The 54458-nt window shown below is 67.9% G+C and carries 60 protein-coding genes and 1 other RNA gene (1 of these 61 running past the window's edge); 30 read left to right on the top strand and 31 right to left on the bottom strand.

The annotated features are described in order from the left end of the window. Positions 1 to 91 precede the first annotated feature (91 nt). The 4 genes from LRA89_RS09805 to map form a co-directional block, all read right to left on the bottom strand. Entirely contained in the window at positions 92 to 553 is a 462-nt protein-coding gene (locus LRA89_RS09805) for a metallophosphoesterase (RefSeq protein ID WP_230770022.1), read from the bottom strand. Between the two features lie 267 nt (positions 554 to 820). Further along, positions 821 to 2233, bottom strand: coding sequence for a type I glutamate--ammonia ligase (gene glnA, locus LRA89_RS09810; RefSeq protein WP_055759622.1), 1413 nt, complete (start codon positions 2231 to 2233; stop codon positions 821 to 823). Between the two features lie 88 nt (positions 2234 to 2321). Next, complete coding sequence (locus LRA89_RS09815) at positions 2322 to 2660, bottom strand: P-II family nitrogen regulator (protein WP_055759592.1); 339 nt, start codon at positions 2658 to 2660, stop codon at positions 2322 to 2324. A gap of 170 nt (positions 2661 to 2830) precedes the next feature. Continuing rightward, positions 2831 to 3658 carry a type I methionyl aminopeptidase gene (gene map, locus LRA89_RS09820; protein WP_056497863.1) on the bottom strand — a complete coding sequence of 276 codons (828 nt, stop codon included), beginning with the start codon at positions 3656 to 3658 and terminating at the stop codon, positions 2831 to 2833. A 63-nt stretch (positions 3659 to 3721) separates the two neighbouring features. Here map and LRA89_RS09825 point away from each other — a divergent pair, with 63 nt between their 5' ends. From LRA89_RS09825 to LRA89_RS09835, 3 genes are all read left to right on the top strand, one after another. After that, positions 3722 to 4477, top strand: a complete 756-nt coding sequence (locus LRA89_RS09825) for a competence/damage-inducible protein A (protein ID WP_230770023.1) — start codon at positions 3722 to 3724, stop codon at positions 4475 to 4477. Further along, positions 4474 to 5193 (top strand): FadR/GntR family transcriptional regulator, encoded by a 720-nt coding sequence (locus LRA89_RS09830; protein ID WP_055759630.1) that lies wholly within the window; start codon positions 4474 to 4476, stop codon positions 5191 to 5193. The genes LRA89_RS09825 and LRA89_RS09830 overlap by 4 nt, the downstream gene beginning before the upstream one ends. Before the next feature lie 63 nt (positions 5194 to 5256). Then, entirely contained in the window at positions 5257 to 6186 is a 930-nt protein-coding gene (locus LRA89_RS09835; protein ID WP_230770024.1) for a Gfo/Idh/MocA family protein, read from the top strand. Here LRA89_RS09835 and LRA89_RS09840 read toward each other — a convergent pair. The 7 genes from LRA89_RS09840 to LRA89_RS09870 form a co-directional block, all read right to left on the bottom strand. Then, positions 6176 to 6973: a lysophospholipid acyltransferase family protein gene (locus LRA89_RS09840; protein WP_230770025.1), complete on the bottom strand. Its 798-nt coding sequence runs from the start codon at positions 6971 to 6973 to the stop codon at positions 6176 to 6178. The two genes, LRA89_RS09835 and LRA89_RS09840, sit on opposite strands and share 11 nt — an antisense overlap. 5 nt (positions 6974 to 6978) lie before the next feature. After that, positions 6979 to 7401: a Fur family transcriptional regulator gene (locus LRA89_RS09845; protein WP_055759636.1), complete on the bottom strand. Its 423-nt coding sequence runs from the start codon at positions 7399 to 7401 to the stop codon at positions 6979 to 6981. Between the two features lie 69 nt (positions 7402 to 7470). Then, positions 7471 to 7884, bottom strand: a complete 414-nt coding sequence (locus LRA89_RS09850) for a MucR family transcriptional regulator (protein WP_055759639.1) — start codon at positions 7882 to 7884, stop codon at positions 7471 to 7473. A 101-nt stretch (positions 7885 to 7985) separates the two neighbouring features. Next, positions 7986 to 8465, bottom strand: coding sequence for a GNAT family N-acetyltransferase (locus tag LRA89_RS09855; RefSeq protein WP_230770026.1), 480 nt, complete (start codon positions 8463 to 8465; stop codon positions 7986 to 7988). Next, on the bottom strand, positions 8462 to 9079 hold the full coding sequence (gene tsaB / locus LRA89_RS09860) for a tRNA (adenosine(37)-N6)-threonylcarbamoyltransferase complex dimerization subunit type 1 TsaB (protein WP_230770027.1): 618 nt from the start codon (positions 9077 to 9079) through the stop codon (positions 8462 to 8464). The genes LRA89_RS09855 and tsaB overlap by 4 nt, the downstream gene beginning before the upstream one ends. A gap of 10 nt (positions 9080 to 9089) precedes the next feature. Next, a complete protein-coding gene (locus LRA89_RS09865) occupies positions 9090 to 9680 on the bottom strand; it encodes a malonic semialdehyde reductase (RefSeq protein ID WP_443024957.1) in 591 nt (196 codons plus the stop codon). After that, positions 9680 to 10255 carry a NifU family protein gene (locus LRA89_RS09870; protein ID WP_230770247.1) on the bottom strand — a complete coding sequence of 192 codons (576 nt, stop codon included), beginning with the start codon at positions 10253 to 10255 and terminating at the stop codon, positions 9680 to 9682. Before LRA89_RS09870 ends, LRA89_RS09865 begins: the two co-directional genes overlap by 1 nt. A 141-nt stretch (positions 10256 to 10396) precedes the next feature. Between LRA89_RS09870 and LRA89_RS09875 the strand changes: the two genes are divergently transcribed. Together LRA89_RS09875 and LRA89_RS09880 are read left to right on the top strand one after the other, a co-directional pair. Then, positions 10397 to 11116, top strand: a complete 720-nt coding sequence (locus LRA89_RS09875) for a Crp/Fnr family transcriptional regulator (protein WP_055759650.1) — start codon at positions 10397 to 10399, stop codon at positions 11114 to 11116. A 123-nt stretch (positions 11117 to 11239) separates the two neighbouring features. Then, positions 11240 to 14125, top strand: a complete 2886-nt coding sequence (locus LRA89_RS09880; protein WP_230770028.1) for a M16 family metallopeptidase — start codon at positions 11240 to 11242, stop codon at positions 14123 to 14125. Positions 14126 to 14388: 263 nt separating this feature from the next. Here the strand turns inward: LRA89_RS09880 and LRA89_RS09885 are convergent, their stop codons facing one another. Beyond that, positions 14389 to 15567 (bottom strand): MFS transporter, encoded by a 1179-nt coding sequence (locus LRA89_RS09885; protein ID WP_230770029.1) that lies wholly within the window; start codon positions 15565 to 15567, stop codon positions 14389 to 14391. A gap of 193 nt (positions 15568 to 15760) precedes the next feature. On the opposite strand from LRA89_RS09885, the gene LRA89_RS09890 reads away from it, so the two are divergent. After that, a complete protein-coding gene (locus tag LRA89_RS09890) occupies positions 15761 to 18166 on the top strand; it encodes a TonB-dependent receptor (protein ID WP_443024958.1) in 2406 nt (801 codons plus the stop codon). A 34-nt stretch (positions 18167 to 18200) separates the two neighbouring features. On the opposite strand, the gene LRA89_RS09895 is transcribed toward LRA89_RS09890, so the two are convergent. Both LRA89_RS09895 and LRA89_RS09900 read right to left on the bottom strand, forming a co-directional pair. Next, a complete protein-coding gene (locus LRA89_RS09895) occupies positions 18201 to 18542 on the bottom strand; it encodes a low molecular weight protein tyrosine phosphatase family protein (protein WP_230770030.1) in 342 nt (113 codons plus the stop codon). Next, positions 18539 to 20329: an AMP-dependent synthetase/ligase gene (locus LRA89_RS09900; protein ID WP_230770031.1), complete on the bottom strand. Its 1791-nt coding sequence runs from the start codon at positions 20327 to 20329 to the stop codon at positions 18539 to 18541. The genes LRA89_RS09895 and LRA89_RS09900 overlap by 4 nt, the downstream gene beginning before the upstream one ends. A gap of 97 nt (positions 20330 to 20426) precedes the next feature. Between LRA89_RS09900 and ggt the strand changes: the two genes are divergently transcribed. Next, positions 20427 to 22169: a gamma-glutamyltransferase gene (ggt, locus tag LRA89_RS09905; RefSeq protein WP_230770032.1), complete on the top strand. Its 1743-nt coding sequence runs from the start codon at positions 20427 to 20429 to the stop codon at positions 22167 to 22169. Between the two features lie 181 nt (positions 22170 to 22350). On the opposite strand, the gene LRA89_RS09910 is transcribed toward ggt, so the two are convergent. Beyond that, the gene (locus LRA89_RS09910; RefSeq protein WP_230770033.1) at positions 22351 to 23034 is read right to left on the bottom strand and encodes a DUF4197 domain-containing protein; all 684 of its coding nucleotides are present in this window, start codon (positions 23032 to 23034) and stop codon (positions 22351 to 22353) included. Positions 23035 to 23193: 159 nt separating this feature from the next. On the opposite strand from LRA89_RS09910, the gene LRA89_RS09915 reads away from it, so the two are divergent. The 6 genes from LRA89_RS09915 (at position 23194) to LRA89_RS09940 (ending at position 27943) form a co-directional block, all read left to right on the top strand. Beyond that, positions 23194 to 24138: a DnaJ C-terminal domain-containing protein gene (locus LRA89_RS09915; RefSeq protein ID WP_055759670.1), complete on the top strand. Its 945-nt coding sequence runs from the start codon at positions 23194 to 23196 to the stop codon at positions 24136 to 24138. Positions 24139 to 24166: 28 nt separating this feature from the next. Continuing rightward, positions 24167 to 25108: a YihY/virulence factor BrkB family protein gene (locus LRA89_RS09920; protein WP_230770034.1), complete on the top strand. Its 942-nt coding sequence runs from the start codon at positions 24167 to 24169 to the stop codon at positions 25106 to 25108. Then, a complete protein-coding gene (fabI, locus tag LRA89_RS09925) occupies positions 25105 to 25908 on the top strand; it encodes an enoyl-ACP reductase FabI (protein ID WP_055759676.1) in 804 nt (267 codons plus the stop codon). The genes LRA89_RS09920 and fabI overlap by 4 nt, the downstream gene beginning before the upstream one ends. A gap of 7 nt (positions 25909 to 25915) precedes the next feature. After that, positions 25916 to 26428, top strand: coding sequence for a GNAT family N-acetyltransferase (locus LRA89_RS09930; protein ID WP_230770035.1), 513 nt, complete (start codon positions 25916 to 25918; stop codon positions 26426 to 26428). Next, positions 26428 to 27495, top strand: a complete 1068-nt coding sequence (gene aroC / locus LRA89_RS09935) for a chorismate synthase (RefSeq protein WP_230770036.1) — start codon at positions 26428 to 26430, stop codon at positions 27493 to 27495. Before LRA89_RS09930 ends, aroC begins: the two co-directional genes overlap by 1 nt. A 139-nt stretch (positions 27496 to 27634) precedes the next feature. Continuing rightward, entirely contained in the window at positions 27635 to 27943 is a 309-nt protein-coding gene (locus LRA89_RS09940) for a hypothetical protein (RefSeq protein ID WP_230770037.1), read from the top strand. A 75-nt stretch (positions 27944 to 28018) separates the two neighbouring features. Here the strand turns inward: LRA89_RS09940 and LRA89_RS09945 are convergent, their stop codons facing one another. Further along, positions 28019 to 29308, bottom strand: a complete 1290-nt coding sequence (locus tag LRA89_RS09945; RefSeq protein WP_055759690.1) for an adenylosuccinate synthase — start codon at positions 29306 to 29308, stop codon at positions 28019 to 28021. A 42-nt stretch (positions 29309 to 29350) separates the two neighbouring features. Beyond that, positions 29351 to 29797, bottom strand: coding sequence for a hemerythrin domain-containing protein (locus LRA89_RS09950; RefSeq protein ID WP_230770038.1), 447 nt, complete (start codon positions 29795 to 29797; stop codon positions 29351 to 29353). Between the two features lie 146 nt (positions 29798 to 29943). Here LRA89_RS09950 and LRA89_RS09955 point away from each other — a divergent pair, with 146 nt between their 5' ends. After that, a complete protein-coding gene (locus LRA89_RS09955) occupies positions 29944 to 30948 on the top strand; it encodes a fumarylacetoacetate hydrolase family protein (RefSeq protein ID WP_230770039.1) in 1005 nt (334 codons plus the stop codon). A 67-nt stretch (positions 30949 to 31015) separates the two neighbouring features. After that, positions 31016 to 32593, top strand: coding sequence for an alpha,alpha-trehalase TreF (gene treF, locus LRA89_RS09960; RefSeq protein ID WP_443024959.1), 1578 nt, complete (start codon positions 31016 to 31018; stop codon positions 32591 to 32593). A 131-nt stretch (positions 32594 to 32724) separates the two neighbouring features. On the opposite strand, the gene LRA89_RS09965 is transcribed toward treF, so the two are convergent. Next, on the bottom strand, positions 32725 to 33723 hold the full coding sequence (locus LRA89_RS09965) for a nucleoside hydrolase (protein WP_230770040.1): 999 nt from the start codon (positions 33721 to 33723) through the stop codon (positions 32725 to 32727). A 164-nt stretch (positions 33724 to 33887) separates the two neighbouring features. Continuing rightward, complete coding sequence (locus LRA89_RS09970) at positions 33888 to 35168, bottom strand: Hsp70 family protein (protein WP_230770041.1); 1281 nt, start codon at positions 35166 to 35168, stop codon at positions 33888 to 33890. A 331-nt stretch (positions 35169 to 35499) separates the two neighbouring features. Between LRA89_RS09970 and LRA89_RS09975 the strand changes: the two genes are divergently transcribed. From LRA89_RS09975 to LRA89_RS09985, 3 genes are all read left to right on the top strand, one after another. Then, entirely contained in the window at positions 35500 to 37116 is a 1617-nt protein-coding gene (locus LRA89_RS09975) for a DNA polymerase III subunit gamma/tau (protein ID WP_230770042.1), read from the top strand. After that, positions 37113 to 37436, top strand: coding sequence for a YbaB/EbfC family nucleoid-associated protein (locus tag LRA89_RS09980; RefSeq protein ID WP_055759705.1), 324 nt, complete (start codon positions 37113 to 37115; stop codon positions 37434 to 37436). Before LRA89_RS09975 ends, LRA89_RS09980 begins: the two co-directional genes overlap by 4 nt. A gap of 233 nt (positions 37437 to 37669) precedes the next feature. Continuing rightward, on the top strand, positions 37670 to 37918 hold the full coding sequence (locus LRA89_RS09985; RefSeq protein WP_055759708.1) for a hypothetical protein: 249 nt from the start codon (positions 37670 to 37672) through the stop codon (positions 37916 to 37918). 206 nt (positions 37919 to 38124) lie between these two features. On the opposite strand, the gene mtgA is transcribed toward LRA89_RS09985, so the two are convergent. From mtgA to LRA89_RS10000, 3 genes are all read right to left on the bottom strand, one after another. Then, entirely contained in the window at positions 38125 to 38847 is a 723-nt protein-coding gene (mtgA, locus tag LRA89_RS09990) for a monofunctional biosynthetic peptidoglycan transglycosylase (RefSeq protein WP_056497841.1), read from the bottom strand. A gap of 266 nt (positions 38848 to 39113) precedes the next feature. Next, positions 39114 to 40019, bottom strand: a complete 906-nt coding sequence (gene rpoH / locus LRA89_RS09995) for an RNA polymerase sigma factor RpoH (protein WP_055759716.1) — start codon at positions 40017 to 40019, stop codon at positions 39114 to 39116. Between the two features lie 55 nt (positions 40020 to 40074). Then, positions 40075 to 41028, bottom strand: a complete 954-nt coding sequence (locus LRA89_RS10000) for an RluA family pseudouridine synthase (protein WP_056497840.1) — start codon at positions 41026 to 41028, stop codon at positions 40075 to 40077. Positions 41029 to 41044: 16 nt separating this feature from the next. Between LRA89_RS10000 and LRA89_RS10005 the strand changes: the two genes are divergently transcribed. From LRA89_RS10005 to LRA89_RS10060, 12 genes are all read left to right on the top strand, one after another. Then, positions 41045 to 41539, top strand: a complete 495-nt coding sequence (locus LRA89_RS10005; protein WP_443024960.1) for a Mov34/MPN/PAD-1 family protein — start codon at positions 41045 to 41047, stop codon at positions 41537 to 41539. Next, on the top strand, positions 41536 to 42174 hold the full coding sequence (locus LRA89_RS10010) for a histidine phosphotransferase family protein (RefSeq protein ID WP_055759724.1): 639 nt from the start codon (positions 41536 to 41538) through the stop codon (positions 42172 to 42174). Before LRA89_RS10005 ends, LRA89_RS10010 begins: the two co-directional genes overlap by 4 nt. A 453-nt stretch (positions 42175 to 42627) precedes the next feature. Next, positions 42628 to 43326 carry a hypothetical protein gene (locus LRA89_RS10015; protein ID WP_230770043.1) on the top strand — a complete coding sequence of 233 codons (699 nt, stop codon included), beginning with the start codon at positions 42628 to 42630 and terminating at the stop codon, positions 43324 to 43326. 54 nt (positions 43327 to 43380) lie between these two features. Further along, positions 43381 to 45693 (top strand): chemotaxis protein CheA, encoded by a 2313-nt coding sequence (locus LRA89_RS10020; protein ID WP_230770250.1) that lies wholly within the window; start codon positions 43381 to 43383, stop codon positions 45691 to 45693. Continuing rightward, on the top strand, positions 45690 to 46136 hold the full coding sequence (locus LRA89_RS10025) for a chemotaxis protein CheW (protein WP_321163096.1): 447 nt from the start codon (positions 45690 to 45692) through the stop codon (positions 46134 to 46136). Before LRA89_RS10020 ends, LRA89_RS10025 begins: the two co-directional genes overlap by 4 nt. Positions 46137 to 46214: 78 nt before the next feature. Then, complete coding sequence (locus tag LRA89_RS10030; RefSeq protein ID WP_055759733.1) at positions 46215 to 46580, top strand: response regulator; 366 nt, start codon at positions 46215 to 46217, stop codon at positions 46578 to 46580. Positions 46581 to 46634: 54 nt separating this feature from the next. Next, on the top strand, positions 46635 to 47633 hold the full coding sequence (locus LRA89_RS10035; RefSeq protein ID WP_230770044.1) for a chemotaxis protein CheB: 999 nt from the start codon (positions 46635 to 46637) through the stop codon (positions 47631 to 47633). Continuing rightward, positions 47630 to 48463: a CheR family methyltransferase gene (locus tag LRA89_RS10040; RefSeq protein WP_230770045.1), complete on the top strand. Its 834-nt coding sequence runs from the start codon at positions 47630 to 47632 to the stop codon at positions 48461 to 48463. The genes LRA89_RS10035 and LRA89_RS10040 overlap by 4 nt, the downstream gene beginning before the upstream one ends. Before the next feature lie 129 nt (positions 48464 to 48592). Then, on the top strand, positions 48593 to 49225 hold the full coding sequence (locus tag LRA89_RS10045) for an N-acetylmuramoyl-L-alanine amidase (RefSeq protein WP_230770251.1): 633 nt from the start codon (positions 48593 to 48595) through the stop codon (positions 49223 to 49225). Positions 49226 to 49258: 33 nt separating this feature from the next. Next, positions 49259 to 49660: RNase P RNA component class A (gene rnpB / locus LRA89_RS10050), an RNA gene on the top strand. Positions 49661 to 49828: 168 nt separating this feature from the next. Then, entirely contained in the window at positions 49829 to 50365 is a 537-nt protein-coding gene (locus tag LRA89_RS10055) for a J domain-containing protein (protein ID WP_056497836.1), read from the top strand. Further along, positions 50362 to 50661, top strand: coding sequence for a (2Fe-2S) ferredoxin domain-containing protein (locus tag LRA89_RS10060; protein WP_230770046.1), 300 nt, complete (start codon positions 50362 to 50364; stop codon positions 50659 to 50661). The genes LRA89_RS10055 and LRA89_RS10060 overlap by 4 nt, the downstream gene beginning before the upstream one ends. A gap of 4 nt (positions 50662 to 50665) precedes the next feature. Here LRA89_RS10060 and LRA89_RS10065 read toward each other — a convergent pair whose 3' ends face one another. The 9 genes from LRA89_RS10065 to pspA form a co-directional block, all read right to left on the bottom strand. Beyond that, positions 50666 to 51679 carry a hypothetical protein gene (locus LRA89_RS10065; protein WP_230770047.1) on the bottom strand — a complete coding sequence of 338 codons (1014 nt, stop codon included), beginning with the start codon at positions 51677 to 51679 and terminating at the stop codon, positions 50666 to 50668. Positions 51680 to 51761: 82 nt separating this feature from the next. Then, complete coding sequence (locus tag LRA89_RS10070) at positions 51762 to 52166, bottom strand: SufE family protein (protein WP_055759754.1); 405 nt, start codon at positions 52164 to 52166, stop codon at positions 51762 to 51764. Between the two features lie 24 nt (positions 52167 to 52190). Next, positions 52191 to 52421, bottom strand: a complete 231-nt coding sequence (locus tag LRA89_RS10075) for a hypothetical protein (protein WP_055759755.1) — start codon at positions 52419 to 52421, stop codon at positions 52191 to 52193. Positions 52422 to 52442: 21 nt separating this feature from the next. After that, complete coding sequence (locus LRA89_RS10080; RefSeq protein ID WP_055759756.1) at positions 52443 to 52706, bottom strand: hypothetical protein; 264 nt, start codon at positions 52704 to 52706, stop codon at positions 52443 to 52445. A gap of 11 nt (positions 52707 to 52717) precedes the next feature. Then, positions 52718 to 53023, bottom strand: a complete 306-nt coding sequence (locus tag LRA89_RS10085) for a hypothetical protein (RefSeq protein ID WP_230770252.1) — start codon at positions 53021 to 53023, stop codon at positions 52718 to 52720. A gap of 61 nt (positions 53024 to 53084) precedes the next feature. Further along, a complete protein-coding gene (locus LRA89_RS10090; RefSeq protein ID WP_056497834.1) occupies positions 53085 to 53387 on the bottom strand; it encodes a hypothetical protein in 303 nt (100 codons plus the stop codon). Positions 53388 to 53425: 38 nt separating this feature from the next. Next, positions 53426 to 53806, bottom strand: a complete 381-nt coding sequence (pspC, locus tag LRA89_RS10095; protein WP_055759767.1) for an envelope stress response membrane protein PspC — start codon at positions 53804 to 53806, stop codon at positions 53426 to 53428. Then, positions 53806 to 54090, bottom strand: a complete 285-nt coding sequence (gene pspB / locus LRA89_RS10100; protein ID WP_055759770.1) for an envelope stress response membrane protein PspB — start codon at positions 54088 to 54090, stop codon at positions 53806 to 53808. The genes pspC and pspB overlap by 1 nt, the downstream gene beginning before the upstream one ends. 5 nt (positions 54091 to 54095) lie before the next feature. Next, positions 54096 to 54458 carry the 3' portion of a phage shock protein PspA gene (gene pspA, locus LRA89_RS10105; RefSeq protein WP_055759773.1) on the bottom strand. 306 nt of this gene lie beyond the right edge of the window, so the window shows 363 of its 669 coding nt (coding positions 307-669); its start codon lies beyond the right edge, outside the window; the stop codon is at positions 54096 to 54098.

The following is a 54458-nucleotide window of genomic DNA, read 5'->3' on the forward strand; positions in this document are numbered from 1 at the left end:
CGCAGGTCCATCGATAACGGCTTGCCCATCTGACCGGCCTCCTGTCGCCGGTGACAGGCTTGAATCAGACTTCAGTCCCCTTGGGAATCCCTCAACGATTCACGCCGTTCGGATTATGCTCTAGCGCCGGATCGGCCACCCGGTAATAGCGCGCCGGCATCCGCCACCGCTTGCTGGTCGCGGCATAGTCGATCTGCGCCTGCGGATTGCCGCGATAGTCGTGGTTGCCGAGCAGCGCATACCACGGCACCTGCAACGCCGGATGGGTATAGACCCCCTCGAACACCGACTGCCACAGCGGGTCGTCGACCGATTCTACCCCGTCGCTGTAGAAATTGTCGCCGATCGCCAGCACGAAATCGCTCCGCGCCGCCGCCGCCGCCCGCCCCATCGCCGCCGCGACATGATGCTGCTCCGGCGTATCGCGCCCCCAGTCGCCCAATACCGCGAAGCTGCACCCCTTGGGTGCCGCCGCCGCCGGAGTCACGGCCAGCCCGGCAGCCCCGACAGCGAACCCGCCGAGCAGGGTACGGCGGTCGATACGGATGGTCATGGGGGAGGGTCCTTTGCAGGGAAGGGGACCAGCCCCAAAGCCACGCCAATATGACGGGACGATTACGATCCCCCCTCCCCTTCAGGGGAGGGGCCGGGGGAGGGGCAGTCCCAAGCACAACCCCAAAGAAAAGAGGCGCCGGGAGCCAACCCCCGACGCCTCCTGTCTCACACGACGTGGCGAAGCCACGTCGTCGGTCCTCGCGTGCGCGAGGCCGGCCGACAGCGCGTATGGCGCTTTGCGCCACCGGCGGTCGGCACGACCGCCTTACGCGCTGTAGTACATGTCGTATTCCACCGGGCTCGGCGTCATTTCCCACCGCGCCACTTCACCGTACTTGATCTCGACATAGGCCTCGATCTGATCCTTCGAGAACACGTCGCCCTTCAGCAGGAAGTCGTGGTCGGCGGTCAGTGCTTCCAGCGCCTCGCGCAGCGACGCGCAGACGGTCGGCACGGCGGCGAGTTCGGCCGGCGGCAGGTCGTACAGGTTCTTGTCCATCGCCTCACCCGGATGGATCTTGTTCTGGATGCCGTCCAGACCTGCCATCATCAGCGCCGCATAGGCGAGATAGGGGTTGGCCATCGCGTCGGGGAAGCGGATTTCCACGCGCTTCGCCTTCGGACCGGTGCCGTACGGGATGCGGCACGACGCCGAACGGTTGCGCGCCGAATAGGCGAGCAGCACCGGCGCTTCATAGCCCGGGACCAGCCGCTTGTAGCTGTTGGTCGACGGGTTGGTGAAGGCGTTCAGCGCCTTGGCATGCTTGATGACACCGCCGATGAAATACAGGCACATGTCCGACAGGCCGGCATAGCCGTCGCCGGCGAACAGCGGGGTCTTGCCGTTCCAGATCGAGAAGTGGGTGTGCATCCCCGAGCCGTTATCTTCCTTGATCGGCTTGGGCATGAACGTCGCGGTCTTGCCATAGGCATGCGCGACCTGATGCACGACATACTTGTAGATCTGCATGCGATCGGCAGTCGTGGTCAGCGTGCCGAAGGTCAGGCCCAGCTCGTGCTGCGCGGCGGCCACCTCATGGTGGTGCTTGTCGCACGGCAGGCCCATTTCGATCATGGTCGACACCATCTCGCCACGGATGTCGACGGCGCTGTCGACCGGGGCGACCGGGAAATAGCCGCCCTTGGCGCGCGGGCGGTGGCCCATGTTGCCGCTCTCATACTCGCGGCCCGAATTGCCCGGCAGTTCGATGTCGTCGATCTTGTAATAGCTCGACGAATAGGTGTTCTCGAACCGCACGTCGTCGAACATGAAGAATTCGGCTTCCGGCCCGACATAGACGGTGTCGCCGATGCCGGTGGTCTTGAGATACGCCTCGGCGCGCTTGGCGGTCGAGCGCGGATCGCGAGCGTACAGCTCACCCGTCACCGGATCGACGATGTCGCAGAACACGACCAGCATCGGCGTTGCCGAGAAGGGGTCGGTATACACTGCTTCCAGATCGGGCATGAGCGTCATGTCCGACTCGTTGATCGCCTTCCAGCCCTCGATCGAGCTGCCGTCGAACATCAGGCCGTCGGTGAACTCGTCCTCGCCCAGCAGCGAGGCGACCATGGTCAGGTGCTGCCACTTGCCCTTGGGATCGGTGAAGCGAAGGTCGACCCACTCGATCTCCTCCTGCTGGATGCGCTTCAGGATGTCGCTGGCGGTAGTAGCCATGAAAACTGCCCTTTCTGAATGAAACCCCCGTTCCGGCGCAATCAATCGCTCCGGAACGCCCCGTTAATCGAAATAATGCTGCGCTGCGTCAGATCGCGTCGTCGTTGCGCTCGCCGGTGCGGATACGCAAGGCCGTCTCGACCGGAATGACGAAAATCTTGCCGTCGCCGATCCGGCCGGTCTGCGCGGCGGCGGCGATCGCCTCGACCACGCGCTCGGCCAGACCGTCCTCGACCACGACTTCCAGCTTCACCTTGGGCAGAAAGTCGACGACATATTCGGCGCCGCGATACAATTCGGTATGGCCCTTCTGCCGGCCGAAACCCTTGGCCTCGGTCACGGTGATGCCGCTCACGCCGACTTCGTGCAGCGCCTCCTTCACCTCATCCAGCTTGAACGGCTTGATGATGGCTTCGATCTTTTTCATGCGCTTTGCCGATCCCCCGGACGTCGGCCCGCAGGGGCCGTTTGCATCCTGTTAATCAAATACCGTGCCAACAGGCGATTCGCCCTGTGGACGACCATCGGGCATCCGCGTGTCGCTGTCGATATTGCCCGCCGAAGGGGCAGCGTGCCCGGTTTTCGGGCAATCTGCTGTTACAGATACGGCGGCTTGGTGAACCCCATCGGGCTGAGCGTGAAGATCTCGCAGCCGTCGTCGGTGATGCCGATCGAATGTTCGAACTGCGCCGACAGCGACCGGTCGCGCGTCACCGCCGTCCACCCGTCGTCGAGCAGCTTCACGTCCGGCCGGCCGATGTTGATCATCGGTTCGATGGTGAAGAACATGCCGGGCTTCAGTTCGGGACCCGTCCCCGGCCGCCCGGCGTGGATCACTTCGGGTGCATCGTGGAACAGCCGGCCGAGGCCATGGCCGCAAAAGTCGCGCACCACGCCATAGCGGTGCGATTCGGCATGGCGCTGGATCGCGTGCGCCACGTCACCCATGCGGTTGCCGGGCTTGGCCTGCTCGATGCCGATCATCAGGCATTCATAGGTCACGTCGACCAGCTTGCGCGCCTTGATCGGCACATTGCCGACCAGATAGGTCCGGCTGCTGTCGCCATGCCATCCGTCGAGCAGCGGCGTGACGTCGATATTGGCGATGTCGCCGTCCTTCAGCGTCCGGTCGGACGGGATGCCGTGACACACGACGTGGTTGATCGAGATGCAGGTCGAATGGGCATAGCCGCGATAGCCGAGCGTGGCGGGCACCGCGCCGCCCTCGCGCATCAGGCGAAAGATGATCGCGTCCAGCTCGGCGGTGGTGACGCCGGGCACGACATGCGGCGTGATCGCGTCGAGGATATGCGCGGCGAGGCGTCCGGCGCGGCGCATCCCTTCGAACCCGGCGGCATCGTGCAGCTTGATCGCGCCGGTCCGCGCCAGCGGCGTGTCGGCAGTGACGGTCTGATAATCGTTCATGTCCAACCTATAGTGCGACACGACGCGCTATGCGAGGGCGCGACCACGCGCTATCCAGCCGATATGACGCACCGTATCTGGACCGCCGCCCTGCTCGTGATCGGTGACGAAATCCTGTCGGGCCGGACGCAGGACAAGAATATCGCGCAACTGGCGAGCTGGCTGAACGTGCAAGGCATCCGCCTCGCCGAAGTGCGCGTCGTCGCCGACCGCGAGGAAGCGATCGTCGAGGCGGTCAACATCCTGCGCGCGCGCAACGACTATCTGTTCACCACCGGCGGCATCGGCCCGACGCACGACGACATCACCGTCGATTCGATCGCGGCGGCGCTCGGCCGGTCGGTCGTGGTGCATCCCCAGGCCCGCGCGATCCTCGAAGCGTATTACGAGACGCGCGGCGGCCTGACCGACGCGCGGCTGCGCATGGCGCGGGTGCCGGAGGGTGCCGACCTGATCGAGAACCGCATGTCGGGCGCGCCCGGCATCCATGTCGAGAATATCTTCATCATGGCCGGGGTGCCGCATATCGCGGCGGCGATGCTCGACAGCCTCACCGGCACGCTGGAGGGCGGGCTGCCCGTCGTCTCCGGCACGATCGGCTGCTGGGTGGGGGAGAGCGAGGTGGCCGACACGCTGCGCGACGTCGAAAAGGCGCATGAGGGCGTGGCGATCGGCAGCTATCCGTTCTTTCGCGAAGGCCGGACCGGCGCGAATTTTGTGGTGCGGGCGACCGATCGGGCGGTGGTCGACCAGTGCCTCGCCGATCTGGCCGAACGGCTGCGCGCCACGGGGCGGGACCCGGTCGAGGGGGGGATATGATCGCACCAACGCCTGTGCGAGCGCGGCCGCTGCGTATCCACGGCACGATCGCGCGCGATCTGGGTATCCGCATCGTCTCGGGCGCGGTGGCCCCGGGCGAGTTGCTCGACGGCGAGGTCGCGGCCAGCGGCAGCCTCAACGTTTCGCGCACCGCCTATCGCGAGGCGCTGCGGATGCTCGCCGCCAAGGGGCTGGTCGAATCGCGCCCCAAGACCGGAACGCGCGTGTCGCCGCGCGACCAGTGGCAATTGCTCGACCCCGATGTGCTGTCGTGGGTGTTCGATACCGAACCCGACGCGCGGCTGATCGGGAGCTTGTTCGAGTTGCGCAAGATCGTCGAGCCTGCCGCCGCGCAGTTCGCGGCGCTTCGCCGTGACAAGAATCACCTGTCGGTCATGCGGCAGGCGCTGGCCGACATGGCCGACCATACGCTGGCGACCGATGCCGGGCGCGACGCCGATCAGCGCTTCCATGCGGCGATGCTCGATGCCTCGGCCAATCCGTTCCTCGTCACGCTGACCAGCGGAGTCGGTGCGGCGGTGGCGTGGACCACGGTGTTCAAGCAACGCAACAGCCCGCTGCGCCGCGATCCGCTGCCCGATCACATCCGCGTGTTCGAGGCGGTCGAGGCGGGCGACGGCGCCGCTGCCCATGCCGCGATGACCGATCTGGTCGACATGGCGTTTCAGGACACGCGCGTCACCCTGCCGGCATGACGGCGCTTGCCGGAACGCCCGGCCGCCGATAAGTCTGATTAATAAACCTTCAGGAGAGAGACGTTGGCAAACGCCCCGACCCGCATCGCGTTGGCCGGCATCGGCAAGATCGCGCGCGACCAGCATATCCCGCACATCGCGGCCAGCCCCGATTTCGAGCTGGTCGCCGCCGTCACCCGGCATGATCCGCCCGAGGGCGTACCGGGATTTACCACCATCGCCGAGATGATGGCGGCGGTGCCGGGCGTTCAGGCGATCTCGATCTGCACCCCGCCGCGCGGCCGGCTGACGCTGATCGAGGAAGCGCTGGCCCACGGCCTCGACGTGATGGTCGAGAAGCCGCCGGCGGCGACGCTGAGCGAGGCGCAGGCGTTCGCCCGCGCGGCCGACGCGGCGGGCAAGGTATTGTTCGCGACATGGCATTCGCGCGAGGCGGCGGCAGTCGAACCCGCCCGGCAATGGCTGGACCAACGCAAGATCACGCGGGTCGCGGTCAACTGGAAGGAGGATGTCCGGGTATGGCATCCGGGACAGGCATGGATCTGGGAACCGGGGATCGGCGTGTTCGATCCGGGAATCAACGCGCTGTCGGTCATCACCCGCATCCTGCCGCGCCCTCTGCTGCTCGACACCGCCGAACTGCGCTTCCCGTCGAACCGCGATGCGCCGATCGCCGCCGATCTCGATTTCACCGATACGGCAGGCGTGCCGGTGCGGGTGGAATTCGACTTCGACCAGACCGGGCCGCAGACATGGGACATCGACGTCGAAACCGATAACGGGTCGCTAAAACTGTCGATGGGTGCGTCGAAAATGGCGGTCGATGGCGTAGGGGTCGATGTCGGTGACGAACCGGAATATGCCCGGCTGTATCGCCGCTTCGCGCAATGTCTGGCCGCGCGCGAAAGTGACGTCGATCTGTCGCCGTTCGTCCATGTCAACGATGCCTTCCTGCTCGGGCGGCGGGTGACGGTGGGCGAGTTCAGCGAATAGGGTGGGTTCGCGCGGAGGCGGCGTGGAGGGGCTGCGGCTTCTCTGCGTCGTGCGCAGATGCCTGCGACGCCATCGCCACGACGATCGCATCCCGTGCCCGCGCCGCTACCGCCTTGCGCCCCATGCCCGCCGGATCGAACGGTTCGAGGAAATGGATCGTCAGCGGTACGTGACCCGGCCGTGCCAGTACCCGCGCCGCGTTCGCCGTGCCCGGTTCGTCACCGACCCATGCGATGTCGCGGCCGGCACCATAATCGAGATAGACCGGCTGTACCCGCAGGCCCGGCGGGGGCGGATCGATCGCGCCGAGCAGCGCCGCCTTGAACGGCAGCAGCGTCGTGCCGTCGCCGGTCGTTCCTTCGGGAAACACCGTGACCGGATGGTCCGCCGCCAATGCCTGGCGCAGCGTATCGATCTGCCGCGCGACGCCCAGCCGGTCGCCACGATCGACGAACAGCGTGTGGTTGAGCGTGCAGAGCCAGCCGACCAGCGGCGCGTCGCGCAACTCCCCCTTGGCGACGAAGGCGCTGCCGCTCGCCCCGGCAATGGCGAGGATGTCGAGCCAGCTCTGGTGATTGGCGAGGTACAGCACGTCGCGCGGCACCGGCGTGCCGACCACCCGCACGCGCGCGCCGACGATCCGGGCGATCCGCCCGAGAAAGCGCGGCGGCCATGGCGACCGGCGCCGGACCAGCCGCCAGCCGCCGTGCAGTACCAGATAGCCGAGCAGCGCCGCGAGCATCCCGCCCGCGCGCCGCAGCAATCGAAGGCGCGCGGAGAGAAGCAAGCGCCTCAACCCTTGCGGTCGAGGCTGACGCCGTAGAGTTCCATGCGGTGATCGACCAGCCGGAAGCCCAGCCGTTCGGCGATCTGCTTTTGCAGCAATTCCAGTTCGGGGTCGACGAATTCGATCACCCGCCCGCTTTCGACATCGATCAGGTGATCGTGATGCGCCTCGGGCGCGGGTTCGTAGCGCGCGCGGCCATCGCCGAAGTCGTGGCGGTCGAGGATGCCGGCCTCTTCGAACAGCCGCACGGTGCGATACACCGTGGCGATCGAGATGCCCGGATCGATCGCCGACGAGCGTTCATAGACTTTTTCGACGTCGGGATGGTCTTCGGCTTCGGACAGGACGCGAGCGATCACCCGACGCTGTTCGGTGATGCGCAGCCCCTTTTGATGACAAAGCGCTTCGAGATCGATCTTGCGGGCCATGCGTTCCTGTGACTTCCCTGACGAATGGCCCCCTTCTAACGCGCCGGTCGCGTCAGCGGAAGCCCCGCATCAGCGCGTGCGGCGCTGCGTTCCCAAGCCGATCTTCTTGGCGAGGTCGCGGCGCTGCTCGGCATAGTTGGGCGCGACCATCGGATAATCGGCGGGCAGGTTCCACTTTGCGCGATACTGGTCGGGGGTCAGGTCGTAATGCGTCATCAGATGCCGCTTGAGCATCTTGAGCTTCCGCCCATCCTCCAGACAGACGATATAATCGGGCCTGATCGAGTTGCGCACCGGCACCGCCGGATCGGCACGGACCGGCGTTTCCTCAGGCGTGGTGCCAAGGCCGTGCAGCGCGTGATGGACGCTGCGGATCAATTGCGGGATGTCCGCGACCTCGACATTGTTGTTGCTGACATGGGCCGCGACGATGTCGGCGGTGAGGGCGATGAGCGTGTCGTCCCGCTCCGCTTGGAGTTCCATGGTCTTCCTTACCGTTACGCTGCGGCAAAACTGGCGCCGTGCGCACGCTATCGACGCGGATGCCGGGCCGCGCAATAATATTCGCTACTTTTTTGGAAGTTTCACGACGCAATCGGGCAGACATAGGTATGCGCGTCGAACCGCTCGCCTTGCGTCCCGGCATAATAGCCGCGCCGCTCGCCCCGTTTCACGAAACCGGCCCGCAGATACAGGCGGGTGGCGGGATTGTTCGCGCGCATTTCGAGGCAGATCTGCACCGCGCCACGGCGCGCCGCGCCGGCGACCGCTTCGCCCAGCAGCGTCGCGCCGATTCCGTGACCGCGCTGCTCCGGCAGCACGGCGATCAGCAGCAATTCGGCATCGCCCGCGATCGCCCGGCTGAGCGCGAAGCCGACGACGTCGTCGTCGAGACAGGCGAGCGTCAGCCAGACACCGGGCAGCGACATCATGCCAAGGCACTGGGCCGGGGTCCATGCCTCGCCATAGCGCGGGTCGAAGGCGCTGCGCATGACCCGGTCGACCGCTCCGATCATCGCCGGCGTGCCCACGATCAGCGTGACCGGGTCGCGCGTGTCGCTCACGCGGCCACGCTCGGCACCGCGTCGGGCGCGCGACCATAGAGCGGGGCGGGGGGCAGGGTGCGCAGCGCGTCGGGCAACAGGCCGACGTCGCCGGCATCGGGCAGGCGATCGTCATGGCCAAGCGTCGGATCCGCCAGCCGCAGCCGGGCGACGCCTTGCCCGACCACCCGCCGTCCGGCGAGCCATGCGACCGCGTCGGCGGGCTTGCGCGAGGCGATCGGCCCCAGCGGTGTCAGGTCGGCGTCGAACGCTTGCTGAAACACCTCGCCATGCCCGCCGTCGAGCACCGCCACGATCGCGTCGCCCGGTCGCCCGGCCAGCGCGGCGGCAGCCACGATCGCGAGCGACGAATAGCCCTGTACCGGCACGCCCCAGCCGATGCCCAGTCCGCGCGCCGCCGCGAGGCCGACGCGGACCCCGGTAAAGCTGCCCGGCCCGCAATCGACGAGGATGCGGTCGGCACGGCCGCCACCGGGCAGCGCGCCGATCATCGGCACCAGCCGTTCGGCATGACCGCGCCCGACCACCGCATGGTCGCACGCGATCACCCGGTCGCCTTCCAGCAGGGCGACCGAGCAGGCGGCGGTCGCGGTTTCGATCACCAGGGTGCGCACCGGCGAAGCGTCAGGCGATCCGGTTGAACTTGGCGAAGTCCGGCCGTGGCGAGCGCGGATGCAGCGTGTCCGTATCGCCATAGCCCAGCGTGGCGATGAAGTTGGCCGTCACCGACGGCGTCTCGGCGAAGAACGCCTTGTCGACCGCGCCGGCATCGAACCCCGACATCGGCCCGGTATCCAGCCCGAGCGCCCGCGCGGCGAGGATCAGATAGGCCCCCTGCAGCGACGAATTGCGAAAGGCGGAGGCGGCGCGCAGTTCGGCGTTGCCGTCGAACCACGACTTCGCATCGGTATGCGGGAACAGTTCGGGCAGATATTGATGGAACTCACGGTCCATGCCGATGATCGCCGTGACCGGCGCGGCGCGCACCTTGTCCGGGTTGGCGCCGGTGCAGCATGCCGCCAGCCGGTCCCTCGATTCCTGCGACACGCACCAGACGATCCGCGCCGGCAACTGGTTGGCGCTGGTCGGGCCCCATTTCATCAGATCCCAGATGTCGTGGAGCACGGTTTCGTCGACCGGCCGGTCGGTATAGTGGTTGAAGGTGCGGGCACCGCGGAACAGCGTATCGAGCGCCTGATCGTCGAGCTTGGCCATCAGACTGCACGAACCTCCGTTACTTCGGGAACATAATATTTGAGCAACTGCTCGATCCCGTTCTTCAGCGTCGCGCTGGACGAGGGGCAGCCGGCACAGGCACCCTGCAATTGCAGATACACCTTGCCCTGATCGAACCCGCGATAGACGATGTCGCCGCCGTCGTTGGCAACGGCGGGGCGGACCCGCGTCTCGATCAGTTCCTTGATCTGTTCGACGATGTCGGCATCGGCCGGATCGTCACCGAAGGTCGCGTCGTCGGCCGGTACGGAAAAGCCCGCCGCCGGGGCGGCATGGAACAACGGCATCCGACCGCCGAAATGGTCGAGCATCAACGCCAGCACATCGGGCTTGAGATCGGCCCATTCGCTGCCCGGCGCCTTCGTCACCGACACGAAATCGCGCCCGAAGAACACGCCCACCACATCGCCGAGCGAAAATAGCTGCGTCGCGAGCGGCGACGCCTCGGCCTCCTCGGGCGAGGCGAAGTCGCGGGTGCCGCTGTCCATCACCGCCTGTCCCGGCAGGAACTTCAGGGTGGCAGGGTTGGGCGTCGGTTCGGTTTCGATCAACATGGCCGCCATTTGGCGCGCGCGTCCGACCGGATCAAGGGCCGCCCGCCGGAAACGCAACGTTCGCGAAAGCGGCCAAGCCGTTGCAACGGCGTAACGGACTGTCTAGGCCCGGTGGCGATGCTTGTAAGGAACGAACGCGCGATGATCGACAGGCACCTGGCAAAATTGCGCGCCCGCGACACGATCTCGGCGGAGGAAGAGGCGGTGATCCGCCAGTCGTTCGGTGAGGTGCGGGTCGTTCCGGCGGGCACCACCTGTATCCGCGCGGGCGAACGGTTGACGTTCAGCACGCTGCTGCTCGACGGCTTCATGTGCCGTTACAAGGACTTGCCGGGAGGCGAACGGCAGATCACCGAAGTGCATACCGCGGGCGATTTCCTCGACCTGCACAGTTTTTCGCTCAAGCAGCTCGACCATAATATCATGGCGCTGACCGCCAGCCGCGTGGTGCTGATGCCGCACACCGCATTGACGGCGATCACCGAACATCACCCGCATCTGGCGCGGGTCTACTGGTTCCTGACCGCGCTGGACGCCGCGATCCACCGCGAATGGGTGTTGTCGCTCGGGCGGCGCACCGCGATCGAGCGGATCGCGCATCTGGTGTGCGAACTGCGCGTGCGGCTGGGGCTGGTCGATCAGGCCGACGACAGCGGGTTCGACCTGCCGCTCACGCAGACCGACTTGTCGGACTGCACCGGGCTGACGCCGGTCCATGTCAACCGGACGCTGCGCGACCTGCGCGAACGGGGATTGATGGAGTTCCGTAGCAAGCGGGTGACGATCCACGACATGGCCGGGCTGATCGCGCTGGCCGAGTTCGACGACAATTACCTCTATCTCCGCCGCGAGGCGCGATAAAGCTTAGCGGGGGCTGAACCGGAGCGGCGATCCGGCTTTATCTTTCAGGGTGTTCGTCGATACTGGTGGCGGCGTTGCATCGGCGCTACACCCCGGTCCATGGCATCCATCGTTCGTTTGGCCATGGGCGCGTGTTCCGCCCTGGCCCTGATCGCCGCGCCGCTTGTCGCGCAGACCGCTCCCCCGGCATCGTCGCCCGTTCCTGCCCGGCAGCTTCCGCCGCTCGAACCGGTGGCGCAGGGGCCGGACACGCCCTGGCTGTTCAAGGGCAGCGACATTCCGCCCGACCGGTCGTGGACCTATGGCGTGCTGTCCAACGGCCTGAAATATGCCGTGCGCAAGAATGGCGTGCCGCCGGGGCAGATCGCGATCCGCGTCGCGATCGGCACCGGATCGCTGATGGAAACCGACAATGAGCGCGGCTTCGCTCATCTGATCGAGCATCTCTCGTTCCGGGGATCGGTGCATGTTCCCGACGGCGAATCGAAGCGGGTGTGGCAGCGCCTCGGCGTCACCTTCGGGTCGGACAGCAATGCGTCGACCAGCTTTACCCAGACGGTCTACAAGCTCGACCTGCCCGCCGCGACGCCCGCCGGGCTCGACGAGAGCATGAAGATCCTGTCGGGCATGATGACCGAGCCGACGCTGAGCCAGGCGGCGCTCGACGCCGAACGGCCGGTGGTGCTGTCCGAACAGCGCGAGCAGCCAGGACCCCAGGTGCGGATGGGCGATGCTACCCGCGCGCTGTTCTTCGCCGGGCAGCCGCTCGCCGACCGATCGCCGATCGGCAACGTCGAGACGTTGCAGGCCGCGACCGCCGCCAGCGTGAAGGCGTTCCACGACCGCTGGTATCGTCCCGACCGGGCGATCATCGTGATCGCGGGCGATGCCGATCCGGCGATCCTCGAAGCGGCGGTGAAGAAGCATTTCGCCGGCTGGACCGGCACCAGCCCGGCCCCGGCCGACCCGAAGTTCGGCGCACCGGTCGCCGGCAAACCGGTCGCCGCCGTCACCGCCGAGCCGGCGGTGCCGCCGCTCGTCCAGATGGCGGTGCTGCGGCCGTGGACCGTGGGCGACGATACCATCGTGTTCAATCAGGATCGGATGATCGACCAGATCGGCCTGCGCATCCTGAACCGCCGGCTGGAGAGCCGGGCGCGGGCGGGGGCGAGTTATATCTCGGCCGGCGCGAACCTCGACGATGTGTCGCGGTCGGCGAATATCACGCAGGTGTCGATCCTGCCGGTCGGCGACGACTGGGCGGCGGCGCTGCGCGACGTGCGCCAGACGATTGCCGACGCGATGCGCACCGCGCCGACCCAAGCGGAGATCGACCGCGAAGTGGGCGAAATCCGCGCCGGCATGGAAAACGAGGTCCGCACCGCACCGGTGACGGCGGGCGCGCTGCTCGCCGACAATCTGATCGCAGCGACCGACATCCGCGAGACGGTGGCCGGCCCGGAAACCTCGCTGCGCATCTTCGAAGGCGCAGTGACCAAGCGGTTCTTCACGCCCGCGCGCGTGCTGGCAGCGACGAAGAAGGTGTTCGCCGGCACCGCCACCCGCGCGCTGGTCAACACCCGCACCCCGGACCCGACCGCGCAGGCAAAGCTGACGACCGCGCTGTCGGCGAAGCTGACCGCCAGCGCCGCCAGCCGCACGCGACAGGCGGCGATCGGCTTCGACCGGCTGCCCGCACTTGGCAAGCCCGGCACGATCACCCAGCGCAGCATGGCGCTGGCCGATCCGCCGGTCGAACGGGTCGACTTCGCCAACGGATCGTCGCTGCTGCTGTTTCCCAACGAATCGGAGACAGGCAAGGTCTATGTCCGGGTCCGCTTCGGCCGGGGGCTGAACGCGCTGCCCGCCGATCGCACGACGCCCGCCTTCGCCGCCGATCTGGCGCTGGTGAGTTCGGGCATCCAGACGCCCAAGGGCGTGCTCGGGCAGGAGGAGCTCGACCGGATGACCGGTGGGCGGCAGATCGGGCTGTCGTTCGGGATCGACGAGGACGCCTTTACCCTGTCGGGCGTCACCACCGCCGCCGACCTGACCGACCAGCTCCGGCTGATCGCGGCCAAGCTGCAATCGCCGGCATGGGACCCCAAGCCGGTCGCGCGCGCGCGGGCGGTGATGCTGGCGGGCTATGACGGGCTGGGTTCGTCGCCCGACGGGGTGATGGCGCGCGACCTCGACGGGTTGCTCCACGCCGGCGATCCGCGCTGGGGCTCGCCCGACCGCAAGGCGATCGAGGCGCTGAATGCCGCGTCGTTCAAGGCGCTGTGGGCGCCGCTGCTCGCCTCCGGCCCGATCGAGGTGCAGGTGTTCGGCGACGTGACGCAGGCCGCCGCCGTCGATGCGGTCGCGGCGACGATTGGGGCGATGGCCCCGCGCAGCGCCGCCGCCACCCCACCGCCGCCGGTCCGTTTCCCGGCGCACGTTGCGCAGCCGGTGACGCGCACGCACAGCGGCCAGCCCAATCAGGCGGCGGCAGCGATCGCGTGGCCGACCGGCGGCGGCAGTGCCGGCCTGACCGAAAGCCGCAAGCTAGAGGTGCTGGCGGCGGTGTTCCGCGACCGGCTGCTCGACCGGCTGCGCAGCCAGGCCGGGGTCAGCTATTCGCCGAACGTCGACAATGGCTGGCCGGTCGGCTTGGCCGGCGGCGGACGGATCATGGCGATCGGCATGGTCCCGCCCGACCGCACCGACTATTTCTTCACACTGGTGCACGAGATCGCGGCCGATCTGGTCAAGACCCCGGTGCCGGCCGACGAACTGGACCGGGCCAAGCTGCCGGTCGTGCAGTTGATCGCGCGGATGTCGAGCGGCAACATGTTCTGGATGAACCAGACGGCGGGCGGCACGCGCGACCCGGTGCGGCTGACGGCGATCCCCGGTCTGGCGGGCGATATACGGGGGACGACCCCGGCGGAGTTGCAGGCGCTGGCCGCGAAATATCTGGTGCCCGGCAAGGACTGGTCGATGGTCGTCGTGCCGGAGAAGAAGTGAGGGGATCCGTTCGAAAGCACCCGGAGACGCACGCTATCCTGAAGGGAACGTTACCCCGGACTTGTTCCGGGGTCCACGGCTCGGCGATCGGTATGCCCTCAATCTCGATTGACCGCGTTGGCGGCCAGGTGGACCCCGGAACAAGTCCGGGGTGACGATGCGCGCCTGAATGTCGATCCGCTCTGGCACCGCTTGAGGCCACGGCCTTCGCCGGGGCGACGTTTCCGTGCAGATGATCGAACGCCGGCGCTGCGAACAGCGGTTCAGGCGGTCGCCGCCACCCGCTTCGGCGTGGCGGTGGCGACGGCTACGGCCCATACCGCGAAGCCGCCCAAGGCCAGTCCGGCCCCGACCAGACCGGTCGAGGTCCAGCCATAGCCGGCGGCGATTGCCAGACCGCCGGCCCACGGGCCGATGGCGTTGGCGGTGTTGAACGCTGAGTGGTTGAGCGAGGCGGCAAGGCTCTGCCCGTCGTGGGCGATGTCCATCAGCCGCGTCTGGAGCACGGTGCCGAGCGCGCCGCCGATGCCGATCAGGAACACGATCGCCAGCATCGACCAGAGCTGTCCTGCCGCCAGCGGATAGAGTGCGAGCGTTGCCGCGCTCCACAGCAACAGGCCGCCGGCGGTCGGCATCAGCGCGCGATCGGCGAAGCGGGGCACGACGATGTTGCCGATCGTCATGCCGATGCCGAACACCGCCAGCACGGCCGGGACCATCGCCGGTCCGCTGCCCGTCACCTCGATCAGCGTCGAGGCGAGATAGGTATAGACCGCGAACATGCCGCCAAAGCCGATCGCGCCGATGCCGAGCGTGAGCCACAGTTGCGACGAGCGCAGCACGCGCAACTGGCCAAGCGGGCTGGCGGTCGGATCGCCCGCGTCGCGCGGGGCGGCCCATGCGATCATCGCCATCGTCGCGGCGGCGAGCACCGCCACCACGCCGAACCCCCAACGCCAGCCGAGCCATTGCCCCAGCGCATTGGCGAACGGCACGCCGACGATCGTCGCGGTCGTCAGGCCGAGCATCACCCGCCCGATCGCCTGCGTCCGCTTTTCGGGCGGCACCAGCGACGCCGCGACTAGCGCGGCGATCCCGAAATAGGCACCGTGCGGCAGCCCGCTGAAGAACCGCGCCACCAGCATCGCGTCATAGGTGGGGGCCAGCGCGCTGGCCGCATTGGCGATGCCGAAGCAGGCCATCAGCGCGATCAGCAGCGTCCGCCGCGCCATGCGCGCACCCAGCACCGCGAGCAGCGGCGCACCGACGACGACACCCAGCGCATAGGCGCTGATGACATGGCCGGCGGTGGGCTCGTCGATGCCGAGACCGGGCGCGAAGAAGGGCACGAGGCTCATCGTCGCGAATTCGGTCGTCCCGATCGCGAACCCGCCGAGCGCGAGCGCGAGGTGGACGAGGGCGGGGGATCGTTGGGCGGACATGCGACAGACTCCGTTTGCTGCATCGCAGCATTTCGAGCTGGCCATATGGTATCAACCTTGGCGGGATCAACCATTCGTAGCATGCGGGCGGATAGTGACGCCCCGTCATCGAACCGTCGCGGGACTGCCCCGCATCCGTCATCCAACCCGCTTAGCGGCGCGCCCTGATAATCGTGAAAAGATCGGGGAAAGCATGTCCATTTCATTCTGGTTCGCCAGCGTCGCGCCACTGGCGCTGATCGCGCAGCAGGCCGCCGCCCGCGACGTGCCGATGGCCGCGCCCGACGTGCCGACGACCGAACCGATCGCGGCGGACGGCGAGGGGGACGAGATCGTCGTGCTGGGCTTTGGCCAGACGCGACAGGTGCAGACGATCACCGCCGCCGATCTGGAACGGCTGACCCCCGGCACGTCGCCGCTCAAGGCCGCCGCCAAGCTGCCCGGTGTCAATTTCCAGTCGAGCGATGCGTTCGGCGCCTATGAATGGTCGACGCGGATCAGCCTGCGCGGGTTCAACCAGAACCAGTTGGGCTTCACGCTCGACGGCGTGCCGCTGGGCGACATGAGCTATGGCAACGTCAACGGCCTGCATGTCAGCCGCGCGGTGATCTCCGAAAATCTCGCGTCGACCACAGTGGCGCAGGGGGCGGGTGCGCTCGGCACCGCGTCGACCAGCAATCTGGGCGGCACGCTGGCGTTCGTCAGCCGTGCGCCGTCGGACGAGGCCGATCTGGTGGCATCGGGCACCTATGGCAGCAACGACACCATCCGTGCCTTTGCGCGGATCGACAGCGGCGATCTGGGCGGCGGGCTGAAGGGCTATCTGTCCTACGGCTATCTGACGACCGACAAGTGGAAGGGCTTCGGCACGCAGCGCCAGCATCAGGCGAACGCCAAGCTGGTGAAGGAGATCGACACGCGCGGCAGCATCACCGCTTTCGTCAACTTCTCCGACCGGCGCGAGAATGATTACCAGGACCTGAGCTACGACATCATCGCCCGGCGCGGTCTGCGTGCCGACAATATCAGCAACGACTATCCGCTCGCGGTGCAGATCGGCAAGGTCTACCAGAATCAGGTGGCGCGCAGCGGCTATGCCGCCGCCAACAACGGATCGACCATCGGCTTCGTCGCGCCGTGGACCGGAGCGGGGTTCACCTTTCCGGCCGGGTTCGGCACGGTCGACGATGCCTATTACGACGCGGCCGGGCTGCGGCGCGACTGGCTGGGCGGGTTCACCGTCGATGCGAAGCTGACGAACGCGTTGTCGCTCACCTCGACTAGCTATTATCACCATAACAAGGGGCAGGGGTCGTGGATCACCCCCTATTCGCCAACCCCGGCCGGCGCGCTGGGTCCCGATGGCGTGGCGCTGGCGGCATCGGCGACCTCGACCACCGGGCTCGCCTCGCCGCTCGGCTTTCGCACCACCGAATATGGCATCGACCGGGCGGGCAACCTGACCCGTATTGCGCTCACGACCGGGCCGAACCGGCTGGAGGTCGGCGGCTGGGTGGAGAGCAATACGTTCCAGCAGGCGCGGCGCTTCTATGGCATGAACGACGGCGCGACCGCGATCCGCAGCGCGCGTGACTTCCAGAGCAATGCGTATCGCACGCAATGGGACGGGAAGTACGATACCGCGACGCTGCAATATCATGTTGCCGACACGCTCGACCTCGGCGACCTGACGCTGAGCGGCGGGTGGAAGGGGATGCGCGTGCAGAACCGCGCCAACCTGCGCGTCGGCACGCTGGTCGCCGGTCGAATCGAGGCGCGCGACTGGTTCCTGCCGCAAGCCGCCGCGCTCTATCGCCTCGGCGGCGGGGCGGAAGTGTTCGCGAGCTATACCGAGAATATGCGCGCGTTCGTCTCCTCGGCGACGACGGGTCCGTTCGCGACGACGCAGAACGGGTTCGACGCGATCCGCTCGACGTTGAAGCCGGAACGCTCGACGACGATTGAGGGTGGCGTGCGGCTGCGATCGGGCGGGTTGCAGCTTTCGGCGGTCGGCTATCATGTCGATTTCGCCGACCGGCTGCTCGGCTTCGCCAATGGCGCGGGGATCATCGGCAACCCGCCGACGCTGAACAACGCCGGCAGCGTGCGCAGCTATGGCGCCGAACTGGCGGCGAGCTACCGCGTGATGCCGCCGCTGACGCTGTTCGCCAGTTATTCGTACAACAAGGCGACCTATCGCGACGACGTGCGCAATGCCGCCAGCGTGGTGTTGCAGCCGATCGCGGGCAAGACCGTGGTCGACACGCCCGAGCATATGGCCAAGGGCGAAATCGCCTATGACGACGACCGTTTCTTCGCGCGCGTCGGCGGCGACTATATGTCGAAGCGGTTCTTCACCTATCTGAACGACCGGTCGGTCGGTGCGCGGGTGCTGGTGGATGCCAGCATCGGCTATCGGCTGAGCGGGGTCGGTGGCGTGCTGGAGGGGATCGCGATCGAGGGCAGCGTGACCAACCTGACCGACAAGGCCTATGTCGCGACGGTCGGCAGCAACGGCTATACCGCGAGCGGCGACAACCAGACGCTGCTGGCGGGCGCGCCGCGCCAGTGGTTCGTGACGCTGCGTCGCGGGTTCTGATGCGGGGCGGGGGCGGCGTGGTGCCGTCCCCGGCCTAGCCGACGAATGGCGCGACCGGCAGGTGTCGCGCCATTCGTGCTTTCAGCAATGCGACCAGCTCTGGCTGCATGAAGTCATAATCATCGGGAATTTCGAGGCAGACGATCCGCTTGCCGTTCAGGCTGCGCCGGAAATGGCGCTGCACCTTGTTGCGATGCGCGCGTTCCATCACGAAGATCGTGTCGGCCCAGTCGACCAGCTCGTCGGTCAGCGGGTTCTCCGCATCGTGGTTGGTTCCGGCGGACGAAACCTCGATTCCCTCGACATCGGCAAAAATCTGTTCGGCAGTGGGGCTGCGCAGCCTGTTCTGGCTGCACACGAACAGGAAGTTCCTCATCCGCGATACAGCGCGTCGAGCCGTTCACCATAGACGTCCTTCAGCACATGCCGGCGGATCTTCAGGCTGGGCGTCAGTTGCTGGTTCTCGATCGCGAAGGGTTCGTCGGCGATGATGAAGCGGCGGATGCGTTCCGTCACCGACAGGTCCTTGTTGACCCGCTCGACCGCCGCGCCCAGCGCCGCACGATAGTCGCTGTCCTCGCGCAGCCGGGCGAAGTCGCAGCGTGCGCCGCCCTTCGCGCAGAAGCGCTGGGTCCATTCGGCGTCGGGCACGATCACCGCGACCATATAGGGCCGCCGGTCGCCGACGATCATCGCCTGTGCGATCTCGTCCTGTAACGTCAGCATCCCCTCGACCTTTTGCGGGGCGACATTGTCGCCCTTGTCGTTGACGATGATGTCCTTCTTGCGATCGGTGATGCGGATGCGGCCCTTCGCATCGATCTCGCCGATGTCGCCGGTGTGGAGCCAGCCGTCTTTCAGCACCCGCGCGGTTTCGGCGTCGTTGCGCCAGTAGCCGTGCATCACCAGTTCGCCGCGCACGAGGATTTCGCCGTCTTCGGCGATGCGCACTTCGGTTTCGGCGAGCGGCGGGCCGACGGTATCCATCCTGAGGCCGGCTCGCGGACGGTTGCACGAGATGACCGGCGCCGCCTCGGTCTGGCCATAGCCTTGCAGGAAAGTCAGGCCGAGCGACTGGAAGAACAGGCCGACTTCGGGGGTGAGCGGCGCGCCGCCCGATACCATCGCCTTCAGCCGCCCGCCGAACCGCTTGGCGATCTTGGGTTTCAGTAGCGTATCGACCAGTAGCTTGGCGGGATAGTCGGTCAGCGCCGGGCCGTTCTCGCGCCCGCCGATCGCGACCGCCCGGTCGAGCAGCCAGCCCGACAGCTTGCCCTGTTTCTGTACGCCCTTGGCGATGCGGGTGCGCAGCACTTCGAACAGGCGGGGGACGACGACCATGATCGTCGGGCGGACCTCCTCGATATTGCTCGCCAGCTTGTCGAGGCCTTCGCTGTAATAGATCTGCCCGCCCAGCCCGATCGGGAAATGTTGCCCGCCGGTATGTTCATAGGCGTGGCTGAGCGGCAGGAACGACAGGAAGACCTCGTCGCCCCAGCCGAAATCTTCCGAGATGACGGTGCAGCAGCCGTTGACGTTGTGCAGGATCGCGCCGTGGTGCTGCATCACGCCGCGTGGGCTCCCGCCGGTGCCCGAGGTGTAGATGATGCACGCCAGGTCGCCGCGCGCGAAATCGGCGCGGGCGGCGATCGTCGCCGGATCGGCGGGATGATCGGCGATCAGCGTGTGCCAGTCGTGGAATTCGAGGCTGCCGTGCTGCGCGTTGCGCATCGGTTCGATCATGATGATCTTTTCCGACGATTGCGAGGCGTTGAGCGCTGCCGGAAGCACGGTGCGCGCCAGTTTCTCGGTCGACACGATGATCGCGCAGGCGCCCGAATTCTCGATGATATGCGCATGGTCGCGCACGGTGTTGGTGACATAGGTCGGCACCGTCACGCAGCCTGCCGCCATGATTGCCAGATCGCTGATGCACCATTCGGGGCGGTTTTCGCTGACCAGCATCACCCGGTCGCCCCGGTTCAGCCCGATCGCCTGCAACGCATTGGCCAGCGCGGCGACCTGCCGCGCGGCATCGGCCCAACTGATGCTGTGCCACGTGCCCTGCCGCTTGGACCACAGGAACGGGGCGTCGCCGCGCTCGGCGGCGCGTGCGAAGAACATCGCGACCAGATTGGGGAAATGTTCCAGTTGCCGGGCCATCATATGTCCTTCTCCTGACCGCTGGTTTAGGCAGCGCTCGGGCACACGGCAATGTTCCTGTGGCGGTGGCGGGCCGGCTTGGCTAAGCCCTTGCTCCATGAGGATCATCGCCACCGCGCTCACCGCCGCCCTCGCGTTCTCGCTTGGCGGTTGTTTCGGAATAGGACGGCCGCGCACCGCCGCCGTCGATGCCCCCGTCGCCCGGCCCGCCACCGCCGCTCCCGCCGCCGCGCAGCAAAAGTTCGTCGTCGCCGCCAACCGGCAGGCGGCGGAAGCGGGGATGGCGGTGTTGCGCAAGGGCGGCAGCGCCATCGACGCGGCGATCGCGGTGCAGGCGATGCTGTCGCTGGTCGAACCGCAAAGCTCAGGGATCGGCGGCGGCGCGTTCCTGACCTATTTCAACGCCAAGACCGGCAAGGTCGAAATCTTCGACGGGCGCGAAACCGCCCCGGCGGGCGCCGCGCCGACGATGTTCCTTGGGAGCGATGGACAGCCGATGCCGTTCGCGCAAGCCGTGGTGAGCGGCCGCGCGACCGGGGTTCCGGGCGTGGTGCGGATGCTGGCGACCGCGCATGGCGAGCATGGGGCGCTGCGCTGGCGCGACCTGTTCGACGATGCCGAGCGCGCGGCGGGCAAGGGCTTCCTCGTCTCGCCGCGCCTTGGCCGGTTCCTTGCCGGCAAGTCGCCGCAGCTCGCGACCGACGACGTGAAGCGCTATTTCGGGACGAAGGGCGGCGGCTTCGTCACTGCCGGCACGCGGATCAAGAACCCGCGCTATGCCGACTTCCTCGAACGGCTCGCCAAACGGGGGCCGGACGCGCTCTATACCGGCAAGACGGCGGAGGCGATCGTCGCGGCGACGACGGGCGGCAGCCTGCCGGGCAGGATGACGCTGGCCGATCTGGCCGGGTATCGCGCGGTCAAGCGCGCGCCGCTGTGCGGCAACTGGCGGGTCTATATCGTCTGCACCCCGCCGCCGCCGTCGTCGGGGGTCGGCCTGCTCGAACTGCTCGCGATCCTCGGGCGGACCGACATCGACACGCGGGGGCCGAACGATCCGCAGGCATGGTATCTCTTCGCTGAGGCGAGCCGGCTGATGTATGCCGATCGCGACCGGTATGTCGGCGATCCGGCATTCGTCACCGTGCCGATCGCCGGGCTGCTGAGCCCCAGCTATATCGCCGATCGCGCGAAGCTGATCGGCCCGGTCGCCGGACCTGCCCCGGCGGCGGGCATGCCGGCGGGCACGGTGACGGCGGGGATCGATTCGACGCTGGAGCCGACCGGCACCTCGCACTTCATCGTCGGCGATGCGGCGGGCAATGTCGTATCGATGACCACCACGGTCGAAAGCTTCTTCGGCAGCGGGCGGATGGTCGACGGCTTCTTTCTCAACAACCAGATGACCGACTTCGCCTTTGCCCCGCGCGATGCGCAGGGGCGGGCGGCGGCCAATGCGGTGGCGCCGGGCAAGCGGCCGCGATCGTCGATGACGCCGCTGGTGATGATCGACCGCGGCGGCAAGTTCGCCGGCGCGCTGGGATCGGCGGGGGGCAATGCGATCCTCGCCTATGTCGGCAAGTCGCTGGTCGGCGCGGTCGAATGGAAGCTGCCGATGCAGCAGGCGCTGGCGTTGCCGAACCTCGTCGCCAAGGGGGACGGCTTTCAGGGCGAGGTAACGAAGTTCCCGCCCGCCGTGCTGTCGGCGCTGGCAGCGCGCGGCGTGCGGGTGCAGCCGGGGCAGGGCGAGGATTCGGGGTTGCACGGCGTGATCGTGCGCGATGGGCGGATCGACGGTGGCTATGATCCGCGGCGTGAGGGTGTTGTGCTGGTGGAGTAGCTTTCCCCACCGTCGTCATTCCCGCGAAGGCGGGAATCCATTGACGCTGACGGTTACGATTGATCGCGAACGTTGGTGCATATGGATCCCCGCCTGCGCGGGGATGACGGTGGTAGCGGGGGAGCATTTGAACCCCCGACCCCAGGATTATGATTCCCGTGCTCTGCGTCTACGACAAGATTTACCGCCCTGTCCCCAGCAACAGCGCGGTCAGCACCGGATCGCCGGTCCGGCGCGGGTCTGCGCGGATGGCGGCTTCTTCCCGTCCGATCGCGCGGAAGATCGCGGCGCCCGCCTGATCCGCCGCGCTGCGGGCGATGGCGGTATAGTCGATCCCGGTCTGCGCGGTGACGATCGCCGAGAGGATTTCGGTCGCGTCGGAGCGCAGGCCGTTCGAGAATTCGGGGAACATCGCCTCGACCACCGCGCCGCGCGTTTCGCGCGCCAGCAGGTCGGTGGCGGCGGTCGGCCCGCCGCGCAGCACCGCCAGCGCATCACCCAGCGTCAGCCCGCGAATGGCGTCGAGCACCACCGGCGTCGCCCGGTCGGCGGCATCGACCGCCACGTCGTTCAGCGCCAGCGCGATCCGCGAGCGCACCGCGTTGGTCCGCAGCACGGCGGCCAGCACGTTGTTCTGCCCGCCGGTGTCGGGCAGCGTCAGCCGGGTCAGTTGATCGTCGTAGAATCCGCCGGGCCGGATCAACCGCGAAAAGGCGCGCTCGCTCGACAGGGTCAGGAGGCGGCGCACGCCTTCGTCGATGCCATAGCTGCCCAGCGGCGTGGCGCAGCCGCCGAGCATCGCGACCGGCAGCAGCAGCGCGGCACCACCCAGGATATGCCGACGCGAAACGGGGGACTGGAGCATGCGGTCTCCTTCAGGGACAATCCAATGCGCTGCCAACGCAGCCACGCGCGTTCCGGTGCCGTCCCTGCCGTGAACCGATGTTGAACCGTGAACGCTTTTGCGGCCGTTTCGCGATGCCAGCCATTGCCGATTCCGCGCGCCCGCCCTAGCTACCGGGCCATGGCAGACCCCTATGCAACCCTGGGCGTGGCGCGTGACGCCAGCGAAGCGGATATAAAAAAGGCCTATCGCAAGCTGGCGAAGGAGCTGCATCCCGATCGCAACAAAGACAACAAGGCGGCGTCCGACCGTTTTTCCAAGGTGACGCAGGCCTATGACCTGCTGACCGACAAGGACAAGCGCGCGCGGTTCGACCGCGGCGAGATCGACGGCGAGGGCAATCCGGCGTCGCCGTTCGGCTATGGCGGTGGACCCGGCGGCGGGTTCCAGCCGGGGCCGGGCGGACGCGGCGGCTTCGACATGGGCGGTGCGGGCCAGGGCGGCGATTTCTCGGACATCTTCGAGGGGCTGTTCGGCGGGCGCGGCAATGCGGGTGGTCCGGGCGGCGGCTTCGCCAGCGGGTTCGGCCGCCGGCCGCAGCCCAAGGGCGCAAACGTCGCCTATCGCCTGAAAGTCCCGTTCGAGGATGCCGCGACGCGCAGCCCGCAGCGCATCACGCTGGCCGACGGCAAGACGCTCGACCTGAAACTGCCCGCAGGGGTCGAGAGCGGTACGCAGATGCGGCTGTCGGGCAAGGGCGAGCAAGGCCCCGGCGGGGCGGGCGACGCGATCGTGACGATCGAGGTCGAGCCGCATCGCTTCTATGTCCGCGACGGCGACGACGTTCGCGTCGACCTGCCGATCACGCTGTCCGAAGCGGTGCTGGGCGCTAAGATTCGCGTGCCGACCGTGGAAGGCGCGGTGATGCTGAGCGTGCCGAGGGGATCGACCTCGGGCAAGACGCTGCGGCTGAAAGGGCGGGGGTTCCACCGCAAGGACGCGACGCGCGGCGATCAGTTGGTGACGTTGCTCGTCGATCTGCCGGTCGATGACGATGCGCTGGTCGAATTCGTCCAGCGGTGGGACGGACCGGCGACGGACCCCCGGGGCCGCTTCGGCGTTTGACGCCGACCTGAACCCGGCTGGAGCAGCCATGACCCAGCCGTCGCCCGAAAGCCCCGAAGCACGCCACCAGCGCGGCCGCCCGGCCCTGTCGCGATTGCGCCCGTCGGTCCGCGCGATCGAGGTGGCGAAGCGGGTGGTGGTCGGTACGTTCAACGACGGCTTCACCCATGCCGGCAACCTCGCCTATCTGTCGTTGCTGACGCTGTTCCCGTTCTTCATCGTCGCGGCGGCGATCGCGCGGGCGTTCGGGCGCAGCGACGACAGCGTCCATGCGGTCAGCGCGTTCCTCGAAACCGTGCCGGCCGAAGTGGCGAGCGTCCTGCAGCAGCCGATCCTCGACGTGTTGCAAGCACGGTCGGGATCGCTGCTGTGGCTCGGTGCGCTGGTGGGGCTGTGGACGACCACCGGGTTCATCGAAACGGTGCGATCGATCCTGCGGCAAGCCTATGGCGTGCCGTTCTCGCGGCCGTTCTGGGAATATCGGCTGGGATCGATTGGGCTGATCGTCGGGTCGGTCGTGCTGTTGATGGTAGCGTTCAGCCTGCAGGTCGTGCTGGTCGGTGTCGAGCAACTGATCTATCGCGCGCTACCGTTCCTCGCGCCCTATGCCGCGTATCTGTCGATCGCGAAGCTGTTTCCGGCACTGGCGCTGCTGCTGGCGCTCTACATCCTGTTCTATACGCTGGCCCCCAAGCGATATCGTCAGTCGGGCTGCCCCAAATGGCCGGGCGCGGTGGCGACCGCCGGGGTGTGGATCGGGACGACGCAGCTCCTGCCGCTCGCGCTCGACATGCTGGGGGGCTATGACCGCACCTATGGCAGCCTGGCAGGCGTGATGATCGCGCTGTTCTTCTTCTATATCGTCGGGCTGGGCGTGGTGATCGGCGGGGAATTGAACGCGGCGCTGGCGGAGACGCCCGAAGCCGCGCTAGAGGGGCCGACGGACGAAGAAAAAGGGAAAGTCGCGTGAACGGACTGATGCAGGGCAAGCGCGGGGTCATCATGGGACTCGCCAATGATCGGTCGCTGGCCTGGGGCATCGCCAAGCAACTGGCCGCGCAGGGGGCCGAGCTGGCCTTCACCTATCAGGGCGAGGCGCTGGAGCGGCGCGTGCGGCCGCTGGCGGGCGAGCTGGGATCGGACTTTCTGATCGAATGCGATGTCGCGACCATGGAATCGCTCGACACCGCGTTCGAGCGGATCGCGGCGCGCTGGCCGACGATCGACTTCGTCGTCCATGCGATCGGCTTTTCGGACAAGAACGAGCTGCGCGGCCATTATTACGACACCAGCCTCGACAATTTCCTGATGACGATGAACATCAGCGTGTATTCGTTCACCGCCGTCGCCAAGCGCGCGCGGGCGCTGATGCCCAACGGCGGATCGCTGGTGACGCTGACCTATTACGGGTCAGAAAAGGTCGTGCCGCATTACAATGTGATGGGTGTCGCCAAGGCGGCGCTCGACATGTCGGTCAAATATCTGGCGATGGACATGGGGCCGGAGAATATCCGGGTGAACGCGATTTCTGCGGGTCCGATCAAGACGCTGGCCGCCAGCGGCATCGGCGATTTCCGCTACATCCTGAAGTGGAACGAGCTGAACTCGCCGTTGCGCCGGAACGTCACGATCGACGATGTCGGCGGGGCGGGGCTGTATCTGCTGAGCGACCTGTCGAGCGGCGTGACCGGCGAAATCCACCATGTCGATGCCGGCTACAACGTCATCGGCATGAAGGCCGAGGACGCACCCGACATCGCGTTGTCCTGAGGCCACCGTGGCGGTGATCCGTGCCGCGACCGGCGGCGATGCTCCGGCGGTCGATGCGTTGCTGCGCACCTGTTTCCCACGGGATGAGGAAGCGCGGCTGGTGCAGCACCTCGCCATCGACGGCGATCTGGTGCTGGTGCTGGTCGCCGAGGATGGCGGCGCGATCACCGGCATGGTCGCCGCCAGCCGGATGCACGTCACCGCCGATGCCCGCGAGGTGGCGGCGGTCGCCATCGCGCCGCTGGCGGTCGCGCGCGAGGCGCGAGGGCAAGGGGTGGGCGAGGCGCTGACCGCCGCCGCCATCGCCCATCTGCGCAGCGGTGGCGCGGAACTGGCGTTCGTGCTGGGCGATCCGGCGTTTTACGACCGCTTCGGCTTCGATGCCGCCGTCGCGGCAGGGTTCGACAGCCCCTATGCCGGCGAGCATTTCATGGCGCTGCGCCTGAACGATGGGCCGTGCATCCACACCCCCGGCACGGCGACCCACGCCAATGCGTTCGCGACGCTCGGAGACGATTGATGAGCCACAACAGCTTCGGGCATCTGTTCCGGTTCACCACTTGGGGCGAGAGCCATGGGCCGGCGCTGGGCGCGGTCGTCGACGGGTGTCCGCCGGGGTTGCCGCTGGGCGAGGATGACATTCAGCCGTTCCTCGACGCGCGGCGACCGGGCACCAGCCGGTTCACGACGCAGCGGCGTGAGCCGGATGCGGTGCGTATCCTGTCGGGTGTGTTCGAGGGGCAGACGACCGGCACGCCGATCAGCCTGATGATCGAGAATGTCGACCAGCGATCGAAGGATTATTCGGACGTCGCCAAGGCCTATCGTCCCGGCCATGCCGATTACGCCTATGACGCGAAATACGGTTTTCGCGACTATCGCGGTGGTGGCCGGTCGTCGGCGCGGGAGACGGCGGCGCGGGTCGCGGCGGGTGCGGTCGCGCGGCTGGTCATTCCCGAAGTGACGATCACCGCATGGGTCGAATCGATCGGCGGCGATGCGATCGATCCGGCGAAGTTCGACTTGCAAGAGATCGGCCGTAACCCGTTCTTCTGCCCCGATGCCGCCGCCGCGCAGCGCTGGGAGGCGCTGGTCGACGGTGCGCGCAAGGCGGGATCGTCGCTCGGCGCGGTGATCGCCTGCGAAGCGGTCGGCGTGCCGGCGGGGTGGGGCGCGCCGCTCTATGCCAAGCTCGATGCCGAACTGGCGAGCGCCGCCATGTCGATCAATGCGGTCAAGGGCGTCGAGATCGGCGACGGCTTCGCGGCGGCGGCGCTGTCGGGGGAGGCGAATGCCGATCCGATGCGCCCCGGCGCGAATGGGCCGGAGTTTCTGGCCAACCATGCCGGGGGGATCGCGGGCGGCATCTCGACGGGACAGCCGGTGCGGCTGCGCGTGGCGTTCAAGCCGACCAGCTCGATCCTGACGCCGGTCGAGACGATTTCGCCGCAGGGCGAAGCAGCGGTGATCGCGACCAAGGGCCGCCACGATCCGTGTGTCGGTATCCGCGGCGTGCCGGTGGTGGAGGCGATGGTCGCGCTGGTGCTTGCCGACCAGAAACTGCGGCATCGCGGGCAAACCGGCTGAACCTGCCGGACCGGCCATCGCCGATCGGCAACGGCTGGTCCGGGAAATGTTGGTATCCTGCGATGGGTTGAGCGGCGCTGGTGGAGCCAATCGGACGCCCGGGGACTTGAACCTCCTGCTTGATGCAAGGAGACTTCCGATGCGTAAGACCATCTTTACCGGCCTGCTGATCCTCGCGGGATCGACCGCCGCCGTCGCGCAGGTGCCGCAGACCCCGACCTCGCCGACACGGCCGACGACGACACCCGGCACGATCGATCCGACCCGTCCGACGCAGCCCGCGCCACTGACGACCGGTCCGACCAACCCGGTGCCGGAACCCACGACGCAGCCCGACGATCCGGCGCGTCCGACCGACCCGTCGACAACCACGACCGACGACACGACCCCGCCGAATACCACCGGCGATACGCCGGTCGGCACGCCGCCGGGCGCGACGCCCCGCTGACGCGCCCAAGGGTTGCGTAAAAAAGGCCCGCCCGGAGGTTCCGGGCGGGCCTTTTTCGCGTCGGTCGATGTGCGATCAGTCGGCGAAGGGATCGCGGACGAGGATCGTATCGTCGCGCTCGGGGCTGGTCGACACCAGCGTCACCGGGCACTGGATCAGCTCCTCGATCCGGCGGATGTACTTGATCGCCTGCGCCGGGAGTTCGGCCCAGCTCCGCGCGCCCGCGGTCGATTCGGACCAGCCGGCGATGGTTTCGTAGATCGGCTCGACCGCCATCTGGTCGGCGGCATGGGCCGGGAAATAGTCGAGCGTGCGATCGCCGAGGCGATAGCCGGTGCAGATACGGATTTCCTCGAACCCGTCGAGTACGTCGAGCTTGGTCAGCGCGATGCCGGTCACGCCCGATACCGCCACCGCCTGACGCACCAGCACGCTGTCGAACCAACCGCAGCGGCGCTTGCGCCCCGTGACCGTGCCGAATTCATGGCCGCGCTCGCCCAGCCGCTGGCCGGTCGCGTCTTCCAGTTCGGTCGGGAAGGGGCCGGAGCCGACGCGGGTGGTGTATGCCTTGGCGATACCGAGTACGAAGCCGACCGCGCCCGGCCCCATGCCCGAACCGCCCGCCGCCGTGCCGGCGATGGTGTTGGACGAGGTGACGAAGGGATAGGTGCCGTGATCGATGTCGAGCAGCACGCCCTGCGCGCCTTCGAACAGGATGCGCTTGCCCTTCGCACGGGCGTCAGCGAGCACGCGCCACACCGGCTGGGCATAGGGCAGCACGAAGCCGGCGATCTCGCGCAGTTCGGCGATCAGTTGCGCCCGGTCGATTGCGCTCTCGCCGAAGCCGGCGCGCAGTGCGTCGTGATGCGCGGTCAGGCGATCGAGCTGCGGTTCGAGCTGGTCGAGATGGGCAAGGTCGCAGACGCGGATCGCGCGGCGGCCGACCTTGTCCTCGTACGCCGGGCCGATGCCGCGACGGGTGGTGCCGATCTTGCCGGCGCCGCTCGCATCCTCGCGCAACCCGTCGAGATCGCGGTGGAAGGGGAGGATCAGCGTGCAGGTTTCGGCGATCATCAGCGTGTCGGGCGTGACCGAGACGCCCTGATCGCGCAGCCGTTCGATTTCGGCCTTGAGTGCCCAAGGGTCGAGCACCACGCCGTTGCCGACGATCGACGGCGTGCCGCGCACGATGCCCGAGGGCAGCAGCGACAGTTTATAGGTGGTGCCGCCGACGACCAGCGTATGGCCGGCGTTGTGCCCGCCCTGAAACCGGACGACCATGTCGGCGCGTTCCGCCAGCCAGTCGACGATCTTGCCCTTGCCCTCGTCACCCCATTGGGCGCCGATCACCGCTACGTTGGCCACTCCGTCCAATTCCTCGATACTGTCCGCGTATGTGGACGGCGCTTAGGCGCGTCGCGGGGCCGCGTCCACCGTGCGCGGTGCCGAAGGCGGCGGAATGTGACGATAGAGTTGCGATTCCTCCTGCCGGATGCGCTGGCCGAGCGCGGCGAGCACGGCACGGGTAGCGTGGACGAAGCCGTCGGGATCGGCGGCGAGGGCGGTGCCGTCCCAGTCGCGCATATAGGCTTTGAACGCATCGGCGAGGCCGCCTATCTGCGCCTGCATCCGCCGCGACAGATTGGCGACCTCCGGCGACGGATCGCGTTCGAGCAGCGGGTAGAGCAGTTGGTCCTCGGTCGCGAGATGGGCGAGCAGCAGGCGGCTGAGCTGCCAGCGGGCCCGGGCGACGGCACCCGGATCGAGCGGACGGGTGGTGCACAGGCCCAGCAAGCCGGCGGCGACCGCTTCGATCGCCCTGTGTTCCTCGCTCAGTCGATCCCGGTGCAACATCGCTCGATTCCCCCGGTGCGGTGCGGATGACAATACATATGGATCGTATGAAAACGCTAACAAAGCATGAGGGATACGCGCCCTCGACATCCGTGAAACCCGCGCGCACAACCGGGCGCACAGGATAATCGCAGGAGAGCGTGCCCATGAAACTTGCCAGCCTCAAGCATGGCCGCGACGGCCGGCTGGTCGTCGTTTCGACCGACCTGGCGTGGTATGCCGATGCGAGCGCGATCGCGCCGACGTTGCAGGCGGCGCTGGACGATTGGGACCGGGTGGAGGCCGACCTGCGCAACCTTGCCACCGATCTCGACCATGACGTCATCCCCAAGGACCGGTTCCACGAGCGCGACGCGGCATCGCCGCTGCCGCGCGCGTATCAATGGGCCGATGGCTCCGCCTATGTGAACCATGTCGCGCTGGTGCGGCAGGCGCGCGGCGCGGAGATGCCCGACAGCTTCTGGCACGATCCGTTGATGTATCAGGGCGGGTCGGACGGATTCCTTGGCCCGCGCGATCCGATCCCGGCCGGCGACGATAGCTGGGGCCTCGATTTTGAGGGCGAGGTGGTGGTCGTGACCGGCGATGTCGCGATGGGCGCGTCGCGCGAGGAGGCGCTGGCGGCGGTGCGGCTGGTGGGCCTCACCAACGACGTCAGCCTGCGCGGGCTGATCCCTGGCGAACTGGCCAAGGGGTTCGGTTTCTTCCAGTCGAAGCCGGCCTCGGCCTTCTCGCCCGTCTTCGCGACGCCCGATTCGCTTGGGAGTTGGTGGCGGGACGGCAAGCTGCACCGCCGGCTGTGCGTCGATCTGAACGGCGTGGCGTTCGGCCGGGCGGAAGCGGGCGAGGACATGACCTTCGATTTCGGCACGCTGATCGCCCATGCCGCGAAGACCCGCGCGCTGGGGGCGGGGACGATCATCGGGTCGGGCACCGTGTCCAACCGCGACGGCGATGGCGGGCCGGGCAAGCCGGTGGGCGACGGCGGGATCGGCTATTCGTGCCTCGCGGAACTGCGCACCGTCGAGACGATCCGGGGCGGCAAGGCGGAGACGCCGTTCCTGAAAAGCGGCGATACCGTCCGCATCTGGGCCGAGGACGACCGGCATCATCCGATCTTCGGGGTCATCGAACAGGTCGTCGGCGGGTAACGTTCAAGGGAACGGGGGTGGCCCCTCGACGATTTGTAGCGGAGTCGTAACCGTCGGGGGCCATGCCATGATTCACGCCAAACCGCTGCGCTGGGCGCTGCCGCTGTTGCTCGCCGGGTGTGCGACGATGCCGGGCGCGCCGCCGGTGGCGCAGGTATCGCGGGCGGGCGCGGTGGCGACACCGGCCGAGCGCTTCGGGCCGTTGTTCGAGGCGGTGCAGATGCGGCGCATCTTTCCCGACGGCAAGACCTTCGTCGATGCGGTGCCGAGGCGGAGCGACGCGGCGATCCTTGCCGAGTATCGCCGTGGAAGCTTTGCCGATGACGCGGCGCTCCGCGCGTTCGTGCTGGCCAATTTCGACGTGCCGGGGCTGGAGACGCCGCCTGCGTCCGCCACCGGGCCGCGCCTGCCGATCGCGCGGCATATCGCCGAGCTGTGGCCGCATCTGACCCGCGATCCCGTCACGCCGCCGCCGGGGTCGAGCGCGCTGGCGGTCAGCGACCGGTTCGTGGTGCCCGGCGGGCGGTTTCGCGAACTGTACTATTGGGACAGCTATTTCACGATGCTCGGGCTGGCGGCGGACGGGCGGCAGGACCTGATCGAATCGATGGTCGCCGGCTTCACCGATCTGGTCGAGCGCTATGGCCATGTGCCCAACGGCACGCGCAGCTATTATCTCAGCCGGTCGCAGCCGCCGTTCCTGTATCTGATGATGGGGCTGTCGAAGGTGCAGGACCCGGCGGTGCTCAAGCGGCGGCTGGCGGCGCTAAAGCGCGAGCACGCCTTTTTCACCGCGCCCGAACGGTCGGTGACGCTGCCCGATGGCGCGGTGCTCCAGCATTACTGGGATGGCAGGGATACCCCGCGCGACGAATCGTGGCGCGAGGATGTCGAGACGGCGCGGGCGAGCGGGCGACCGGCGGCCGAGGTCTATCGCCACCTGCGCGCCGGGGCGGAGAGCGGCTGGGACTATTCGTCGCGCTGGCTGGCCGATGGGCGGACGCTGGCGACGATCGATACGACCAACATTCTGCCCGCCGATCTCAACAGCCTGTTGTGGGGGCTGGAGCGATCGATCGCCGATCTGGCGACGCGGACCGGCGATGCGGCGACCGCGCGCGACTTTGCGGCGCGGGCCGCGCGGCGCGGGCAGGCGATCGAGCGCTGGCTGTGGAGCGAGGGCGAGGGACGCTATGGCGATTACGACGTCGCCCGCCAACGGTTGCGCGGCGGGGCGAGCGCCGCCACCGCCTTCCCGCTGTTCGTCGGGCTGACGACCGGGCCGCGCGCTGCGCGGGTGGCGCGGACGATCGAGACGCGGCTGGTCGCGCCCGGCGGCCTGCGCAGCACCGAGGTCCAGACCGGGCAACAGTGGGACCGGCCGAACGGCTGGGCGCCGCTGCAATGGGTGGGGGTCCACGGCCTCGACCGGGTCGGCGAGCGCGTGCTGGCCGACCGGATCGCGGGCAGCTTCCTGACCACGGTCGAGCGCGAATATGCCGCCTCGGGCAAGCTGGTCGAGAAATACGATGTCGAGGCGGTGCGGCCGGGCGGGGGCGGCGAGTATCCGTTGCAGGACGGGTTCGGCTGGACCAACGGGGTGACGCGGGCGCTGCTCGACCGGGCAGCGGCGGGGCGGAATTAGGCCGGACTTGCTCCCCTCCCTGGAAGGGAGGGGAGAATGGGCCGTTTCGTACCGAAAGCCGGTTCAAAGTTTACAAAGTTTACACTAGCGACGTGTTCGTTGCGAATGCGTAGCATTCCGAGGTGGCGCGATCATCCGCTTGCCGCGCGGAATTTGGCGAACATGTCGGCAAGCGTCAGGCGGGTGTCGATCGCGGTATAGACCCGCATCGGCCGGCCGCCGGCTGCGGGGGCATAGCCGCCGCGATCGGTAATGCGCGGGGTCGGGCGAACGCGATAGGCGCTCGACGAACTATCGGCGTCGAACGCCGATTGCAGCGCGGTGAGCGTGACCAGCGGACTGTCGCCGAGCGCATAGGTTTCGCCGAGCCGGTAGCGGGCGAGCGCGATCGTCGCTTCGATCCGGTCGAGCAGATAGTCGCCGAGCGCGCCGGTGCCGCGCAGTCCCTCGATCAGTTCGGCATGGCTGACGAGCAGCGTGCGATAGACGTCGCGCGGGACCTGCCAGATCTCGATTGTTGAGTCGTTGAACACGGTCTGGGCGGCGGCGAGATCGATGGTGAGGTTGTATTCGGGGATGGCGGCGCGGACCGGATCGTCGTGCTCGGGGCCGCCGATCCAGACCAGCTTCAGGCGCGAGGCGATGCGCGGGTCGATCCGCAATGCCTCGGCGAGATCGGTAAGCCCCGCGCCGGCGGCGTAGAACAGCGGCAGGCCGGTATCGGTGCGCAGCGCCTCGGCGATGATCCGGCGGGCGGCGGGGGTCGCTTCGGGCGGTGCGCCGGGCGTCGGCGCGGCGTTGCGGCCGGCGACCAGAACGGGGCGCTGCGCGAGGCGCATCCGGTCGATCAATTCGCTCGCGACGCGCACCGCATGGTCGGCCTGCGTCGTGCTTTTGTCGAGAAAATCGTTGGGGTGGATGTGCGATCCGATCACCAGCGGCACGGTGACGGCGGGCGAGAGCAGATGGTGCGCAAGCTGGAACAGTCCGTCGGGATCGCCCGAAAAATCATTGTCGAGGATGACGCGCGAGCGGGGGCGGGCGCTCAAGGTCCGCGCGGCGGCGGGGCGGGGGAGGATCGCCGCGCAGCCCGCCGCGCCGATGGCGGTCAGGATCGATCGTCTGTCCATCGCGGGTTCCTCCTGTCGCGTCGCGTCCGGGTGGCATCCTGCCGCAGCGTGGCGGTGTAGGACAGGGGGTGGGGCCGATCGACCTTCAGTTCCAGACCCCACAAAACCGTCACCCCGGACCTGTTCCGGGGTGACGAAGGGGCAACATGACGGATCGTGTGCCGCTACGCCGCCCAGGCGGCGACATCCTCCTGCGCGCCGATCAGGGCGAGGCCGTGGGCGACCGAGGTGAGTTCGCCGCCGCTGGCCAGCCGCCCCTCGCCGAAGCGGGTGGCGAAGGCGCGGCGGATGGCGGGGGTGAGCGAGGTGCCGCCGGTCAGGAACACGCGGTCGATCGCGTCGGCCGATACGCCGGCGGTGTCGAGCGCGCGTTCGACAACGCCCATGATGCGCTCGATGTCGGGGGCGATCCAGTCCTCGAACTGGGCGCGGGTGACGGGGGCCTCGATCGCGATGCCGCCGCCTTCGAACGCGAAGGTCGCCTCGTCGCCGATCGATAGCGCGCGTTTGACCTGGCCGACCGCGTCGTAGAGCGGATAGCCCTGTTCGCCCTCGATCACCGCGACCATGCGTTCGATTGCCGCCGGATCGGTCGCGGCGCGGCGCAGCGTTTCGAGTTCGGCGAGCGTCTTGCGGTTGCGCATCAGCGCGAGGCGCGACCAGTCGCCGAAGTCGGTGAAATGGCCGGGCGGGATTTCCAGCACCTTGTCGAACGAACGATAGGTGCCGCCCTTGCCGAGCAACGGCAGGACGAGGCGGTCGAGGATGCGGCGGTCGAACTGGTCGCCGGCGATGCCGATGCCGGCCGAGCCGAGCGGGGTCGCGCGCCGTTCCGACCCCGGTGCCTCCAGCCGGACGATCGAGAAGTCGCTGGTGCCGCCGCCGAAATCGGCGACGAGGATCGTCGCGGCGGCATCGAGCGTCGCGGCATGGCTGAACGCCGCGCCGAGCGGCTCGTGGACATAGACGATCTGCGCGCCCAGCGCGGCGAACATCGCGTCGTAGCGGGTGCGTGCCAGCGCCTCGTCGGGGCGGTGGCCGGCATAGGTGACGGGGCGGCCGACGACGATCCGCTTCGCCCCGGTCAGCGCGCCGCCGGCGTGGCTGACGAGATGATCGAGGAAGGTCCGGCCGAGATCCTCGAACCGGTAGCGGCGCTGGAAGATCGGGGCGCTGTCGAACGAGGCGCTGGCGGCGACCGACTTGAACGATTGCAGGAAGCGGCAACCCTCGGGGAACTGGAGATATTCGTCGATCGCCCATGGCCCGGCGGCGTGGGCGATACCGCCGGGCACCTCGTCCTGCCAGAAGCACAGCGCCGAGCGGAACACGCTGTCGGGACCGTGCGGCGTGGCGAGCGGGACCAGCTCGGCGTGGCCGTCGTCGCCCGCCCGCGCGAGGACGGTGTTGGTGGTGCCGAAATCGAGGCCGAGGACGGGGGGCATGGGGCACGTACTCCGGTAGCGGCGGGGTGCCGTACACCGGTGGTGGCGATGGCAACAAGCCGTTCGTCATTCCGTTGGGACCGATCGACGTTCAGCCGGACGGCGGGTCATGGCCTCTCCCCTCCCTGACAGGGAGGGGTCGGGGGTGGGTTGGCCCGAGAGGAAAGAAGAGTGTTCCCCAACCGGCCGACCCACCCCCAACCCCTCCCTGTCAGGGAGGGGAGCAGGTTGTGAAGGGATTGCGGTTGTCGACTCCTGCCTGCGCGGGGATGACGTAAAGGAACCACAGCCCCTTCGACACCGCCGTCCCCACGCGCTAGGGGTAGCGACAATGTCCGACTCCTTTCTCGACCTCGACTTGCCGGCGGTGCCGGAGGCGGCGCAGCCGTATCGGGTGCTGGCGCGCAAATACCGGCCGCAGACCTTCTCGCAGCTCATCGGCCAGGATGCGATGGTCACGACGCTGGGCAACGCCATCGCGCGCGGGCGGCTGGCGCATGCGTTCCTGCTCACCGGGGTGCGCGGGGTCGGCAAGACGTCGACCGCGCGGCTGATCGCCAAGGCATTGAACTGCATCGGCCCCGACGGGCAGGGCGGGCCGACGATCGATCCGTGCGGGGTGTGCGAGCCGTGCCGCGCGATTGCCGAGGGACGGCATATCGACGTGATCGAGATCGATGCCGCGTCGAACAACGGCGTCGACAGCGTGCGCGAGATGACCGAGGCGGTGCGCTATGCCGCCGTATCGGCGCGCTTCAAGATCTACATCATCGACGAAGTCCATATGATGTCGACCCCGGCGTTCAACGCGCTGCTCAAAACGCTCGAAGAGCCGCCCGCGCACGTCAAGTTCCTGCTGGCGACGACCGAGGTCCACAAGGTGCCGGTGACGGTGCTGTCGCGCTGCCAGCGCTTCGACCTGCGGCGGATTCCGGCGGAATTGCTGGCTGGGCATTTCGCGCATGTCGTCGAGGCCGAGGGGGTCGAGGCCGAGGCGGAAGCGCTGCAACTGATCGCGCGCGCGGCCGAGGGGTCGGCGCGCGATGGCCTCTCGATTCTCGACCAGGCGATCGCGCACGGCGGGCTGGAGGGTGACGGCGTGCGCGCCGATGCGGTGCGGCAGATGCTGGGGCTGTCGGATCGCGGGGCGATAAGGGCGCTGTTCGACCTGTTGTTGCAGAGCGACGCGGCGGGGGCGCTGCGGGCGCTGCGCCAGCAATATGATCTGGGCGTCGATCCGGCGTCGGTGCTGCGCACGCTGCTGGAGACGGTTCACGGCGTCACCATCGTCAAGGTCGGCGGGGATCGTGGGGCGGGCCAGTCGGCCGAGGAACGCGCGGCGTTCGACGGGTGGAGCGCGCTGTCGTTCCCGATGCTGCACCGGCTGTGGCAGTTGCTGCTCAAGGGGCATGAGGAAGTGTCGCGCGCGGCGCTGCCGATCGAGACGTGCGAGATGGCGCTGCTGCGGATCGTCCATGCCTCGTCGCTGCCCGATCCGGGGGCGCTGGCGCGGCAACTGGCCGCAGGTCAGGTGCCTAGCGTTCCGTCGCCGGTCGCCGCGCCGCCCGAGCCGGTCGTGCCGCCCAGCCCCGAGACGATGGAGGCGGTGGCACAGTTGCTCTCGAAGCACGGCCGCCATTCGCTCGAAGCGCAGTTCCGCAATTGCGCGCGGATGCTGCGGCTGGAGCCGAACCTGCTGGAGCTGAGCGGGAGCCGGCCATTGCCCGCCGACTTCGCGCGCGATCTGGAACAGGCGCTCAAAGGGATCACCGGGGTCCATTGGCGCGTGCTGATCGGCGAGGGGGCGGGCGAGGCGACGCTGCGCGAGCAGCACGAAGCGCGCGCGATGGATGAGCGTGCCGCGATCCTTGCCTCGCCGCTGGTGGCGGCGGCGTTCCGGGCGTTTCCCGATGCCGAACTGATCGAATGGAAGAAGGTGGAACGATGAAGAATCTCGACGATATTATGGCGATGGCGCAGAACGTGCAGAACGAGCTGACCAAGGCGCAGGCGAACCTCGACACGATCGAGGTCGATGGCCAGTCAGGCGGCGGGCTGGTGAAGGTCCGCGCGTCGGCCAAGGGGCGCATCCTAGGCGTCGACATCGACGATTCGCTGTTGCAGGTGTCCGAAAAGCAGATGCTGGAAGACCTGATCGTCGCCGCGTTCAACGATGCGCGGGCGAAGGCGGATGCGGCGAGCTCGACCGAGATGTCGAAGCTGACCAGCGGGTTGCCGCTGCCGCCGGGGTTCAAGCTGCCGTTTTGATGGCGGCGGTTCAGATGGACGGCTCCCCTCCCTGACAAGGGAGGGGTTAGGGGTGGGTTGGGTTGCGAGGCACTGTCGCGCTCGCCACGGGCCGACCCCCCCCGGCCCCTCCCTTCCAGGGAGGGGAGCAGATGGACTTCTGCCATGCTCCGTCGGGGACGATTGATACGCTGCTGGAACAAGCGTTCGGGCGGGCGGTTGTTGCTGCATCATTTCGCAACGGAGCTTGAGCCATGGCCGAGGATCGCATCGAGACGACGACGAACGGCGCGCCGCATACCACGATCATCGAACGGCGCGGGTCGGGCGGCGGGTTGCTGATCGGGCTGGCGGTGCTGATCGCGGTGATCGTCGCGGCCTATTTCCTGCTTAATCAGGCGAACAACGACAATGCGCGGACCGGTGCGGTGACATCGGCGGCCAAGAGCGTTGGCGATGCTGCGGACAAGGCCGGCGACGCGGTGGAGCGGGCGACGAAGTAAGCGGTCAGGGCCGATCGACCTTCAGCATTGCCGGCCGATCTTCGTCATTTTCGGCCGCAACAGCCACCCCTTTCGTCACCCCGGACTTGTTTCGGGATCCACGGCTCGGCAATCGGTATGCCTTGAGCTTCGATTGACTGCATTTGCGGTCAGGTGGACCCCGGAACGAGTCCGGGGTGACGACGCGCGAAGGAATGTCGATCCGCTCAGTTCAGGCAGCCGTCGAGGCCCTGACGGCGGACGACGCCGATGCGGGTTTCGATCGTGCGGGCGTAGCGGCGGGTGAAGCCGGTCGGCGCAATGCCGGCGCGCTTCTTGGGCAGCGGCAGGACGGCGGCGATTTGCGCCGCTTCGCGCGGGCTCATGCGCGCGGCGGAATGTTTGAAATAGCGCTGTGTGCCGGCTTCCACGCCGTAGGTGCCGATGCCGGTTTCGGCGACGTTGAGATAGACTTCCATGATCCGGCGCTTGCCCCACATCGCCTCGATCAGCACGGTGAACCACGCTTCCAGTCCTTTGCGGAAATAGCCGCCATTCTGCCAGAGGAACACGTTCTTCGCGGTCTGCTGGCTGATCGTCGAGCCGCCGCGGATGCGCCCGCCGGTCAGATTGCGGCGCGCGGCGTTGGCGATCGCGGCATAGTCGAAGCCGTTGTGCGCGCAAAAGCGGCTGTCCTCGCCGGCGATGACCGCGCGGGCCATGTCGGGATCGATGCTGGACAGCGGCCGCCAGCTTTTGGTGACGCCGTGGCCGGTGGGGACATCGCCGAGCATCGTCAGCGTGATCGGCGGCGGGACGAAGCGCAGGATCAGCACCAGCACGACCGATAGCACGACGAAGCCCAGCACGAGCTTGATCGCCCAGCCGAGGAGGCGGCGGTGCCACGTCGTGGCGGCGGGGCGGGAGCGGGGGGCGGTGCGGGCGGCCATGCCATGCTCGCTACGCTTTGGGGGTGGGGGAGGGCAAGGTGGCAACTGCGATCGCGGCGGGAGGTGGGGCGGCGGTCGCGTGCCGCCTTGATGCTTCTCGTGCTTTCGGGGTTTGCTTGCTGGGTGCGTTGGCGACTTCGACTGCCGTCTGTGCGCTGATGGGTCGGCAATTGCGGTCGCGGCTGGAGCCGGGAGGGCATAAGTTATGGATTCCGGCCTTTGCCGGAATGACGGTAGGGGGCGGCGGTTGCGCGCCGCCCCGGTGGTTACACCGCCGCCAGCATCCGGCGGTCGCCCGCCAGACGCATCATCGCCTTTTGCAATTTTTCGAACGCGCGGACCTCGATCTGGCGGACGCGCTCGCGGCTGACGCCATAGACCTGCGAGAGTTCCTCCAGCGTCTTGGGATCGTCGGTCAGGCGGCGTTCGGTCAGGATGTGCTTCTCGCGGTCGTTGAGGTCGTCCATCGCCTCGACCAGCATGCCGTGGCGAACGTCGGCTTCCTGTGCCTCGGCGACGACCGAATCCTGCAACGGGCTGTCGTCGGCGAGCCAGTCCTGCCACTGGCTCTCGCCATCCTCGCGCATCGGCACGTTGAGCGACGTATCGCCGCCCATCGCCATGCGACGGTTCATCGAGGTCACTTCCTCCTCGGTGACGCCGAGGTCGGTCGCGATCTTGTGGAGATGTTCGGGGCTGAGGTCGCCGTCCTCGAACGCATCGAGCTTCGACTTCATCCGGCGCAGGTTGAAGAACAGTTTCTTCTGCGCGGCGGTCGTGCCCATCTTCACGAGGCTCCACGACCGCAGGATGAATTCCTGGATCGAGGCGCGGATCCACCACATCGCATAGGTGGCGAGGCGGAAGCCGCGATCGGGCTCGAACTTCTTCACGCCCTGCATCAGCCCGATATTGCCTTCGGAGATCAGCTCGCTGACCGGCAGGCCATAGCCGCGATAGCCCATCGCGATCTTGGCGACCAAGCGCAGGTGCGAGGTGACGAGCTGCGCGGCCGCCTCGGGATCGCCATGTTCCTGGAACCGCTTGGCGAGCATATATTCCTGCTCGGGTGCCAGGATCGGAAATTTGCGGATTTCCGACAGATAGCGGTTGAGGCTCGCCTCGCCGCCGAGCGCCGGGATCGTCGCCGGGACGTTGCTGCCAGTTGCCATCGTCTAAACTCCCTTTGTCCCTGTCAGGACGTGCCGCAGTGCGGCGTGTCCGACCTTATACGTGAAGATGCCCCAACAGTTCCTGCATGTCTGCCGGAAGGTCGCTATCGAACGCCAAAGCGTTTTTTAGCACGGGGTGGATGAACCCGAGATGTGCGGCGTGCAACGCCTGCCGCCGGAAGCCAAGGCGCCCCAGCAGCGACTGGAGCGCGGGCCGCCGCCCGGCATAGACCGGATCGCCGAGCAGCGGATGGCCGATCGATGCCATATGGACCCGCACCTGATGCGTCCGCCCCGTCTCCAGCCGGCATTCGATCAGCGTCGCGTCGCGCAAGGGGCGAAGCGGGCGGAAGTGCGTCACCGCATGTTTGGCATGGGGGGCACGAACGATCGCCATCTTCTTGCGATCGTTGGGCGAGCGCGCGAGCGGCGCGTCGACCTTGCCGGTCGAGGTCGTCACCCGGCCCGCAACGACCGCCAGATAGCGCCGGTCGATGCTGTGATCCTTGAACTGGCTGGCAAGCCCTTCGTGCGCGGCATCGCTCTTGGCGACGACCAGCAGCCCCGAGGTATCCTTGTCGATGCGGTGGACGATGCCCGGCCGCGCGACGCCGCCGATCCCCGACAATTGCCCCGCGCAATGGTGGAGCAGCGCGTTGACCAGCGTGCCGTCAAGATTGCCGGCGGCGGGATGCACCACCAGCCCGGCAGGCTTGTCGACGACGATCAGGTGATCGTCCTCGTACGCGATCGACAGCGGAATATCCTGCGCCACCGTGTCGAGCGGCACGGCGGCGGGAACGGCGATGGTGAAGCTCTGCCCGGCGGCGACCTTGCGCGACGAATCGGTGATCGGGCCGGCATCGCCCGCGACATGGCCCGCCGCCATCAGCGCCTTGATCCGTTCGCGCGACAGGTCGGCGACGACATCGGCCAGCGCCTTGTCGATCCGTTGCCCGTGCAGCCCATCGGGAATGCGTGCGGTGATCGTGGAAACCCCCCGGTCCATCCGTTACGAGATGGGAATGACGCCGGTATTTTCAAGCGAACTGCTGCTCGCCCTGCTGCACGAGGGGGCGGCGAGTCCGGTCGAGCGCTGTGGGATCCTGCGTGGGGAGGGTGCGCGGATCGTGCGTGCCGACGCGACGGCGAACGTCGCGCCCGACCCGGCGCGGCATTTCGAGATCGATCCCGCCGCGCTGCTGGCGGCGCACCGCGATGCGCGGGGCGGCGGCGCGGGAATCGCCGGCTGGTATCACACCCATCCGGGCGGGCGGCCCGACCCGTCGCCGACCGACGCGGCGCAGGCGGCGGCGGACGGCATGCTCTGGCTGATCGTCGGCCACCGCACCGCCCGGCTGTGGCGCGCGGTGGCGGACGGGGCGGTGCATGGCCGGTTCGATCCGGTGGCTTTCACGGTCGAACTGCCCAATCGCGTTGAAAAAAAATGTCTGGCGGTCCACATGGAGGATGGCGAACGGACAGTGTCGTTCCGCCCGTCAAGGATTACATCGCTTTGAGCCTCAGCCCCGCCGATTTCGCCAGCCTGCTGTGTTCGCGGTTGTGCCATGACCTGCTGAGCCCGGTCGGGGCGCTCAACAACGGGCTGGAACTGCTGGCCGACGAACATGACCCCGATATGCGCGCCCGCTGTCTCGAACTGCTGGCGGACAGCGCGCGGGCATCGGCCAACAAGCTGAAATTCTTTCGCCTCGCGTTCGGCGCGGCGGGCGGCTTTGGCGATTCGATCGACACGCGCGAGGCGAAGGCGGCGATCGAGGGGCTGTTCGTCGACAACCACCGGGTCAAGCTTGGCTGGATGGTCGACGCGCCGTCGCTGCCCAAGCCGGCGGTGAAGGTGCTGCTGAACCTTGCGCTGATCGCGGGCGACGCGCTGGTGCGTGGCGGGCAACTCGATGTGGGCGCCGAGACGGGCGGTGGCGGTGTCGAGATCGTGGTGCGCGCCGACGGGCAGCGCATCGTGCTGGACCCCGAACTGCGCGGCGCGCTGCTGGGCGATGCGGCGATGATGACTCCGCGCGCGGCGGCGGCGTGTCTGGTGCGCGAACTGGTCGAGCAGGGGAACGGCGAGTTGCAGGTGTCGCCGGTCGATTCGCCGGTCTTGCTGTTCGGGGCGTCGTTTCCGCCGCGCTAGACGGGATGGGTATTCAGCTTTGGCAGGGGGGATTTGCCCCCCCGCGTCATCCCCGCGCAGGCGGGGATCCATACACGCCGACGCCAGTGATGGAATCGCGCCCGTTGCGTCTATGGGTTCCCGCCTGCGCGGGAACGACGAAAAGGCGTAACATCGGCTGAATATCCCGTCCGGCCCGAGGGCCGATCGACATTCGGCATTTCCGGCCAATCCTCGTCATTTCCGGCCGAAACAGCCGCACCTTTCGTCACCCCGGACTTGTTCCGGGGTCCATGGCTCGGCAAGCGATACGCCTTGAGCCTCGATCGACCGCATTTGCGGCCAGGTGGACCCCGGAACAGGTCCGGGGTGACGACGCGCGAAGGAATGTCGCGTCCGGCCCACGGCTGCGCTGACCATCGGACCGATTGCGAAACGACGATCGTTTTGCGATGCCTCCTGCGGGGGTGATCGATGAGCGAATCCGGGACAGGCGAAGCCGCGCGGCCATGGTTGCGCGAAATCGGCAGTATCGTGCTCGGCGTCCTGATCGCGCTGGCGATCGGCGAGGTTGCCGACGGGTTGCGCCACCGCGTCAATGCGCGGGCGACGCTGGCGGTGATACGGACCGACCTGGGCCGGAACGGCGTCAGCCTCGAGGAACGGATGATGAAGGGGCGGTGCTACCTGCGCCGCCTCGACGAGCTTCGCGCCGAGCTGGCGGCGGCGCGGCGGACGGGCAGGTTGCGGCCGATCGGCGCGATCGGCCAGCCGAACATCCGGCCGTTCTATCAACCGGGCTGGAACACGTTGCTCGGCAGCGGCGAGCTGAACTATCTGCCACGTCGGCAGATCGACGGTATCACGTCGTATTTCAGCATGGTCGAAACCTATGACGAGATGCAACGGGAGGAGCAGTCGGCGTGGGCGAGGCTGCGGGTGCTGGAGAATCGGACGGGGCCGGTCGAAGGCGATCTGATGGCGGAGCTGGAAACGACGATCGAGGAAACCCGTAATCGCTCCGAGATACTGAACGTTACCGCACGGCAGATGTGGATCTTCCAGCACTATCTGGGCGTGGCGACCGATCGGAGCTTTTTCGACAACGGCACCACGGCGGCGATGGCGCGCGCCAGTGTCGTCTGTCAGCCGTTGCAGGTCGCCGCCTCCTAACCCCCTCTTAACGACCCGTCGTCCATGCTGCCCCTTACGAACGGGCGGAGCCGCATGGACGATCTGTTGCAGGAATTCATTGCGGAGACCCGCGAGACGCTGGAGCCGCTGGCCGGCGAGATCGTGGCGTGGGAAGCCGCGCCCGACGATCGTGCGCGGCTGGATGCGATCTTCCGCTTCGTCCATACGGTGAAGGGAAGCTGCGGCTTCCTCGATCTGCCGCGCCTGTCGCGCCTGAGCCATGCCGCCGAGGATGCGCTGTCCGAGGTGCGCGACGGGCGGCGGCGGCCCGACCGGGCGCTGGTCGATGCGGTGCTGGCGATCGTCGACCGGATCGGCGCGCTGGTCGAGGCGATCGATTCGGGTACGTCGCTGGGCGACGGGGACGAGGACCGGCTGATCGCCGCGCTGGCCGAGGGCGGGCCGGCGGTGGTCGAGGTGCCGGTGGCGATGCCGGCGCCCGCCGCCGGGCGGGTGGCGCAGCGCAGCGTGCGGCTGAACGTCGATCTGCTCGAACGCATGATGAGCGGCATGTCCGACATGGTGCTGGTGCGCAACGAACTGGTGCGGCGGCTGCGCGAGATCGACCTCGATCCGCAACTGGAGGCGGCGGTGGAACGGCTGTCGGCGTCGGTCGCCGACATGCGCGATGCCGTCACCCGGACGCGGATGCAGAAGATCGAGACGCTGTTCTCGGCATTGCCGCGCATGGTGCGCGATACCGCCGCGACGCTGGGCAAGGCGGTGACGCTGACGATCGACGGCAGCGACGTCGAACTCGACCGCGAGATGATCGAGGTGATGCGCGATCCGTTGCTGCATGTCGTGCGCAACGCGATCGACCATGGCATCGAGGTGCCGGCGGAGCGCCGCGCGGCGGGCAAGCGCGAGGCCGGCCGGCTGCATATCGTCGCGCGCCAGTCGGGCAACCAGATCATCGTCGAGATCGCCGACGACGGGCGCGGGATCGATACCGAGGCGCTGGTCCGCAAGGCGGTGCGCGGCGGGCGGAGCGAGGCGGAACTGCGCGCGCTGTCCGAGCGCGAACGCTGCGAGCTGGTGTTCGCGCCCGGATTGTCGTCGCGCGACGTCGTGACCGAGATTTCCGGGCGCGGCGTCGGCATGGACGTGGTCAAGGCGTCGGTCGACCAGATCGGCGGGCGCATCACGCTCGACAACATGCCCGGACGGGGCTTGCGCATCGTGATGCAGGTGCCGCTGACCCTGTCGATCGTGTCGACGATCATCGTGACGGCGGGCGGCCATCATTTCGCGATTCCGCGGCAGGCGATCAGCGAGATCGTCAGCCAGCGCGGGCGCAACATCCGCGTCGACAGCGTCGGCGGCACGCGGGTGGCGGCGGTGCGCGACCGGCGGATGGCGGTGGTCGACCTGTGCGAACTGATCGGCGCGGACAGCACCATCGCGCCGGGCGCGCAGATGCTGGTGGTGGTCGGCATCGGCGGCGGCGACTTCGCGCTGGCGGTCGATCAGGTGTGCGATACCGAGGAACTGGTGGTGCGACCGGCCTGTCCGTCGGTGATGGCGTGCGGCCTGTATGCCGGGCAGACGCTGCCCGATACCGGCCAGCCGATGCTGCTACTCGATTGCGCCGGCGCGGCGCAACTGGCCGGGCTGCGCTTCGACGACACGCTGCGGCAGGCGGCGGTCGAGGAAGCGGTCGTGGAGCCGGGGATCGCCGCGCTGCTCTTCGAGGATCTCGACGGGCAGCGGCGCGTGTTGCCGCTGGCGGCGATCGACCGGATCGAAAAGGTGCCGCGCGACGCGCTGCGCCAGAGCGCGGGACGGTTGCGGATGACGATCGACGGGCGGATCGTGCCGGTCGAGGCGATGGGGCCATGCGACGGGACCGGGCCGCTCGAGGTGCTGCGGCTGACCGACGGCGCGATCGAGGTGGCCTATGCGATCCGCGAGGCAATCGACATCGTGACGCTGCCGGCCGAGATGGTGCCGGCGCGACAGGCGGGGCCGATCGCGGGCGTGGTGATGCTGGACGGCGACCAGACCGAGCAGATCGACGTGCTGTGGCTGTTCGAGCAGCATGCCGAAGGCAGCATGGCGGCGCGGGCGGCGCGGCCGACCTGCCTGCTGAGCGATGGCGGCGGATGGATGGCGACGTTCCTGCGCCCGATGCTGGAACAGGCGGGATACCGCACGATCGACCGCGCGGAGAGCGATGCCCCGCCGGCGATCGTGCTGGCGCAGGCGGGCGATGCGCATGTCGCGTCGGGTGGCGCGCCGGTAGTGCGGCTGCGCGAGGCGCTGGCCGACAGCGGCGATGGCAGCATCTATCGCTACGACCGCGAAGGCGTGTTGCGCGCGGTGCGCATGGCGGTGGGGGAATGACGATGGTCGAACTGCTGCTGATGGCGACGATCGACGGACAGGCGGTGGCGATCCGGTCCGATCAGGTGGAATCGGTGGTCGACATCGGCACGGTCACGCCGGTGCCGCTGGCGAGGCGGGCGGTGCGCGGGCTGGCGGCGCTGCGCAGCCGGGTGGTGACGGTGATCGATACCGGCGTCGCGCTCGACGAGGCGATCACCCCGCCGCCGCGTCGTCGCGCGGTGGTGACGCGGGTCGACGGGCATCATTACGCGCTGCTGGTCGATGCGCTGGACGACGTGCTGGAGTTCGAGGTGCAGCCGCTCACCCCCGGGCTGGTGCTGTGCCCGCGCTGGGCGGCGGTGGCGGACGGCATGATCGAGCGTGGCGACACGCCGGTATTGATCGTCGACCTGCCCGCCATCGTCGCGCGGGTGACGGGCGAAGGGCGGATCGCTGCGTAGCATTTCGTATCCGGCGCTTAACGCGACGCTTACGAAGTTCGGCCATGGTGACGGCGTGATAGTGGTAGAGGGTATCCGATGAAGAGCTGCCTGGTCGTCGATGACTCGAAGGTGATCCGCAAGGTCGCGCGCCATATCCTCGAGACGCTCGACTTCGAGGTGCGCGAGGCGGCGGACGGGCGCGAGGCGCTGGCCTGCTGCACCGAGCGTTCGCCCGACGTGATCCTGCTCGACTGGAACATGCCGGTGATGAGCGGCATGGATTTCCTGCGCGCGCTGCGCCAGAGCGAGGGCGGCGACCGGCCCAAGGTGGTGTTCTGCACGACCGAGAACGGCATGGCCTATATCCGTGCCGCGATCGAGGCGGGGGCCGACGAATATGTCATGAAGCCGTTCGACCGCGAAACGCTGGAGAGCAAGCTCCAGATCGTCGGCGTTTCGTAAGGCGCCGGTCGGAATGGCCCGGTGATGGCGCTGGCCCGACCTTCGAGCGATACCATGACGCACCATGACGTGCGGGTGATGGTGATCGACGATTCGGTGGTCACGCGGGTGATCGTCGCCCGGATCATCGATGCGATGGCGGGGCATGCGGTGGTCGCGGCGGTCGGCGGGATCGGCGCGGCGCTGGCGGTGCTGGCGCGCGAGCGGATCGACGTGATCCTGCTCGACCTGAACCTGCCCGGGATCGACGGACTGTCGGGGTTGCCGACGCTGGCGGCACTGGCCCCGCAGGCGGCGATCCTGGTGCTGTCGGCGACGTGCGACGACGGATCGGCGGCGGCATTGCACGCCCGGTCGCTGGGCGCGGTGGCGACGATCGCCAAGCCCGCCTCCTCGGCGATGGTCGGGCGGTTCGCCGAACGGTTGCAGACGGCGGTGGTCGATGCCGTGCAGTCGCCGGGCCCTGCCGCCCGGGATGCGTGGGACGTCATCGCGATCGGCGCGTCGACCGGCGGCATCCACGCGCTCGCCCCGTTGCTGGCGGCGATCCCGGCCGAGTGCGACGTGCCGATGTTGCTGACGCAGCATCTGCCGGCATCGTTCACCGGCTATTTCGCCGGGCAACTGGCGCGGCTGGCGCGGCGACCGGTGGATGTCGGGGCCGACAGCCTGCGCATCCGGCGCGGACGGATGGTGCTGGCACCGGGCGATGCGCATTTGCGGGTGGTAGCGACGACCGACGGCGCGGCGATCCGGCTCGACCGGACCCCGGCGGCGAGCGGTTGCCTGCCCTCGGTCGATCCGATGTTCGAATCGGTCGCGCGGGTCTATGGCGCGCGCGCGCTGGTGGTGGTGCTGTCGGGCATGGGGCGCGACGGTTGCCGCGGCGCGGCGCAGGTGAAGGCGCACGGCGGCGCGGTGGCCGCGCAGGAGCGGCAGTCCTCGGTCGTCTGGGGAATGCCGGGCGCGGTGGTCGAGGCGGGGCTGGCCACGACGATCGGGACGCCCGAACAACTGGGCGCGTTCATCGCGAAGGGCCGGCGGCCGGCATGACGATGGCGCTGCCCCTCGCCCCGCGCGGATCGGCGGTCGCGACGATCGTCGCGCTGCTGGAGGCACGCACCGGGCAGCAGCTCGACGCCGGGCGGACATGGCGGATCGACAGCGCGCTGCAACCGATGCTGCGCGAACGCGGCCTCGCCACGCTCGACGAACTGGTCGCGCGGATGTCGGCGGACACCGAACGCGGTCTGGGCGACGCGGTGGTCGATGCGCTGCTCAACCAGGAAACGTCGTTCTTCCGCGATGCCGGCGTGCTCGAACTGGTCGCCGGGGCGGCGGGCGACATGATGCGCGAGACGCCGGATCGCAAGGTGCGGCTGTGGTCGGCGGCCTGTTCGACCGGGCAGGAGCCGCTGTCGCTGGCGATGCTGTTCCACGAGCATCATCTGGCGACCGGGCAGGCGATCCCCGAAATCCGCGCGACCGATATTTCGGCACGCGCGCTGCGGCGCGCGCGCGACGCGCGCTATACCCAGTTCGAGGTGCAGCGCGGCCTGCCGATCCGGCGGCTGATGACATGGTTCGACCAGCGCGGCGAGCTGTGGGAAGCGAAGGCGGAGTTGCGCTATCGCATATTGTACTCGCAACAAAATCTGATCGCCGAGCCGCCGATGGCCGGGCGGTTCGACATCATCCTGTGTCGCAACCTGTTGATGTACCTGTCGCCGCCGATGCGACGGCGGGTGCTCGACCGGATCGCCTGTTCGCTGCGGCCCGGCGGCGTGCTGGTGCTGGGCGCGGGCGAGACGGTGATCGGGCATTGCGACGCGCTGGTCCCGTCCGAGCGGTATCGCGGACTCTATCGACCGGCGCTGCGGTAGCGGCCAATCCTGTTGCGTTTCGCGCGGTCCCGCCGCAAGCCGGATGCGAAGCGTGATGGAGGGTGCGGGCAAGTGGACTGGATCGAGACGCCGTCGCCCAATTTCAACGAACGGCGGCTGCCGGTGACGATGCTGGTGCTGCATTATACCGGCATGATCGATGCGGCGTCGGCGATCGCGCGGCTGACCGATCCGAACGCCGAAGTGTCGGCGCATTATGTGATCGAGGAGGATGGCTGCATCCACCGGCTGGTGGCCGAGGACAAGCGCGCGTGGCATGCGGGCAAGTCGCACTGGCGCGGCATCACCGACGTGAACAGCGCGTCGATCGGCATCGAACTGGTCAATCCCGGGCATGAATGGGGCTATCGCGGCTTTCCCGATGCGCAGATAGGCGCGCTGATCCCGCTGCTCCACGCGATCAAGGAACGGCACGGCATCACCCGTGGCAATGTCGTCGGCCATTCGGACATCGCGCCGGCGCGCAAAGATGATCCGGGCGAGTTGTTCCCGTGGGGGAAGCTGGCGCGATTGCGCCTTGCGCTGCCACGTCCGGCCAAGGGGCTGATGGACCCCGGCTGGAGCGACGCGGGATTCCTGCTGGCGCTCGAACGCTTCGGCTATGACGTGACCGACGAGGTGGCGGCAGTGACGGCGTTCCAGCGACGCTTTCGCCCCGAGGTGATCGACGGGGTGGTCGACGGCGAATGCCGCATGCTCCTGCTCGCGCTGTTGTTGCCCAAGCCGCAAGGCGACGATTGAATCGCGCCGGCCGATTGGCTAGGGGCGGCTGCGTCAGAGGGTCGGGCGGCCGCGCTGCGCTTCGTGCGTATCGAGGAAAGTCCGGGCTCCACGGAAACAACGGTGCCGGGTAACGCCCGGCGGGCGGATCGTTTCGGCGATACGTTCAGGGACAGTGCCACAGAGAGCAGACGGCCTTTGGCTTCGGCCGGGTTACGGTGAAAGGGTGCGGTAAGAGCGCACCGCGCGGACGGTAACGGACGCGGCATGGCAAACCCCACCGGGAGCAAGACCGAATAGGGGCGGCATGGGGCGTGGCAACGCGCTTCGGGGCATGTTCCGGCCCGCTGCCCGGGTTGGTTGCTGGAGGCGCCACGCAAGTGTCGCCCGAGAGGAATGGTCGCCTATCCCGCTTGCGCGGGTGGACAGAACCCGGCTTATAGACCCTCTGACACTGGTTTTTGATCCGCCTGACGGCGGATGCGGTGCCGGCCCGCTCCCCCTCCCGGCCACCCACAGCGTATCCTTGATGGGTGGCCGGGAGGGGGAGCGGGCCGGCACCGCCTGTACCACATCACCCGCAATGGGTTGCGCCGGGCGGTGCAGGGCCTATTTCGGCAGGCCATGGCACGGCACACACGATCGAACGACTGGGGTTTTCCCCGCTGGCGCGGCTATACCGCCGGGCGCGAGGCGCAGCCGGTGCGGCTGTGCGACCGGCACGGCTGCGAGGCGCCGGGCGACCGGCCCGCGCCCAAATCGCCCAACAGCCCCGACCGCTGGTATTTCTGCGAAACGCATGCCGCCGAATATAACAAGGGCTGGAACTACTTCGAGGGGCTGAACGAGGAAGAGGCCAAGGCCCGCGAGGCGGACGAGCGGCGGACCGCCAACGGCTATGCGGCGTCGGCGTCGAACGCCTGGGCCGGATCAGGCGACGGCAGCCGATCGCGCGACGAGATGCGCGCGCTCGACGTGCTGGAGTGCGATCCCGACGCCGATTTCGACACGGTCCGCCTGGCATGGCGCAAACTGGCCAAGGTGTATCACCCCGATGTGCGGCCGGGCGATGCCGAGGCGGCGAAGCAGTTCCACGCGATCCAAGCGGCGTATGACGTGCTGCGCGTCGCCGAGGAACGGCGGAGCTGGAAGCCGGCATGAAGCGTGACGTCCGCTCGCGCTGGGAAAAGGCGGTGCTGGTGTGCGCGAAATGCTCGAAGAAGCTCGACACCGGTTTCGGCGATGACGGCAAGCCGCTGGCCAAGGCGCTGCGCCGTCACCTGAAGCTGAAGAACGGACCGAAGGCGGCGGCGGGCGTGGTCGAGGTCAAGTGCCTCGACGTGTGTCCCAAGGGCGCGGTGGTCGTGGTCGACAGCGAACGCCCCGGCGAATGGCTGCTGGTGCGGCCGGGCGACGATCTGGACGCGGTGGCGGCGCGGCTGGGGATGGGGCGGTAGGCGTTCAGTCGTCGAAGGGAAGCGGCAGGTCGGTGCCGCCGCCGACGCCGAACAGCGCCTGCGCCGCTTCGTTGACGTCGATCTGGTCGCGGCGTTCGCGTGAAGGACATTCGCCTTCGCGGGTCGCGGTGATTTGCCAGCGCGCGCCGGCCTGTCGCGCGGGGTTCCACCCCGGACCGCCGCCACGATCCACCCCGGTCTGTTCCATCTCCACCATATAGACCAATCGGATACGGCGTTCGTCATATTGCCCGGTCAGCGTGAGGCTGCTCGTCGAACTGCTGCTGGTCGCCAAGGCGCTGGCTGGCGGGCGGCTGTTGCTGCAACTGCGCCGGCCGTCGATCCGGCCGTTGTCGAACGCGAGCCTCATCCGGTTGCAATGGTCGCCCATCGGCATCGGGCTGGTCTCGCTCGCCGCGCGGCGCAGCATCGCCTCGATCGCGCCCGAGGGGAGGCATTGGGTGAAGTTCATCGGCTGCGCTCCGACTCCCCCACCGCCGAGCAACAGTGTGGCACTGCGCCGGAAGCGCCACAGGCCGCCGCGCATGGTGGGCGCGTTGCCGGTGACGACGATGTCGGGCTGTTCGCCGGTCACGACGATGTCGGGACCGTCGGGGGCGCGGGGCGTCGGCGGTGGTGTAGCGGGCTGGCGTGCGCCGGGATCGGCGAGCATCGCCGCTTCCGCCGCATCGTCGAGCGAGTCGATACGGCCGGCGATGCATGCCTTTGCCTCGTCGACTTCCCGGTGGCCCGATTTCACGCAGGCGCGCAGGATCGCGCACATGATGCGGTCGATCCGTTCGTCGCCGCTCGAAATATCGATGTCGCAGGTGCGGACCCAGCGGCCGTTCGTCGCATACCGGATGCGGACCTTGCGCAGCTTGCGGGCGATGACGACGATGTCGGGGCCGTCGACCGCCGGTTCCTGCGGCACCGGCTGCGGGGCATGGGCGGCGGGCGGGACAATGCCCATGCCGGCGGCGGCGAGCAGTCCGGTCCAGCGCAGTCCCACCAGCATCCACGCCTCCCGTCATGCCCGGTCGATCGCCGGAGTTCGCGGGGGGCAGCCTATGTCGGAAAAGCGCCGTCCGCCAGTGGGTTCAGGCAAGGCGACCGGCGGTTTCGCGGATGAGCGCGATCATGTTGGGAATGCCCTGCGTCCGGTTCGAGCTGAGCTGGTTGCGCAGATCGAACGGGGCGAGGGCCGCGTCGACATCGGTGGCGAGGATCGCGGCGGGATCGCGGTCCTGCACCGTCGTCAGGACCAGCGCGATGATCCCCTTGGTGATCGCGGCATTGCTGTCGGCGAGGAAATGGAGCGTGCCGTCGTCCCGCGTCTGGGGATAGACCCAGACCGATGCCGAACAGCCCCGCACCAGCGTCGCGTCGGTCTTGAGCGCGTCGGGCATTGGTTCCAACTGGCGGCCCAGATCGATCAGGAGCCGGTAGCGGTCGTCGCCGTCGAGAAAGTCATAGTCGTCGCGGATGTCGTCGATGCTCTGCATGGACGCCGCTATACCCGCTGCGCCCTACAGTTCCACCCCGGCGGCGATCGCTTCCAGCTTGCGGATGCGTTCCTTCAGGTCGGCGATCTCGATCCGGGTGCCGGCGTTGGGCACCGGGGCGCTGAACGGCTTGTCGCCCAGGCGCTGCTGCTGGAGCGAGAGCCAGCCGCGCCAGCCCGAGAGCATCGTGACCGAAACGATGGCGACCGCGCCGAGCGAAGTGAGGGCGAGCGCCAAGAGGAAGGTGGGGTTCATGGGGATCACGCTCCCTTGGGATCAGTTGAGGGGTTTGTCGCGCAGTCGGTCGATCTCGTCGGAGAGATCGACGCCGCGGTCGGTGATGATGCGTTCGAGGACGCGGACCCGCTGTTCGAGGCGTTCGGTCTGCGCGGCATATTGCGCGGCCTTTTCGGCAAGCGCGTTGGCTTCCACGGTCAGGCGGCGTTCGCGGTGTTCCAGCCATGGCTTGAACACCAGATTGGCGAGGATGGCGATGATCGGGATCGATACGCCGAGCAGCGGAATGAGAAGCGGACTCATCGACGTTCCTTTCAGTTCGCGCGGCCGCGCAGTTGTTCGATCTCACGGTTCAGCGAATGCGCGCCGTCAGTCACGATCCGCTCGACGTTCGCCAGCCGGTCCTTGATCGAGCCGAGTTCGGCCTTCAATTGCGCGTTTTCTTGGCTGAGCAGCTTCACCCGCTCGATCGTCTCGTCGTCGCGCTTGGGGTAGACGCTCTGGCCCCAGCCGCCTTGCAGCGGGTAGCCGTGCTTGATCCGCAGCCAGGTCGTGACCACCCAACCCGCGACCGAGATCGCGACGATCGTTCCGATGAAGGGAAACAGCATCTGCATCATCGCGACCTTTTCCGGGGTCGCATTGTCGACGTAGGTCATCATGGCAATCGCTCCAGAAAGTTCAGCGCAGCGCGTCGATTTCGCGGGCGGTGCGGACGGCGGGGTCGGTGGCGATGCGTTCGAGGACGGCGATGCGTTCTTCGAGGCGCAGGACCTTGCCCTGCAACTGCTCGTTCTGCTGCGCCATCAGCAGCGCCTGCCGTTCGACGGCGATCCGGTCGCGGTTGCGGTGACGCTTGCCCTTGCCCTCATACTCGTCGTCCAGCGGATAGCCGTGCTTCGCGCGGATCGCCGTCTTCACGATGCCCGCCGCCATGACGATCGCGATGATCGCCAGCACGAACCCCGGTCCACCCCAACCCATCGTCTCACTCCCTCGTTCGCGCCCCGGCGGGGACCGGATCAGCGCAGGCTGTCGATCTCGTCCGCCAGACGGGTGTTGCGGCTGGTATAATACATTTCAATATCGGCGAGGCGACGGTCGATGTCGCGGAAGGTCGAGCGCATTTCCGATGCGGTGCGGGTCGGGTTCGACCGTACGCCCTGCCAGAATTTCTCGTCCTCATGGCTGTCGTAGAGGCCGTAGGGCTTCTTCTGCGCCATCCAGGCGATCATGAAATAGGCGATGACCGTCCAGGGGAAGCCGCCGGCCAGCGTCAGCAGCACCGTGCCGATGCGGATCCACATGACCTCGACGCCGGTATAGTCGGCGATGCCGGCGCACACGCCCGACATCTTGCCATTCGCCTTGTCGACATAGAATTTCGTGCGTGCGCCGGACATCAGTCCCTCCGTGAATAATCGTGGTTGCGGAAATCATTTTCCGGGAAGTCCCGGCGCGGTGCCGAGGGGCGGAAGTCCGGATTGTCGGCGGCGATGATCCGCTCGATCGTCTGGAGCCGTTCCTCGAGCCGCCGGGCGGTGAGGTGCATGTCGTCGAGCAGCCGTTCGTCCTCGTTCGTCAGCGTCGGCGACTGTTTCCACTTGGTGATATAGTGGAGGATCAGCCACGGCAGCCCGATGAACAGGACGCTGATGACGACCGCCACGGTCAGGAATTCGCCCATCGCGCTCAGCCCTCCCGGTTGAGGCGGGCCTTCAGCGCGGCCAGCTCGGCATCGATCTTGTCGGACGAGCGCAGCTCGGCGATCTCTTCCTCAAGGCTCTTGGGCGCCTGGCCCATGCCGGCGGCATCGGCGCGACCTTCGGCCAGATCGGCGCGGCGTTCCAGCACGTCGAAGCGGCTGAAGGCGTCGGCCGTCTTGCTGCCCGCGTACATCTCGCGCAGCTTGGTGCGGTTGTTGGCGGTTTCCATCCGGGTCTGGATGGCGCTCTGCCGGGTCCGTGCCTCGCGCAGCTTGCTCTGCAGCTTGGCGATGTCGACTTCCGAGGCGCGCAGCGCATCGTCGAGCACGACGATCTCGCTGTTGAGCTG

It is taken from the genome of Sphingomonas sp. Leaf4 (assembly GCF_920939515.1).
Taxonomy (GTDB): Bacteria; Pseudomonadota; Alphaproteobacteria; order Sphingomonadales; family Sphingomonadaceae; genus Sphingomonas.

Excerpts from the sequence above, each read along its gene's own strand:
- LRA89_RS09805 (WP_230770022.1), bottom strand. The coding sequence starts at position 553 with ATGACCATCCGTATCGACCGCCGTACCCTGCTCGGCGGGTTCGCTGTC.
- glnA (WP_055759622.1), bottom strand. The coding sequence starts at position 2,233 with ATGGCTACTACCGCCAGCGACATCCTGAAGCGCATCCAGCAGGAGGAG.
- LRA89_RS09815 (WP_055759592.1), bottom strand. The coding sequence starts at position 2,660 with ATGAAAAAGATCGAAGCCATCATCAAGCCGTTCAAGCTGGATGAGGTG.
- map (WP_056497863.1), bottom strand. The coding sequence starts at position 3,658 with ATGAACGATTATCAGACCGTCACTGCCGACACGCCGCTGGCGCGGACC.
- LRA89_RS09825 (WP_230770023.1), top strand. The coding sequence starts at position 3,722 with ATGACGCACCGTATCTGGACCGCCGCCCTGCTCGTGATCGGTGACGAA.
- LRA89_RS09830 (WP_055759630.1), top strand. The coding sequence starts at position 4,474 with ATGATCGCACCAACGCCTGTGCGAGCGCGGCCGCTGCGTATCCACGGC.
- LRA89_RS09845 (WP_055759636.1), bottom strand. The coding sequence starts at position 7,401 with ATGGCCCGCAAGATCGATCTCGAAGCGCTTTGTCATCAAAAGGGGCTG.
- LRA89_RS09850 (WP_055759639.1), bottom strand. The coding sequence starts at position 7,884 with ATGGAACTCCAAGCGGAGCGGGACGACACGCTCATCGCCCTCACCGCC.
- LRA89_RS09865 (WP_443024957.1), bottom strand. The coding sequence starts at position 9,680 with ATGGCCAAGCTCGACGATCAGGCGCTCGATACGCTGTTCCGCGGTGCC.
- LRA89_RS09870 (WP_230770247.1), bottom strand. The coding sequence starts at position 10,255 with ATGTTGATCGAAACCGAACCGACGCCCAACCCTGCCACCCTGAAGTTC.
- LRA89_RS09875 (WP_055759650.1), top strand. The coding sequence starts at position 10,397 with ATGATCGACAGGCACCTGGCAAAATTGCGCGCCCGCGACACGATCTCG.
- LRA89_RS09880 (WP_230770028.1), top strand. The coding sequence starts at position 11,240 with ATGGGCGCGTGTTCCGCCCTGGCCCTGATCGCCGCGCCGCTTGTCGCG.
- LRA89_RS09885 (WP_230770029.1), bottom strand. The coding sequence starts at position 15,567 with ATGTCCGCCCAACGATCCCCCGCCCTCGTCCACCTCGCGCTCGCGCTC.
- LRA89_RS09890 (WP_443024958.1), top strand. The coding sequence starts at position 15,761 with ATGTCCATTTCATTCTGGTTCGCCAGCGTCGCGCCACTGGCGCTGATC.
- LRA89_RS09895 (WP_230770030.1), bottom strand. The coding sequence starts at position 18,542 with ATGAGGAACTTCCTGTTCGTGTGCAGCCAGAACAGGCTGCGCAGCCCC.
- LRA89_RS09900 (WP_230770031.1), bottom strand. The coding sequence starts at position 20,329 with ATGGCCCGGCAACTGGAACATTTCCCCAATCTGGTCGCGATGTTCTTC.
- ggt (WP_230770032.1), top strand. The coding sequence starts at position 20,427 with ATGAGGATCATCGCCACCGCGCTCACCGCCGCCCTCGCGTTCTCGCTT.
- LRA89_RS09910 (WP_230770033.1), bottom strand. The coding sequence starts at position 23,034 with ATGCTCCAGTCCCCCGTTTCGCGTCGGCATATCCTGGGTGGTGCCGCG.
- LRA89_RS09915 (WP_055759670.1), top strand. The coding sequence starts at position 23,194 with ATGGCAGACCCCTATGCAACCCTGGGCGTGGCGCGTGACGCCAGCGAA.
- LRA89_RS09920 (WP_230770034.1), top strand. The coding sequence starts at position 24,167 with ATGACCCAGCCGTCGCCCGAAAGCCCCGAAGCACGCCACCAGCGCGGC.
- aroC (WP_230770036.1), top strand. The coding sequence starts at position 26,428 with ATGAGCCACAACAGCTTCGGGCATCTGTTCCGGTTCACCACTTGGGGC.
- LRA89_RS09940 (WP_230770037.1), top strand. The coding sequence starts at position 27,635 with ATGCGTAAGACCATCTTTACCGGCCTGCTGATCCTCGCGGGATCGACC.
- LRA89_RS09950 (WP_230770038.1), bottom strand. The coding sequence starts at position 29,797 with ATGTTGCACCGGGATCGACTGAGCGAGGAACACAGGGCGATCGAAGCG.
- LRA89_RS09955 (WP_230770039.1), top strand. The coding sequence starts at position 29,944 with ATGAAACTTGCCAGCCTCAAGCATGGCCGCGACGGCCGGCTGGTCGTC.
- treF (WP_443024959.1), top strand. The coding sequence starts at position 31,016 with ATGATTCACGCCAAACCGCTGCGCTGGGCGCTGCCGCTGTTGCTCGCC.
- LRA89_RS09965 (WP_230770040.1), bottom strand. The coding sequence starts at position 33,723 with ATGGACAGACGATCGATCCTGACCGCCATCGGCGCGGCGGGCTGCGCG.
- LRA89_RS09970 (WP_230770041.1), bottom strand. The coding sequence starts at position 35,168 with ATGCCCCCCGTCCTCGGCCTCGATTTCGGCACCACCAACACCGTCCTC.
- LRA89_RS09975 (WP_230770042.1), top strand. The coding sequence starts at position 35,500 with ATGTCCGACTCCTTTCTCGACCTCGACTTGCCGGCGGTGCCGGAGGCG.
- LRA89_RS09980 (WP_055759705.1), top strand. The coding sequence starts at position 37,113 with ATGAAGAATCTCGACGATATTATGGCGATGGCGCAGAACGTGCAGAAC.
- LRA89_RS09985 (WP_055759708.1), top strand. The coding sequence starts at position 37,670 with ATGGCCGAGGATCGCATCGAGACGACGACGAACGGCGCGCCGCATACC.
- mtgA (WP_056497841.1), bottom strand. The coding sequence starts at position 38,847 with ATGGCCGCCCGCACCGCCCCCCGCTCCCGCCCCGCCGCCACGACGTGG.
- rpoH (WP_055759716.1), bottom strand. The coding sequence starts at position 40,019 with ATGGCAACTGGCAGCAACGTCCCGGCGACGATCCCGGCGCTCGGCGGC.
- LRA89_RS10000 (WP_056497840.1), bottom strand. The coding sequence starts at position 41,028 with ATGGACCGGGGGGTTTCCACGATCACCGCACGCATTCCCGATGGGCTG.
- LRA89_RS10005 (WP_443024960.1), top strand. The coding sequence starts at position 41,045 with ATGACGCCGGTATTTTCAAGCGAACTGCTGCTCGCCCTGCTGCACGAG.
- LRA89_RS10015 (WP_230770043.1), top strand. The coding sequence starts at position 42,628 with ATGAGCGAATCCGGGACAGGCGAAGCCGCGCGGCCATGGTTGCGCGAA.
- LRA89_RS10020 (WP_230770250.1), top strand. The coding sequence starts at position 43,381 with ATGGACGATCTGTTGCAGGAATTCATTGCGGAGACCCGCGAGACGCTG.
- LRA89_RS10025 (WP_321163096.1), top strand. The coding sequence starts at position 45,690 with ATGACGATGGTCGAACTGCTGCTGATGGCGACGATCGACGGACAGGCG.
- LRA89_RS10030 (WP_055759733.1), top strand. The coding sequence starts at position 46,215 with ATGAAGAGCTGCCTGGTCGTCGATGACTCGAAGGTGATCCGCAAGGTC.
- LRA89_RS10035 (WP_230770044.1), top strand. The coding sequence starts at position 46,635 with ATGACGCACCATGACGTGCGGGTGATGGTGATCGACGATTCGGTGGTC.
- LRA89_RS10040 (WP_230770045.1), top strand. The coding sequence starts at position 47,630 with ATGACGATGGCGCTGCCCCTCGCCCCGCGCGGATCGGCGGTCGCGACG.
- LRA89_RS10045 (WP_230770251.1), top strand. The coding sequence starts at position 48,593 with ATGCTGGTGCTGCATTATACCGGCATGATCGATGCGGCGTCGGCGATC.
- LRA89_RS10055 (WP_056497836.1), top strand. The coding sequence starts at position 49,829 with ATGGCACGGCACACACGATCGAACGACTGGGGTTTTCCCCGCTGGCGC.
- LRA89_RS10060 (WP_230770046.1), top strand. The coding sequence starts at position 50,362 with ATGAAGCGTGACGTCCGCTCGCGCTGGGAAAAGGCGGTGCTGGTGTGC.
- LRA89_RS10065 (WP_230770047.1), bottom strand. The coding sequence starts at position 51,679 with ATGCTGGTGGGACTGCGCTGGACCGGACTGCTCGCCGCCGCCGGCATG.
- LRA89_RS10070 (WP_055759754.1), bottom strand. The coding sequence starts at position 52,166 with ATGCAGAGCATCGACGACATCCGCGACGACTATGACTTTCTCGACGGC.
- LRA89_RS10075 (WP_055759755.1), bottom strand. The coding sequence starts at position 52,421 with ATGAACCCCACCTTCCTCTTGGCGCTCGCCCTCACTTCGCTCGGCGCG.
- LRA89_RS10080 (WP_055759756.1), bottom strand. The coding sequence starts at position 52,706 with ATGAGTCCGCTTCTCATTCCGCTGCTCGGCGTATCGATCCCGATCATC.
- LRA89_RS10085 (WP_230770252.1), bottom strand. The coding sequence starts at position 53,023 with ATGATGCAGATGCTGTTTCCCTTCATCGGAACGATCGTCGCGATCTCG.
- LRA89_RS10090 (WP_056497834.1), bottom strand. The coding sequence starts at position 53,387 with ATGGGTTGGGGTGGACCGGGGTTCGTGCTGGCGATCATCGCGATCGTC.
- pspC (WP_055759767.1), bottom strand. The coding sequence starts at position 53,806 with ATGTCCGGCGCACGCACGAAATTCTATGTCGACAAGGCGAATGGCAAG.
- pspB (WP_055759770.1), bottom strand. The coding sequence starts at position 54,090 with ATGGGCGAATTCCTGACCGTGGCGGTCGTCATCAGCGTCCTGTTCATC.